54 protein-coding genes and 1 tRNA gene (2 of these 55 cut by a window edge) are annotated in these 56,588 nt (G+C 63.8%); 23 read left to right on the top strand and 32 right to left on the bottom strand.

The genetic code is table 11. From position 1 onward, the window contains the following. The 3 genes from F0185_RS01240 to F0185_RS34585 all read left to right on the top strand — a co-directional run. A protein-coding gene (locus tag F0185_RS01240) for an efflux RND transporter permease subunit (RefSeq protein ID WP_167220846.1) crosses the window boundary here: on the top strand, positions 1-1,933 show its 3' portion. The gene continues 1,187 nt to the left of window position 1, outside the view; 1,933 of the gene's 3,120 nt are visible here — the last part of the coding sequence; its start codon lies off the left edge, out of view; the stop codon is at positions 1,931-1,933. A gap of 230 nt (positions 1,934-2,163) precedes the next feature. Further along, entirely contained in the window at positions 2,164-2,862 is a 699-nt protein-coding gene (locus F0185_RS34590; RefSeq protein ID WP_229476657.1) for a PEPxxWA-CTERM sorting domain-containing protein, read from the top strand. A 365-nt stretch (positions 2,863-3,227) separates the two neighbouring features. Beyond that, positions 3,228-3,929, top strand: coding sequence for a PEP-CTERM sorting domain-containing protein (locus F0185_RS34585; RefSeq protein WP_229476656.1), 702 nt, complete (start codon positions 3,228-3,230; stop codon positions 3,927-3,929). A 91-nt stretch (positions 3,930-4,020) separates the two neighbouring features. Here the strand turns inward: F0185_RS34585 and F0185_RS01225 are convergent, their stop codons facing one another. From F0185_RS01225 to F0185_RS01210, 4 genes are all read right to left on the bottom strand, one after another. Continuing rightward, complete coding sequence (locus F0185_RS01225; protein WP_167220844.1) at positions 4,021-6,435, bottom strand: catalase; 2,415 nt, start codon at positions 6,433-6,435, stop codon at positions 4,021-4,023. A 165-nt stretch (positions 6,436-6,600) separates the two neighbouring features. Next, positions 6,601-7,041: an ElaB/YgaM/YqjD family protein gene (locus F0185_RS01220; RefSeq protein ID WP_229476655.1), complete on the bottom strand. Its 441-nt coding sequence runs from the start codon at positions 7,039-7,041 to the stop codon at positions 6,601-6,603. 460 nt (positions 7,042-7,501) lie between these two features. Further along, a complete protein-coding gene (locus tag F0185_RS01215) occupies positions 7,502-7,879 on the bottom strand; it encodes a hypothetical protein (RefSeq protein ID WP_166889909.1) in 378 nt (125 codons plus the stop codon). Next, positions 7,876-8,061 (bottom strand): hypothetical protein, encoded by a 186-nt coding sequence (locus F0185_RS01210; protein ID WP_166889906.1) that lies wholly within the window; start codon positions 8,059-8,061, stop codon positions 7,876-7,878. Before F0185_RS01210 ends, F0185_RS01215 begins: the two co-directional genes overlap by 4 nt. A 408-nt stretch (positions 8,062-8,469) precedes the next feature. On the opposite strand from F0185_RS01210, the gene F0185_RS01205 reads away from it, so the two are divergent. Together F0185_RS01205 and F0185_RS01200 are read left to right on the top strand one after the other, a co-directional pair. Then, positions 8,470-9,264, top strand: a complete 795-nt coding sequence (locus tag F0185_RS01205; RefSeq protein WP_267875855.1) for a LexA family transcriptional regulator — start codon at positions 8,470-8,472, stop codon at positions 9,262-9,264. Positions 9,265-9,560: 296 nt separating this feature from the next. Beyond that, on the top strand, positions 9,561-10,547 hold the full coding sequence (locus F0185_RS01200) for a coiled-coil domain-containing protein (RefSeq protein WP_167220842.1): 987 nt from the start codon (positions 9,561-9,563) through the stop codon (positions 10,545-10,547). A gap of 88 nt (positions 10,548-10,635) precedes the next feature. Here the strand turns inward: F0185_RS01200 and F0185_RS01195 are convergent. The 3 genes from F0185_RS01195 to pepN form a co-directional block, all read right to left on the bottom strand. Further along, a tRNA-Thr gene (locus F0185_RS01195) sits at positions 10,636-10,711 on the bottom strand. A gap of 84 nt (positions 10,712-10,795) precedes the next feature. Beyond that, positions 10,796-11,797, bottom strand: a complete 1,002-nt coding sequence (locus F0185_RS01190; protein WP_166889899.1) for a class 1 fructose-bisphosphatase — start codon at positions 11,795-11,797, stop codon at positions 10,796-10,798. 45 nt (positions 11,798-11,842) lie between these two features. Then, complete coding sequence (gene pepN / locus F0185_RS01185; protein ID WP_167220840.1) at positions 11,843-14,485, bottom strand: aminopeptidase N; 2,643 nt, start codon at positions 14,483-14,485, stop codon at positions 11,843-11,845. A 218-nt stretch (positions 14,486-14,703) separates the two neighbouring features. On the opposite strand from pepN, the gene F0185_RS01180 reads away from it, so the two are divergent. Continuing rightward, complete coding sequence (locus tag F0185_RS01180) at positions 14,704-15,360, top strand: DUF4136 domain-containing protein (RefSeq protein ID WP_167220838.1); 657 nt, start codon at positions 14,704-14,706, stop codon at positions 15,358-15,360. 43 nt (positions 15,361-15,403) lie between these two features. Here F0185_RS01180 and F0185_RS35135 read toward each other — a convergent pair whose 3' ends face one another. The 4 genes from F0185_RS35135 to F0185_RS01165 are packed head-to-tail and all read right to left on the bottom strand — an operon-like array spanning position 15,404 to position 17,902. Continuing rightward, entirely contained in the window at positions 15,404-15,535 is a 132-nt protein-coding gene (locus F0185_RS35135) for a hypothetical protein (RefSeq protein WP_267875989.1), read from the bottom strand. After that, positions 15,532-16,506 carry a quinone oxidoreductase family protein gene (locus F0185_RS01175; RefSeq protein WP_167221295.1) on the bottom strand — a complete coding sequence of 325 codons (975 nt, stop codon included), beginning with the start codon at positions 16,504-16,506 and terminating at the stop codon, positions 15,532-15,534. Before F0185_RS01175 ends, F0185_RS35135 begins: the two co-directional genes overlap by 4 nt. Then, a complete protein-coding gene (locus tag F0185_RS01170) occupies positions 16,506-16,937 on the bottom strand; it encodes a methylglyoxal synthase (RefSeq protein ID WP_167220836.1) in 432 nt (143 codons plus the stop codon). The genes F0185_RS01175 and F0185_RS01170 overlap by 1 nt, the downstream gene beginning before the upstream one ends. A 44-nt stretch (positions 16,938-16,981) precedes the next feature. After that, complete coding sequence (locus F0185_RS01165) at positions 16,982-17,902, bottom strand: DMT family transporter (protein WP_167220834.1); 921 nt, start codon at positions 17,900-17,902, stop codon at positions 16,982-16,984. A gap of 111 nt (positions 17,903-18,013) precedes the next feature. On the opposite strand from F0185_RS01165, the gene F0185_RS01160 reads away from it, so the two are divergent. The 8 genes from F0185_RS01160 (at position 18,014) to rng (ending at position 25,130) form a co-directional block, all read left to right on the top strand. Then, the gene (locus F0185_RS01160) at positions 18,014-18,739 is read left to right on the top strand and encodes a YebC/PmpR family DNA-binding transcriptional regulator (RefSeq protein ID WP_167220832.1); all 726 of its coding nucleotides are present in this window, start codon (positions 18,014-18,016) and stop codon (positions 18,737-18,739) included. Between the two features lie 6 nt (positions 18,740-18,745). After that, the gene (gene purD / locus F0185_RS01155) at positions 18,746-20,014 is read left to right on the top strand and encodes a phosphoribosylamine--glycine ligase (protein WP_167220830.1); all 1,269 of its coding nucleotides are present in this window, start codon (positions 18,746-18,748) and stop codon (positions 20,012-20,014) included. Positions 20,015-20,194: 180 nt separating this feature from the next. Then, a complete protein-coding gene (gene hemF / locus F0185_RS01150; protein ID WP_167220828.1) occupies positions 20,195-21,106 on the top strand; it encodes an oxygen-dependent coproporphyrinogen oxidase in 912 nt (303 codons plus the stop codon). Continuing rightward, positions 21,103-21,765, top strand: coding sequence for a nicotinate-nucleotide adenylyltransferase (locus tag F0185_RS01145; protein WP_167220826.1), 663 nt, complete (start codon positions 21,103-21,105; stop codon positions 21,763-21,765). The genes hemF and F0185_RS01145 overlap by 4 nt, the downstream gene beginning before the upstream one ends. After that, the gene (rsfS, locus tag F0185_RS01140; RefSeq protein ID WP_167220823.1) at positions 21,765-22,469 is read left to right on the top strand and encodes a ribosome silencing factor; all 705 of its coding nucleotides are present in this window, start codon (positions 21,765-21,767) and stop codon (positions 22,467-22,469) included. The genes F0185_RS01145 and rsfS overlap by 1 nt, the downstream gene beginning before the upstream one ends. Positions 22,470-22,475: 6 nt before the next feature. After that, a complete protein-coding gene (rlmH, locus tag F0185_RS01135) occupies positions 22,476-22,946 on the top strand; it encodes a 23S rRNA (pseudouridine(1915)-N(3))-methyltransferase RlmH (protein WP_166873557.1) in 471 nt (156 codons plus the stop codon). Between the two features lie 22 nt (positions 22,947-22,968). Continuing rightward, the gene (locus F0185_RS01130) at positions 22,969-23,589 is read left to right on the top strand and encodes a Maf family protein (protein WP_166889870.1); all 621 of its coding nucleotides are present in this window, start codon (positions 22,969-22,971) and stop codon (positions 23,587-23,589) included. 77 nt (positions 23,590-23,666) lie between these two features. Further along, positions 23,667-25,130 carry a ribonuclease G gene (gene rng, locus F0185_RS01125; RefSeq protein WP_166889867.1) on the top strand — a complete coding sequence of 488 codons (1,464 nt, stop codon included), beginning with the start codon at positions 23,667-23,669 and terminating at the stop codon, positions 25,128-25,130. Between the two features lie 41 nt (positions 25,131-25,171). Here rng and F0185_RS01120 read toward each other — a convergent pair whose 3' ends face one another. Both F0185_RS01120 and F0185_RS01115 read right to left on the bottom strand, forming a co-directional pair. Continuing rightward, positions 25,172-25,546 carry a hypothetical protein gene (locus tag F0185_RS01120; protein WP_167220821.1) on the bottom strand — a complete coding sequence of 125 codons (375 nt, stop codon included), beginning with the start codon at positions 25,544-25,546 and terminating at the stop codon, positions 25,172-25,174. A gap of 75 nt (positions 25,547-25,621) precedes the next feature. Then, positions 25,622-26,113 (bottom strand): Hcp family type VI secretion system effector, encoded by a 492-nt coding sequence (locus F0185_RS01115; protein WP_167220819.1) that lies wholly within the window; start codon positions 26,111-26,113, stop codon positions 25,622-25,624. A gap of 279 nt (positions 26,114-26,392) precedes the next feature. Here F0185_RS01115 and F0185_RS01110 point away from each other — a divergent pair, with 279 nt between their 5' ends. Further along, on the top strand, positions 26,393-26,803 hold the full coding sequence (locus F0185_RS01110; protein ID WP_167220817.1) for a hypothetical protein: 411 nt from the start codon (positions 26,393-26,395) through the stop codon (positions 26,801-26,803). 151 nt (positions 26,804-26,954) lie between these two features. On the opposite strand, the gene F0185_RS01105 is transcribed toward F0185_RS01110, so the two are convergent. Next, positions 26,955-27,446 (bottom strand): Hcp family type VI secretion system effector, encoded by a 492-nt coding sequence (locus F0185_RS01105; protein ID WP_166889857.1) that lies wholly within the window; start codon positions 27,444-27,446, stop codon positions 26,955-26,957. Between the two features lie 251 nt (positions 27,447-27,697). Here F0185_RS01105 and F0185_RS01100 point away from each other — a divergent pair, with 251 nt between their 5' ends. Next, complete coding sequence (locus F0185_RS01100; protein ID WP_167220815.1) at positions 27,698-28,120, top strand: hypothetical protein; 423 nt, start codon at positions 27,698-27,700, stop codon at positions 28,118-28,120. Beyond that, positions 28,113-28,547, top strand: a complete 435-nt coding sequence (locus F0185_RS01095) for a hypothetical protein (RefSeq protein WP_167220813.1) — start codon at positions 28,113-28,115, stop codon at positions 28,545-28,547. Before F0185_RS01100 ends, F0185_RS01095 begins: the two co-directional genes overlap by 8 nt. A gap of 103 nt (positions 28,548-28,650) precedes the next feature. Here F0185_RS01095 and F0185_RS01090 read toward each other — a convergent pair whose 3' ends face one another. Beyond that, a complete protein-coding gene (locus tag F0185_RS01090) occupies positions 28,651-29,142 on the bottom strand; it encodes an Hcp family type VI secretion system effector (protein ID WP_166889852.1) in 492 nt (163 codons plus the stop codon). A 279-nt stretch (positions 29,143-29,421) separates the two neighbouring features. Between F0185_RS01090 and F0185_RS01085 the strand changes: the two genes are divergently transcribed. Beyond that, positions 29,422-29,979 carry a PEP-CTERM sorting domain-containing protein gene (locus F0185_RS01085; protein WP_167220811.1) on the top strand — a complete coding sequence of 186 codons (558 nt, stop codon included), beginning with the start codon at positions 29,422-29,424 and terminating at the stop codon, positions 29,977-29,979. 25 nt (positions 29,980-30,004) lie between these two features. Here the strand turns inward: F0185_RS01085 and F0185_RS01080 are convergent, their stop codons facing one another. The 11 genes from F0185_RS01080 to msbA form a co-directional block, all read right to left on the bottom strand. After that, the gene (locus F0185_RS01080) at positions 30,005-30,550 is read right to left on the bottom strand and encodes a DUF2004 domain-containing protein (protein WP_167220809.1); all 546 of its coding nucleotides are present in this window, start codon (positions 30,548-30,550) and stop codon (positions 30,005-30,007) included. A gap of 143 nt (positions 30,551-30,693) precedes the next feature. Further along, a complete protein-coding gene (locus tag F0185_RS01075) occupies positions 30,694-31,020 on the bottom strand; it encodes a hypothetical protein (protein WP_167220807.1) in 327 nt (108 codons plus the stop codon). Between the two features lie 6 nt (positions 31,021-31,026). Beyond that, positions 31,027-31,707 carry an NAD(P)H-binding protein gene (locus tag F0185_RS01070; RefSeq protein WP_167220805.1) on the bottom strand — a complete coding sequence of 227 codons (681 nt, stop codon included), beginning with the start codon at positions 31,705-31,707 and terminating at the stop codon, positions 31,027-31,029. A 119-nt stretch (positions 31,708-31,826) separates the two neighbouring features. Continuing rightward, positions 31,827-32,636, bottom strand: coding sequence for an ABC transporter substrate-binding protein (locus tag F0185_RS01065; RefSeq protein ID WP_167220804.1), 810 nt, complete (start codon positions 32,634-32,636; stop codon positions 31,827-31,829). Next, on the bottom strand, positions 32,633-33,283 hold the full coding sequence (locus F0185_RS01060) for an ABC transporter ATP-binding protein (RefSeq protein WP_167220802.1): 651 nt from the start codon (positions 33,281-33,283) through the stop codon (positions 32,633-32,635). Before F0185_RS01060 ends, F0185_RS01065 begins: the two co-directional genes overlap by 4 nt. Beyond that, the gene (locus F0185_RS01055; protein ID WP_167220800.1) at positions 33,280-33,987 is read right to left on the bottom strand and encodes an ABC transporter permease; all 708 of its coding nucleotides are present in this window, start codon (positions 33,985-33,987) and stop codon (positions 33,280-33,282) included. Before F0185_RS01055 ends, F0185_RS01060 begins: the two co-directional genes overlap by 4 nt. Continuing rightward, on the bottom strand, positions 33,987-34,808 hold the full coding sequence (locus F0185_RS01050) for a formate dehydrogenase accessory sulfurtransferase FdhD (protein WP_167220798.1): 822 nt from the start codon (positions 34,806-34,808) through the stop codon (positions 33,987-33,989). The genes F0185_RS01055 and F0185_RS01050 overlap by 1 nt, the downstream gene beginning before the upstream one ends. After that, entirely contained in the window at positions 34,805-37,624 is a 2,820-nt protein-coding gene (gene fdhF / locus F0185_RS01045; protein WP_167220795.1) for a formate dehydrogenase subunit alpha, read from the bottom strand. Before fdhF ends, F0185_RS01050 begins: the two co-directional genes overlap by 4 nt. After that, positions 37,621-39,336: an NAD(P)H-dependent oxidoreductase subunit E gene (locus F0185_RS01040; protein ID WP_167220793.1), complete on the bottom strand. Its 1,716-nt coding sequence runs from the start codon at positions 39,334-39,336 to the stop codon at positions 37,621-37,623. Before F0185_RS01040 ends, fdhF begins: the two co-directional genes overlap by 4 nt. A gap of 272 nt (positions 39,337-39,608) precedes the next feature. Continuing rightward, a complete protein-coding gene (gene waaF, locus F0185_RS01035; protein ID WP_167220791.1) occupies positions 39,609-40,625 on the bottom strand; it encodes a lipopolysaccharide heptosyltransferase II in 1,017 nt (338 codons plus the stop codon). Beyond that, on the bottom strand, positions 40,622-42,364 hold the full coding sequence (msbA, locus tag F0185_RS01030) for a lipid A export permease/ATP-binding protein MsbA (protein ID WP_167220789.1): 1,743 nt from the start codon (positions 42,362-42,364) through the stop codon (positions 40,622-40,624). Before msbA ends, waaF begins: the two co-directional genes overlap by 4 nt. A 311-nt stretch (positions 42,365-42,675) precedes the next feature. Between msbA and F0185_RS01025 the strand changes: the two genes are divergently transcribed. From F0185_RS01025 to F0185_RS01010, 4 genes are all read left to right on the top strand, one after another. Beyond that, positions 42,676-43,938 carry an O-antigen ligase family protein gene (locus F0185_RS01025; RefSeq protein ID WP_167220787.1) on the top strand — a complete coding sequence of 421 codons (1,263 nt, stop codon included), beginning with the start codon at positions 42,676-42,678 and terminating at the stop codon, positions 43,936-43,938. Next, positions 43,939-44,751: a glycosyltransferase family 2 protein gene (locus F0185_RS01020; protein WP_167220785.1), complete on the top strand. Its 813-nt coding sequence runs from the start codon at positions 43,939-43,941 to the stop codon at positions 44,749-44,751. 127 nt (positions 44,752-44,878) lie between these two features. After that, positions 44,879-45,694 carry a glycosyltransferase family 2 protein gene (locus tag F0185_RS01015; protein WP_229476652.1) on the top strand — a complete coding sequence of 272 codons (816 nt, stop codon included), beginning with the start codon at positions 44,879-44,881 and terminating at the stop codon, positions 45,692-45,694. A gap of 11 nt (positions 45,695-45,705) precedes the next feature. Further along, the gene (locus tag F0185_RS01010; protein WP_167220783.1) at positions 45,706-46,809 is read left to right on the top strand and encodes a glycosyltransferase family 2 protein; all 1,104 of its coding nucleotides are present in this window, start codon (positions 45,706-45,708) and stop codon (positions 46,807-46,809) included. 19 nt (positions 46,810-46,828) lie between these two features. Here F0185_RS01010 and dnaE read toward each other — a convergent pair whose 3' ends face one another. Beyond that, the gene (gene dnaE / locus F0185_RS01005) at positions 46,829-50,380 is read right to left on the bottom strand and encodes a DNA polymerase III subunit alpha (protein ID WP_167220781.1); all 3,552 of its coding nucleotides are present in this window, start codon (positions 50,378-50,380) and stop codon (positions 46,829-46,831) included. 159 nt (positions 50,381-50,539) lie between these two features. Here dnaE and F0185_RS01000 point away from each other — a divergent pair, with 159 nt between their 5' ends. Next, positions 50,540-51,457, top strand: a complete 918-nt coding sequence (locus F0185_RS01000; protein ID WP_167220779.1) for a sulfurtransferase — start codon at positions 50,540-50,542, stop codon at positions 51,455-51,457. Positions 51,458-51,672: 215 nt separating this feature from the next. Here F0185_RS01000 and F0185_RS00995 read toward each other — a convergent pair whose 3' ends face one another. From F0185_RS00995 to F0185_RS00975, 5 genes are all read right to left on the bottom strand, one after another. Beyond that, entirely contained in the window at positions 51,673-53,094 is a 1,422-nt protein-coding gene (locus tag F0185_RS00995) for a mannose-1-phosphate guanylyltransferase/mannose-6-phosphate isomerase (RefSeq protein ID WP_167220777.1), read from the bottom strand. Positions 53,095-53,246: 152 nt separating this feature from the next. Further along, positions 53,247-53,453 carry a DUF6447 family protein gene (locus tag F0185_RS00990; protein ID WP_167220775.1) on the bottom strand — a complete coding sequence of 69 codons (207 nt, stop codon included), beginning with the start codon at positions 53,451-53,453 and terminating at the stop codon, positions 53,247-53,249. 55 nt (positions 53,454-53,508) lie between these two features. Continuing rightward, positions 53,509-54,855 (bottom strand): TolC family outer membrane protein, encoded by a 1,347-nt coding sequence (locus F0185_RS00985; RefSeq protein WP_229476651.1) that lies wholly within the window; start codon positions 54,853-54,855, stop codon positions 53,509-53,511. A 1-nt stretch (position 54,856) separates the two neighbouring features. Then, positions 54,857-56,212: an HlyD family type I secretion periplasmic adaptor subunit gene (locus tag F0185_RS00980; protein ID WP_167220773.1), complete on the bottom strand. Its 1,356-nt coding sequence runs from the start codon at positions 56,210-56,212 to the stop codon at positions 54,857-54,859. Between the two features lie 4 nt (positions 56,213-56,216). After that, positions 56,217-56,588: the final stretch of a type I secretion system permease/ATPase gene (locus F0185_RS00975; protein WP_167220771.1), read on the bottom strand. The gene runs 1,452 nt beyond the window's last position; 372 of the gene's 1,824 nt are visible here — the last part of the coding sequence; its start codon lies beyond the right edge, outside the window; it ends in the stop codon at positions 56,217-56,219.

Here is a 56,588-nt window from a genome sequence, read left to right as displayed (position 1 = left end):
GGCGCTGGTGGTCGGGGTGCTGGTGGACGATGCGATCGTCGAGATCGAGAACATTTCGCGCCATCTGCGCATGGGCAAGACCCCGATGCAGGCGGCCATGGAAGCGGCCGACGAAATCGGCATGGCCGTCATCGCCACCACCTTCGCGCTGGTGGCGGTGTTCCTGCCGACCGCCTTCATGGGCGGCGTGCCGGGCCTGTTCTTCAAGCAGTTCGGCTGGACCGCGGTGCTGGCGATCCTGGCCTCGCTGGTGGTGGCGCGCCTGCTTACCCCGATGATGGCGGCCTACATCCTCAAGGACCTGCCGCACGAGGAGGAAAAAGACGGCTGGATCATGCAGCGCTACATGGCGGCCATGAAATGGTGCCTGAACCACCGCCTGGTGACCGGGATCGCCTCGGCCCTGTTTTTTGTCGGTTCGATCGCGCTGGTGCCGCTGCTGCCGACCGGCTTCGTGCCGGCGGCCGACCGCGCCCAGACCATGATCAACGTCGAACTGCCGCCCGGTTCCACCCTGGTCGAAACGCGCGCGGTGGCCGAACGGGCGCGCCTGGCGGCGATGGAAGTGGCGGGCATCAAGGGCGTCTTCAGTTCGATCGGCGGCGGCTCGAGCGGCGACGCGTTCGCGCCTGGGGCCTCGGCCGAAGCGCGGCGCGCGGTGCTGACCCTGACCACGCTGCACCGCAACGACCGCAAGGAATCGATGGACCAGCTGGAACGCCAGATCCGCGCCAGGCTCGATCAGATTCCCGGCGCCAGGTTCAACGTGGGCCCGGCCGATACGGGCGTCAAAATGCAGCTGGTGCTGCGCAGCGAAGATCCGCTGGCGCTGACCGGCGCGGCGCAGGCGGTGGAACGCGAACTGCGTACGCTCAAGGGCATCGGCAACGTCAGTTCGAGCGCCTCGCTGGTGCGTCCGGAAATCATCGTGCGCCCCGACTTTGCCAGGGCGGCCGACATGGGCGTGACCGCCGCATCCATCGGCGAGACGGTGCGCGTGGCCACCGCCGGCGACTACGACACGGCGCTGACCAAGATGAACCTGAGCGAGCGCCAGGTGCCGATCCGGGTCAAGCTGCCGGACGCGGTGCGGGCCGACCTGTCGGCGCTGGGACGGCTGACGGTGCCGGGCAAGAATGGCCCGGTCATGCTCGACAACGTAGCATCGATCACGATGGAAAGCGGACCGGCGCAGATCGACCGCCTCAATCGCAGCCGCAATGTGACGCTCGAAGTGGAGCTGTCGGGCCGCTCGCTGGGCGAGGTCAATGACGAAGCGCGCGCCCTGCCCTCGATGAAAAACCTGCCGGCGTCGGTGAAGATCGCGGAACTGGGCGACGCCCAGGAGATGCAGGCGCTGTTCGCCAGCTTCGGCGTGGCGATGCTGATCGGGGTGCTGTGCATCTACGGCGTGCTGGTGCTGCTGTTCAAGGACTTCATGCAGCCGATTACCATCCTGGCGGCGCTGCCGCTGTCGATCGGCGGCGCTTTCGTGGCGCTGCTGCTGACCGGGAAGGCGCTCTCGATGCCGTCCATGATCGGCCTGATCATGCTGATGGGGATCGTGACCAAGAACTCGATCCTGCTGGTCGATTATGCGATCCTGGCGCGCCAGGCGGGCATGAGCCGCTTCGATGCGCTGGTCGACGCCTGCCACAAGCGCAGCCGCCCGATCATCATGACCACCATCGCCATGGGCGCCGGCATGATGCCGCTGGCGCTGGGATGGGGCGCCGACCCGAGCTTCCGTTCGCCGATGGCGATTGCCGTGATCGGCGGCCTGATCACTTCCACCCTGCTCAGTTTGCTGGTGGTGCCGGCCGTGTTCACCTACATCGATGACCTGGAACACTTGCTCAAGAGCGGCATGGGGTATCTGCGCCGGGACAAGGGCGCACCCGCCCACAAGCCGGCGGTCGAGTTGTCGAAATAGGACGGCAAGGCCATCATCCTCGACGCCAGCCTCGCGCTGGCGTTTTTCTTTATGCAAGGACCCGCGGAAGTTGCTGTTGTGTTTTTATCAGTTAAATTGCATCAATATAACTTTATTGCTTGAAAAACAGCAAAATTCGCGCTATGGTGTGCGCCGTTCCTGCATTTGCAGCAAGCCTTGCCTCATCCCCGCAATGCTTTCTTCCTTCCCTCCCCGTCATCGGAAACGACATGAAAAACATTGCTAAAAATATTACCGTGGGTGCGGCATTGTGCACCTCCCTGCTGTTCGCCTCGAGCGCGCAGGCGACCTGGAACGGCACGACCGCTAAAAGCGATGTCACGCTCAATGGCGCCGGCGCCGACGCGGTCGACTACGCCGTGCTGGTCAATCCCCAGGGCTTTTTCGTCACCAAGGGCGGCAGCGGCGGCTTTGCCAGCGACTTCGCGCTGTACGGCTCGAAGCAGGGCTGGACCTCGATCGCCGCTTTCGGCAGCAGCGCCGACAATGGCGTGGCCATCACGAGCCGCAAGCTGGGCACGAACCTGACCTTCACCTTCGACAAGTCCGACAGCCGCCACGGTGCGTGGACCGTCGCCAACAACGATACGAAGAACAACGTCAAGCTGGACCTGGTGTTCGCCATGTACGGCGGCATGGGCAGCTCGGCCTTCTTGTTCGACAATGAAACCATCGGCGCCGGGTCGACCAGCAACGGCAGCTGGACCTTCAACGGCCTGGCCCTGTTCGGCAACAAGGCCGGCTACGAGAACCTGACCATTTTCGCGCGCGATGTCAGCAAGACCGCCTTTGAGGTACCGAGCACCCCGGTGCCGGAACCGGAAACTTATGCCATGCTGCTCGCCGGCCTGGGCCTGGTCGGCTTCATGTCGCGTCGGCGCAAGGTCGCACAGCCGCTGTTCAGCTGATCAGCACGCGTTCGCGCACCTCGATTGACGCCAGCCTCGCGCTGGCGTTTTTGTTGGATTGAAGCAACGTTGCGCCTTGCATCCCGGGCGCGTCGATGATCGGCCGATACTAAGCCGGCGTGGCGCGCGCAGCCCGCCGTTGAGCCCGGTCCAATGATTTTCCCGACCCGATGATATTTCATAAGAGAAAGATAGTAAGGCGGAATAGTTGTATTTGAGCCAGTAAAATTGCGCAAATATAACTTTCTCACTTGAATCTCATCAATACATGGGGTACTATGTGAGCTGTACTTCCGCATTTGCATCAAGCGCTGCCTAACCCCCGCAATGCTTTCTCGATCACTTTCTTAAACATTGGAAACGACATGAAAAACATTGCCAAAACGATTAGCATCAGCGCGGCGCTCTTGACGACCATCCTGTTCGCCACCAGCGCGCACGCCGCCAATGGCAGTGCCGGCAAGACGAGCAAGAGCGATGTCAGCCTCAACGGCGTGAGCGCCGACGCGGTCGACTATGCCGGCAGCGTCAATCCCCAGCAAGGCAGCAACGGCAACAGCAGCGGTTTCGCCAGCGACTTTGCGCTGTACGGCTCGAAGCAGGGCTGGACCTCGATCGCCGCCTTCGGCAGCAAAGCCGACAACGGCGTGGCCATCTCGACCAGCAAACTGGGCACCAGCCTGACCTTCACCTTCGACAAGACCGACGGTCGCCATGGTTCGTGGACTGTGGCTAACAACGACCTGAAAAACAACGTCAAGCTCGACCTGGTGTTTGCGATGCACACCGGTGGCGGCAGTTCGGCCTGGTTGTTCGATGACGAAGTGCTCGGCGCCGGTTCCAAAACCAGCGGCAGCTGGACCCTGAACGCGCTCAATCCGGGCGGCAAGCTGTCCGATTACTCGAGCCTGACCATCTTCGCACGCGACCTCGGCAAAACCGCCTTCCAGGTGCCGACCACGCCGGTGCCGGAACCGGAAAGCTATGCCATGCTGCTGGCCGGCCTGGGCCTGATCGGCTTCATGTCGCGTCGCCGCAAGGGCGAGCACGACACCTTCCGCTGCTGATCCGCACGCCGTTCTTCAGACGAAAAAAACGCCAGCAATGCTGGCGTTTTTTTCGTTTGTGCGTTCCACGCCGTGCCTTGCCCCCCCGCGCTTACACTTTCGGTGGATCAGTTTCGCGCGCGAAAGAACGGTGACCGGCCAGCGCCTTCTTGAACGCTGTCAAGGCCGGGGCCAGGGCCCCGCTTTCGGTGCCGATCAGCGCCGGGTCGGCCGAACCGTCCGGCAGGGCCGGCGGCACGCCGGCGTGTTTCAGCAGCGCGGCCCCGGCCCCGACCACCAGGATCGGCTTGCAATGACGATACTGCTCACGCACGAAGTCGAGCGCATGGGCGTCGCGGCTGAGAATGGTGACGGCATCGCCATCGGGCACGACCACCGCGTCGTACAGCACCGAGGGACCGGCTTCGAGCGTGATTTCCACGTCGAGCGGGGCGCCGTCGCTGGTCTTGACCTTGCCCAGCTGACTGGCCACCACGCGCGGCACGGCGCCATCTTCCAGCAGCGAACTATAGATGGCGCGCACCATGGCGCCGTCGACGCCGTTGGCCACCAGCAGCGCGACCTTGCGCGTACGGATCCCGGTTTCGCCCGGACGGCTGAGCAAGGACAGGGCCGGCGACGGTTCGTACTCATGCATCGGACGGTCGGTCGCCAGCGGCAGCGCTGGCGGCACCTCCATGCCCAGGCCGCCGGCAACGGAACCGGCCAGGACCGGATTCACATTGGCCAGGGTGGCCAGCACGCGCTCGCGCACGGCCGGGGTTTGCACGCGCGTCAGCTCGAAGCGGAAGGCGGCGGCAATGTGGGCCTGTTCGACCGGGCTCTGGCTGTTAAAGAACAGGCGCGCCTGCGAATAGTGATCGGCGAACAGCTCCGGATTGCCGCGTACCTTGTCTTCCGAAATGGTCTGCGGAAAGCTGGTGAAGCCGTTTTTCATGCCCGCCTGGAACGGGCAACCGCCGGCCAGCGAGTTCGGCTCGTAATTGACGCGGCCACGGTGGATAGCCTGGCGGTGCATGCCTTCGCGCTGGTTATTGTGCACCGGCGCGAGCGGCGCGTTGACCGGGATCTCGTGGAAGTTCGGACCACCGAGGCGGCTGATCTGGGTATCGAGGTAGGAATGGATACGGCCTTGCAGCAGCGGATCGTTACTGAAATCGATGCCGGGAACGACGTGGGCGGTACAGAAGGCCACCTGTTCCGTTTCGGCGAAGAAGTTGTCCGGATTACGGTTGAGCACCATCTTGCCCACCGGCGTGAGTGGCACCAATTCTTCGGGCACGAGCTTGGTCGGGTCGAGCACGTCGAAGGCGAACGATTCGGCTTGCTCTTCGGTGAAGATCTGCAGCGCCAGCTCCCACTCGGGGAAATTGCCGCTGTCGATGGCTTCCCACAGGTCGCGCCGATGGTAGTCGGGATCGGCGCCGACCAGCTTGGCGGCCTCGTCCCACACCAGCGAGTGCGTGCCCTGCAGCGGGGTCCAGTGGAATTTGCAGAACACCGAGGCGCCGGCCGCATTGACCAGGCGGAAGGTGTGCACGCCGAAACCCTGCATGGTGCGGTAGCTGCGCGGAATGGCGCGGTCCGACATTTGCCACAGCAGCATGTGGGTCGATTCCGGCATCAGCGAGACAAAGTCCCAGAAGGTATCGTGGGCGCTCGATGCTTGCGGCATCGCATGGTGCGGCTCGGGCTTAACCGAATGCACCAGGTCGGGGAACTTCATGGCGTCCTGGATAAAGAAGACAGGCATGTTGTTGCCGACCAGATCCCAGTTGCCTTCGTCCGTATAGAACTTGACGGCGAAACCGCGCACATCGCGCACGGTGTCGGAGGAACCTCGTTCGCCGGCGACGGTCGAAAACCTGGTGAACACGGGAGTGCGCTTGCCGGGCTGGGCAAGCAGCGAGGCGCGCGTGACCGCGCTCAGGTCCTGGTAGCTCTCGAAATAGCCGTGCGCAGCCGAGCCGCGGGCATGCACCACGCGCTCAGGGATGCGCTCGTGGTCGAAATGGGTGATTTTCTCGCGCAGGATAAAGTCTTCCAGCGCGGTCGGGCCACGCAGGCCGATCTTGAGCGAATGCTGGTTATCGGCAATCGGCACGCCCTGGTTGGTGGTCAGGACTTGTCCGCCGCTGTCGACGCGCACGCGGTCGAGCGGCCCGACGGTCGGATTGACGCCCGCTGGCGGCACGCCGCTGCCGAGCTTGGCGGAGGCGATGGTTTCGGTCGGGGTGCTGCCGGTGGCAAGCGGGGTCGATGGCTCGGCCGTGGCGCCAGGCGGCGGCGTGCGCGACGCGTCGCCGTACTCGGCCGGCTTGTTCGGATTGAACGGCATCGCTGCCGCCAGCTGTTGGCCGGCGACGGTCTTGACCAGCAACTGTTCGGCGATCGGATCGCTGCTGCCCAGGCTGGTGGGCGGCTGCGCGTTGGAGGGTCCGGAGACGGTGCTCAGGATGGAGCCGGCGCCATCTTCCGAGGAGCCAGTTTTCTTACGTGTGACCATTGAATACCTCAACTAAAATGTGTGGGACGAGAGACCGGCGCGGGAATGCGACACCACCTGCCAGGGCAAGGTAGCGAAACGATCAAAACGGGAGTGTGGGGACGTACGGGGCTGGCCCGGACGGCGTGAGCCGGCCGGGACCATGCCAGCGCATGACAGCGCAGATCAGTTACGACGGCCCAGCAGTTTCGACAGCGTGTAACCGACGCCCAGCGCTACCAGGATCGAGGTCGCCGGGCTGGTGCGGACGTAGTCGCGGCCGGTTTCTGCGAAGTTTTTGTAGGCGTCGGTCAGCTGGCGGGTTTTTTCGTCGACGCGACCGGTCACGCCGCTCAGGGCGCCGCTGACTTTGTCGACACCGGCGTGGGCGCTGGAAGCCATGCGATCGACGATCGGCTGGGCGGCGTCGGCGGCCTTGTCGATGGTTTTGTGCATATCGGTCGCGCTTTTGCTCAGATCGCTACCCATGTTGTCATTGGGCTTGTTGTTGTCATTGGGCTTGTTATTGTCGCTACGGCCGGCGCCAAGATCCTTGCCCATGCTGCTGCCCGAACCTTCGTTACCCAGATTGCTTGCGTTGCCGCCGTTCGATTTTTGATTGTCCATGATCCATTCCTCTAAAAGTTTGTTACCAGCGCGGTGGTGACACCTGTTGTTGGTGCCGAATACAAAAAATATAACGATTGCCGTTTGCTCACTGTGCGGTGACTAACAGAGTTGCCATGCATGCCAGGAGGCATTGTTATGCGGGAGGGTGGGAATGGGGGTTGCGGGCGCTTTGCGCGCACTCAACAGTGCCTTATTGACGCGGGCCGATGCCGGCCTACGATGGGCAGGTGAATGAGCCGGATCAATGGCATTGCCGGGTACGCCAGCTGCGACGCCGGGCTACCGGGACAGGCTCTCAGTACCCGCCCATGAATATGGGTCATTTTTGTGTTCCACGGCCGGCGCGCTGCGGCCTTGCCCTCCGCTCGCAGGGCTCTGCGAGCGGAGGATGCATGGCAATCGCATCCGGCCATGTTCGCCAAATTCTGGCTTGTATGTCTGCGCGCGTACTTCGTACTTAGCAGTCGGCCCGATGGCCGCCATGATGCGACAAGCCAAAACCGGCCCCATGCGCCCTCCCCGTCGGGCCGAACAGCGCGGCAACCAGCGGATCGCGGTAAGGATGGCCCTTCCATTCCGACGCCAGGACGCGCTGGATCGGGTGCGGATCGGGTTCGGTAGGATCGGGCAGGCCGGCGGCCCGGTACACCATGTGCGCGCGCCGCGTGCGCGGATCGCGCCCGATGGCGCCTTCGCGGAACAGCTCCAGGCATTGCTGGCGCACCTTTTCGGCGTCGGCGCCCAGGCGTTGGGCCAGCGGGGCGACTTGCGTGGGACCGTGTGCGAGCGCGGCCAGGATGTTGCAACGCAGTTGATCAACCAGATAACGTCTCATGCTGCCCTCCAGTAAGTGTCGATGGCTTGGGCCAGGGCATCGCCGTCGAGGCGATGGCGCAGCGCGGTTAATTCCCCGATCACGCCACCGGCGGCGACGGCGGCGTTGCGGCTCTCTCGCCAGGCGCATGCGACGGCGAGCAACTGGCGCGCTTCGTGATTGAGTTCTGGTTGGACGGTCATCTGTTCTCCTTGGTGGAATGCCTGCCGCTGGCGCGGGCGTGGCGGGGCGGCCGCCATTGCAACTGCAATGACGCCGGACTTGGGGTCAAACTGGTCGAACTGCCGGATCAGGCCCGGCGCGCAGCACGGTGCGCGGGCACCGGTGGCGCACATCTAGTGTCCTGGACTGATCCTGCCAGCCACCGGCGCAACACGCAGGCTCGGCCGGATGGCCGGGTCAGGCGGCTTGCACCGGCCGCGCGCGCGGCTGGCGACCGCGAGCTCCGGGCGCAGCAAGGCGCTGGTAAAGCCGGGTAAAATCGGGACAGGTATCGCTGTGTTCATAAGTAGTATATTAGTCTTACTAATCACGTTTGTCAACAGTCAGACTGATTGCTTTTTATTAGTTTTCCTTATATTGTTCGGTGTATGCCAGCCCTCCCCCTAAACCAACACGAGCTCGCGGAAGCAGCGCAGCTCAAGCAACTCTTCATTGAGTGGCAACACGCGCGCCGCAGCCAAGGGCTGCCTGCGTCCCAGGAAGCCGCCGCCAACCAGATGGAGTTCGGCCAAAGCGCGTTGAACCAATATCTCAACGGCAAAATCCCCTTGAATATCGACGTCGCCATCAAGTTTTCGAAACTGCTGGGCGTGCCGATCTCCGCCTTCAGTGCCGCGCTGGCCTCGCACGCGGACGATTACGCCGCAGCCAAGGATGCGATGGCCATGGCGCAGTCGCGCGAGAACGATTTCCGCCTGGTCGGCAGGCGCATCACGATCGATGCCGACCAGGACGAGACCATCCCCATCAAGAAGGTCAGCCTGACGCTGCGCGCCGGCGTCATGGGCTTCGAGGCATCGCAGGAGGATCAAACCGACACCACCATCAATTTGCCGCGCCGCTTCATCGAGAAAAACGATCTGGTGCCGCAATGCCTGCTGGCCATCAGCGTCAAGGGCGACAGCATGTGGCCGCTGATGATCGAAGGCGATGTGGTCGTCATCAATATTGCCGACACCAAACCGATCAACAACGAGTTGTACGCTGTTAATTTCGATGGCGAAGCCGTGGTCAAGCAACTGGTGCGCGAGGGCCGCGAATGGTACCTGTCTTCCATGAATCCGGACCCGGCCTACCACCGGCGCGCCTGCCGCGGCGGCGAATGCATCATCGTCGGACGCGTGGTGCGGCAGGAAGCGCGCACCTTGATGAATCGCGTCTGAGGACGCCTGCGGGCATCCAAGGGACGGATTTCACTGTCCGCCTACCTCACCGCGCCCGCCACGTGCGGGCATGTTGACGCGCCTGTCGGCCGTGGTCGCACCTCGAATTATCAGTCGGACTACTCGCCACAAAAATTAGTCGGGCGAATAGGTAAAGTGGGTATCTGCATTGCGCTGCCTCAAACGCGCGGTCTTGACGCTGGTCGGCATGACGTTATGCTTGACAGATGAACGGACCATCACGCGAGGAGATCGAGTCACGCTTGGCAGCCCATAGAAGCTGGGCGGAGACACGCATGTCCTTGATCGACGCGAATGTCCAAACGCTGGTCCTGCGGATGGACGAACGCGACCGCATAGACGCCGAGCGTCGGGCTGAACGGGCCCGGCTGGAAGCAGAGTGGCGCGAACAACAGCGGGCCGAGCATGCGCGCCTGGACGCCGAGCGTGCCGAGCGCTATCGACTGGAAGTAGAACAACGAGAGGAAATCAGGAGAGAACGCGAACGCCGGGAAGCCGAGAGCGCGAAGGAACGCGAGCGCCTGGAAGCGGAACGCAAGCAAGCCGAAGCCGACAGCAAAAAGGAACGCGAGCGCCTGGAAGCCGAGAGCGTGAAGGAACGCGAGCGCCTGGAAGCTGAACGCCAGCATGCCGAGGCAGAAAGCAAAAAGGAACGCGAGCGCCTGGAAGCGGAACGCAAGCAAGCCGAAGCCGAAAGCAAAAAGGAACGCGAACGCCTGGAGGCGGAACGCAAGCAAGCCGAAGCCGAGAGCAAAAAGGAACGCGAACGCCTGGAAGCGGAATACAAGAAAGCCGACGCCGAATGGCGGCAAACGCAAGCGCAATGGCATCAAGCCGAGCTCGAAGAACGAAAAGAACGTCAACGCGTCGAAGCGGAGCTATGGGCCGAGCACCGTCGCCAGTCGGCCGAGCGCGAACAACGGGAAGTCGAGCGCCAGCGTGAGGCGCGGGAACAGTGGGTCGAGTACCGGCGCGTGGAGGCGGAGCGGCGCGCTGAATACGAAAAACGCCTCGATGAGCGCTTTGACAACATGGATCGCCACTACCTTGAGATCAAGGCCGACATGAAAGACCTCAAGAAAACGGTCATCATCACCGCGATCACGGCATCCCTGGCAACCGTATTCGGGGTCGCCGCCTTCAACGCGACACTACTGTCGGGCATGATCAGCAGCTTTGAATCCGGCAAAAATACCGCCCGCGCGCAGGGCGGAAAAACGCTGTTACCGATCCCGTTCCTGCGCCCATCGACGCAGGGCTGACACCACCATGAAGCCGCAACAGCGGCCACCCATAAGAAAAAACCCGCTACGCCGTGAGGCGTGCGGGTTCTGACTTACTGCATATACTTGGTGCCGATTGCCGGAATCGAACTGGCGACCTTTTCATTACGAATGAACTGCTCTACCAACTGAGCTAAATCGGCGAAGACGCGTATTCTAGCAAAGAACCCGGCAAAATTGCTAGTCCGAATGCGCGTTCTTTCGGTTTTTTGTCAAAAAAACCAGTTTTACTCGGCGTGATAGCTGCTCACGCGCTCAACTTCGCTCTTCGAACCGAGGAACACCGGCACCCGCTGGTGCAGCTTGTGCGGGGCGATATCGAGGATGCGGGTGCGTCCGTCGGTCGCCGCGCCGCCAGCCTGTTCGACGATCATCGCCATCGGATTGGCTTCGTACATCAGGCGCAGCTTGCCCGGCATCGAGGTATCGCGCGTATCGGCCGGATACATGAAGATGCCGCCGCGATTCAGGATGCGGTGCACGTCGGCCACCATCGAGGCGATCCAGCGCATATTGAAATCCTTGCCGCGCACGCCGGTCGACCCGGCCAGCAGCTCGTCGACATAGCGCTGCACCGGCGCATGCCAATGGCGCTGGTTCGACATGTTGATCGCGAATTCCTTGGTCGCCTCGGGAATCATCATGTGGCGCTGGGTTAGCACCCAGGAACCCATTTCGCGGTCCAGGGTGAAGCAGTTCACGCCATTGCCGGTGGTGAGCACCAGCATGGTCTGCGGGCCGTACACGGCGTAGCCGGCGGCGACCTGCATGCTACCGGCCTGCATGAAGTCCGCTTCGGTCGGCGTGCCCATGCCTTCAGGCGCCTTGAGCACCGAGAAGATGGTGCCGATCGAGACGTTGACGTCGATGTTGGACGAGCCGTCGAGCGGGTCGAACAGGAGCATGTATTCGCCCATCGGATAACGGTTCGGGATCGGATGGATCGATTCCATCTCTTCCGATGCCATCGCCGCCAGGTGGCCGCCCCATTCATTTGCCTCCAACAGGATCTCGTTCGAGATCACGTCCAGCTTTTTCTGCACTTCGCCCTGGATGTTCTCGGTGTCGGCGCTGCCGAGGATATCGCCGAGCGCTCCCTTGCCAACCGAATGGCTGATGGTCTTGCAGGCGCGCGCGACCACTTCGATCAGCAGGCGCAGTTCGGCCGGAATGGAGTTATGCAGCCGTTGTTCTTCGACCAGGTGTTGCGTGAGACTGACGCGTTTCATTCACTTCCCTTTGGTGTGTTTAATATTCTTTGGTCGTCGCGGCGATTAGTTGGCAAGCGCCTTGCTCACCACTTCGCGCACGTCGTTGGATAATTTTTTCACGCCGGCGACCTTCTGCAAGGCCTTCTTCATCTGCGCCTGCAAGGCCGGCGCGTACCTGCGCCAGCGGTCCATCGAGCGCGCCAGGCGGCTGGCCACTTGCGGGTTCAGGGCGTCGAGCGCGATGACCTGCTCGGCCCAGAAGGCGTAGCCACTGCCGTCCGGCGCGTGGAACTGCGACGGATTGCCGACGCAGAAAGTAAATACCAGGCTGCGCGCGCGGTTCGGATTTTTGATGTTGAAGGCCGCATGGCGCATCAACGCGCGCACCGCCGCCACGTCGGTGGCCGGGGCCGAGGCCTGCATCGCGAACCACTTGTCGATCACCAGCGCCTCATTGTCGAAATCGGCGTAGAACGCTTGCAGCGCCGCCTGCGCCGAGCCGGCGCCGGAGTGGATCAGGGCCGCCAGCGCGGCCACCCGGTCGGTCATGTTGCTGGCGTTGTCGAACTGCGCCTGCGCCAGCGCGATACTGTCTTCGCCGGAGGTAGACGCCAGGTAGGCCAGGGCCAGGTTCTTCAGGCCGCGTCGCCCCGCCGACAAGGCATCGGGACTGTACGCGCCCGGGGTCTGGTTGGCGTCGTACTGTGCGCGCAGCTCGACGCGCAGCGCCTCGCCGACGGTGCGCCGCATGAACTGGCGCGCCTGGTGGATGGCCTGCGGATTAACGACCTCCATCTGATCGGCGATCATGCTCTCGGACGGCAGCAGCAAGGCCTGCTCGCGGAAGGCGGCATCGAGCGATTCGTCGGCCAGGATCTTGCGCAGCGCTTCGATGAAGGTGCTGTCCAGTTCAAGCGTGTCGCCCGCGGCCACGGCGCTTGTGAGCTTGAGCAGGCGCGCCATGGCCAGGCGCTGGCCCGCTTCCCAGCGGTTGACCGGGTCGCTGTCATGGCTGAACAGGTGCAGCAATTCGGTATCGGTGTAATCGTATTCCAGCACCACGGGCGCCGAAAAATCGCGCAGGATCGATGGCGTCGGCGCTTCCTTCACACCGGTAAAGCGGAAGGTGCGGGTGGCGTCGGTCAGTTCCAGCACGGCGGTCACGGCGTCAAGGCCATCGACGTTCAGGTGCAGGTCGCGCCCGTCGGCGCCGAGCAGGCCCACCGCCACCGGAATATGAAACGGCAGCTTGTTTTCCTGGCCGGGCGTGGCCGGGCAGCGCTGGGTCAAGGTCAGCTCGTAGGTTTGAGCGTCGCCGTCGTAGCGTCCTTCGGCGCGCACCACGGGCGTGCCGGCCTGGCTGTACCAGCGCTCGAACTGCGACAGGTCGCGCCCGCCCGCATCGGCCATGGCGGCGCGGAAATCGTCGCAGGTCACCGCCTGGCCGTCATGCCGTTCGAAATACAGGTCCATGCCCTTGCGGAAGCGTTCGCGCCCGAGCAGGGTCTGGTACATGCGCACCACCTCCGCGCCTTTTTCGTAGACGGTCACGGTGTAGAAGTTATTGATCTCCACAAAAGAATCGGGCCGCACCGGATGCGCCATCGGCCCGGCGTCTTCCGGAAACTGGGCCTGGCGCAGGGTGCGCACCTGGTCGATGCGGGTCACCGCGCGCCCGCTCTCGGTGCCGATCATGTCGGCCGAGAATTCCTGGTCGCGGAACACCGTCAGCCCTTCTTTCAGCGACAGCTGGAACCAGTCGCGGCACGTGATGCGGTTGCCGGTCCAGTTGTGGAAGTACTCATGCCCGACCACCGCTTCGATACCGGCGTAGTCGATATCGGTGGCCACGCGCGGGTTGGCCAGCACGAACTTGGTGTTGAAGATGTTCAGGCCCTTGTTTTCCATCGCGCCCATGTTGAAGTCGCCCACGGCGACGATCATGAAGCGGTCCAGGTCGAGTTCGAGCCCGAAGCGCTCTTCATCCCAGCGGATCGAGTTCTTGAGCGACTGCATGGCGTAATCGGTCTTGTCGAGGTTGCCCTCCTCCACCCACACCTGGAGCAGCGCCGAGCGCCCGTCGGCCAGTTTGAACGTTTCTTCCTGGCACACCAGGCGCGCCGCCACCAGCGCGAACAGGTACGAGGGCTTCTTGAACGGGTCTTCCCATTTGGCAAAGTGGCGCCCATCGCCCAGTTCGCCTTCTTCGATCAAGTTGCCGTTCGACAGCAGCACCGGATAGGTGGCCTTATCGGCGCGCAACATCACCGTGTATTTCGCCATCACGTCGGGACGGTCGGGGAAATACGTGATGTTGCGGAAACCTTCCGCCTCGCATTGGGTGAAAAAGTTGCCGTTCGATACGTACAACCCGTTCAAGGTCGTATTCTTGACCGGTGTCGTCAGGGTTTCGATTTCCAGGGTCACCGCGTCGGGCGCGTTGGGGATGACCAGCATCTTGTCGTCGAGGCGGTAATCGCGCTTGGACAGGGTCTTGCCATTCATGCGCAGCGCCACCAGGATGATATTTTCTCCGTGCAACTCAATCTCGCGCACCTTGCTCTCCGGATTGCGCGTCATGGTCAGGCGGCTGGCGACGATGGTGCGCTGCGGGTCGAGATCAAAGCCAAGTTCGACCGTTTCCACCATAAAGCCGGGCGGGGTGTAATCTTTGCGATAGATGGTTTGCGGAGTGTCTGTGCGCATGGGATCTCGGAAGGGACGGTGAGTCGGGAGTCTATTTTACCAATACCACAAGCTTGCGCCGCGCCTCATTGCCTCGGATTGCCTCGCTTTTGCCTGTATCGCAGTGTGAACGGGGGTAACAACTTGTAAAAATTCTGCGAAAATAGACTGTGAGCCATAAAGTTAGCTTCGGTGAAATCCGTTTTGAGTGATGGGAGTAGCGTCATGGGAGTAAGACAATGAAACGATTATTGATGGCCGCCGGTGCGGCCTTGACCCTGCTGCTGGGAGGCTGCGCCACCACCATCCGCAGCGATGTGACCACCTTCCACCAGTGGCCGGCCGAGTTGCAGGACAAGACCTATGTGTTCGAAGCGCCGCCGGTGCAGGACGACACGCTCGAACTGCGCAGCTACCAGAACCTGGTGCGCGGCGAGCTGACGCGCCTCGGTTTCCGAGACGCCGGCGAAAGCGGCAAGCCGACCCTGAAAATCTCGATGCGCTTCACCACCACCGATATCCCGGTGCGCATCGTCGAAGTGGTCGATCCCTTCTTTTACGCCAGCCCGCGCTTCGCCTTCGGCGGCTACGGCTATCGCGGCCGCCACTGGGGCGCGCGGCGCTACTGGGGCGGCTGGCACAGCCCCTTCTACGATCCGTTCTGGACCGGCGCGCCGATGTACCGCGAACGCATCGATCACCAGTACCGGCGCGAACTGCAGGTCGGCATCAAGTCCATCCCCGACGGCAAGCGCCTGTTCGACGTCACCGTGCATAACATGAGCCGCGACATGTCCACCCCGGCGCTGATGCCGGCGCTGGTGCACAGCGCCTTTGCCGAATTCCCGGGCGTGAGCGGAGTGGCGCGGCGGGTCGAACTGAAACGCGAAGGCTGATTGGCCGGCATTACAAACAACGCGCTCCACGGAGCGCGTTTTTTCATGGATGGCCGAGCCACGCTTCCGAACCGAAGGTGATGCCGACGATCAGCAGCACCGCCAGCACCAGCCCGATCAACAAGCGCCCGAACTTGGGCGAACCGTCGTCGGGCTTGCCATCCGGCGCGCTCATGGCACCAGGATCGACGAACCGGTCGTCTTGCGCGCTTCAAGGTCAATATGCGCCTGCGCGGCGTCGGCCAGCTTGTAGGTCTGGTGGACAGCGATCTTCACCTCGCCGCTGGCAACCACCGCGAACAGGTCGGCGGCCATCGCTTCGAGGTCGGCCCGCTTGGCGGCGTAGCTGAACAGGGTCGGGCGGGTGATGAACAGCGAGCCGCGCGAGGACAGTTCGGCCAGCGAAAAATCGGGCACGGGGCCGGAGGCGCTGCCGAAGCTGACCATCATCCCCAGCGGGCGCAGGCAGTCGAGCGACTTGATAAAGGTGTCCTTGCCGATCGAGTCGTACACCACCGAGACTTTTTCGCCGTTGGTGATCTCCATCACGCGCGCCACGAAATCCTCGGTGTTGTAGTTGATGACATGGCTGCAGCCGGCGGCCTTGGCCAGCGCCGCTTTTTCGTCGGAACCGACGGTGCCGATCATGTTCACGCCCAGCGCGCGCGCCCACTGCGAGGCGATCAGGCCTACGCCGCCGGCGGCCGCGTGGAACAAAATGGTGTCGCCGCGCTTGAGCGGCACGGTGCGGCGGAACAGGTACTGCACGGTCAGCCCCTGCAGCATCATGGCGGCGCCGGTTTCGAACGAGATCGCGCTTGGTAAGCGCAGCAGCAGCGCGGATGGCATGTTGCGCACCTCGCAGTAAGCCCCGTTCGGACGGCCGGCGTAGGCCACGCGGTCGCCTACGGCCACCTCGGTCACGCCCTCGCCGATCGCCTCGACCACGCCCGCGCCTTCCATGCCCAGGCCCGCCGGCAGCGGCTGCGGATACAAACCGGTGCGGAAGTACACGTCGATAAAATTGATGCCGCAGGCGGCGTGGCGCACGCGCGCTTCGCCCGGTCCGGGCTCGCCCACTTCCACGTCGACGTATTCCATGACTTCGGGACCGCCGGTGCGGTTCATGCGGATTGCTTTTGCCATCATGCTGGACTCCTGTCTGTTTCTGGTTCTGGGATGGATTGGGCGGCCGCCAGCCTGAGGTGCGAGAGCAGCACATGGGCGGTCGACAAATTGGTGGCGCAAGCGACGTTGTGGACGTCGCAGGCGCGCACCAGCGCGTTGATGTCCGGTTCGTGCGGCTGCGGCGTCATCGGGTCGCGCAGGAACACCACCGCGTCGACCTGCCCTTCGACCAGGGCCGCGCCGATCTGCAGGTCGCCGCCGAACGGGCCGGACTCCTTGCGTTCCACCGCCAGCCCCAGTTCCATGATCAGGCGCGCGCCGGTGGTGCCGGTCGCCATCAGCTGGCAGCCGCGCAGGAAATCGACGTACTCGCCGGCGAGCACGATCATGTCGTCCTTCTTCTTGTCGTGCGCGATCAGGGCGATGCGCGGCATGGTCGGTGGGTTCATTCGGTCGCTTTCATGGGTCGGGGTTGATGGTGAATGACTGATGACTACTTTTTCTTCGACAGCATATAAATCCCCGCCAGTACCATCGCGGTGCCGCCCAGCTGCACGGCGGTGATCGGCTCGCCCAGCACCAGCGCGCCGAGGAACAGGGTCGAGACGGGGCCGATCATGCCGGCCTGCGAGGCGGTGGAGGCGCCGATGCGCTGCACCGCGATCATGGTCATGAAGACCGGCAGCACGGTGCAAAAAATCCCGTTGGCCAGCGAGTACCAGTACACCGCCGCCGGCTGCACCAGCATCGAGGCGGGCCGCAGCACGAAGAACTGGCCGATGCACACCGCGCTCGAGACGCACATCGCATACGCCACCAGGCGCAGGGAGCCGATGCGGCGCACCATCTCGCCCGACATCAACAGGTAGACCGCGTACGACAGCGCCGAACCGAGTACCAGCAACGCCCCGATGCTTGTGCTGCCGGCGCCGCCCTGCAGGTCGTGCACGAACACCAGCACGATGCCGCAGTACGACACGAGCAGCGCCAGCCACTCGATGCGGCTGATGTGGCGCTTGAGGAACACCGAGGTAATGAGCAGGACAAACGTCGGCGTGAGGAACAGGATCAGGCGTTCCAGCCCGACCGAGATGAATTGCAGGCCGAGGAAGTCGAGAAAACTGGAGAGGTAGTAGCCGACCACGCCCAGCAACACCAGGCGCCAGCGGTCGGCCACCGGCAGCGGCGCTTCGCTGCGCATCTTCCAGATGGCGACGGCGGCGAACACCGGCAGCGAGAACAGCATGCGGAACGCGAGCACGGTGACGGCGTCGACGTGGTAGCGGTACATCAGCTTGGCCAGCACCGCCTTGGTCGAAAACAGCACCGCGCCCGCGATGGCCAGCGTCAGGCCGGCCATCACGGCCGGGCGCGGGGTCGGGTGGGCGGCGGTGGCCGTTGCGCTTTTGTTCATGCAGCGATTGTAGAACGAATCGCGCAAACTGGCTGGAGGCCGGCGGATTTTGACAAGGCCGCTATGGTAAAATGTCGGCCATTGATGCATACCGTCTAAGGAAATTTCGACATGGCTGGACACAGCAAATGGGCCAATATCAAACACAAGAAGGCCGCCACCGACGCCAAGCGCGGCAAGATCTGGACCCGATTGATCAAGGAAATCACCGTTGGCGCGCGCATGGGCGGCCCCGACATCGCCACCAACCCGCGCCTGCGCCTGGCGGTGGAGAAGGCGGCTGACGCCAATATGCCGAAAGAGAACGTCACGCGCGCCATCCAGCGCGGCTCGGGCGGACTCGAAGGCGTGAACTACGAAGAGGTGCGCTACGAAGGCTACGGCATCGGCGGCGCGGCCATCATCGTCGACTGCATGACCGACAACCGCGTACGCACGGTGGCCGAAGTGCGGCACGCCTTCAATAAACACGGCGGCAACATGGGCGCCGAAGGTTCGGTCGCGTTCATGTTCAAGCACTGCGGCCAGTTCCTGTTCGCGCCCGGCGTGGATGAAGACAAGTTGATGGAAGCGGCCCTGGAGGCCGGCGCCGACGACGTGGTGGCCGACGAAGAAGGCGGCTTCGAAGTGCTGTGCGATCCGTTCGCTTTCGCGGCCGTGAAAGAAGCATTGGAAGCTGCCGGCTTCAAGGCCGAAGTGGCCGAGATCATCATGAAGCCATCGACCGAAACCGTGATCGGCGGCGAAGACGGCATCAAGATGCAAAAAATTCTCGACGCGCTCGAGAACCTCGACGATGTGCAGGAAGTCTATACCAACGTCCTGATCGAAGATTAAGCTCCTATGAAAATCCTGGTAGTCGGCTCTGGCGGCCGTGAACATGCACTGGCCTGGAAACTGGCCCAATCCGAACGTATCCAGATGGTCTACGTCGCCCCCGGCAATGGCGGTACGGCGCGCGACATCCGCCTCGTCAACGTCGAACTGTCGGACCCGGAGCAACTGGCCGAATTCGTCCAGCGCGAAGGCATCGCACTGACCGTGGTCGGCCCCGAAACGCCGCTGGCGGCCGGCATCGTCAACCTGTTCCGCGGTCGCGGCCTGAAGATTTTCGGCCCCACAAAGGAAGCGGCGCAGCTCGAAAGCTCGAAAGACTTCGCCAAGGCGTTCATGCAGCGTCACGGCATTCCGACGGCGACCTACCAGACGTTTTCGGATGTGGCGCAGGCGCATGCCTACATCGACGCCAACGGCGCGCCGATCGTCATCAAGGCCGACGGCCTGGCTGCCGGCAAGGGCGTGGTGGTGGCCATGACACTCGAAGAAGCGCACCAGGCGGTCGACCATATGCTCGCTGATAACCGCTTCGGCGACGCCGGCGCGCGCATCGTGATCGAAGAGTTTTTGGCGGGCGAGGAAGCGAGCTTCATCGTCATGTGCGACGGCAAAAACATTTTGCCGCTGGCGACCAGCCAGGATCACAAGCGCCTGAAGGATGCGGACGAAGGCCCGAACACGGGCGGCATGGGCGCGTATTCGCCGGCGCCGATCGTCACGCCGGCCATGCACGCGCGCGTGATGCGCGAGATTATCAACCCGACCATCAACGGCATGGCCAAGGACGGCATTACGTTCACCGGCTTTTTGTACGCAGGGCTGATGATCGACGACAAAGGCAATCCGAGGACGCTGGAATTTAACTGCCGCATGGGCGACCCGGAGACGCAGCCGATCATGGCGCGCCTCAAGAGCGACCTGGTATTGGTGATGGAGCATGCGGTCAATGGCACGCTCGACACGGTCGAACTGGAATGGGACCGCCGCACGGCGGTGGGCGTGGTGCTGGCCGCTGCCGGCTATCCGGACGATCCGCGCAAGGGCGATGTGATCGACGGCATTCCCGCCGAAACGCCGGAATGCGTGACCTTTCATGCGGGTACCCGGCAGCTTGACGGCAAGCTGGTGACCAACGGTGGACGCGTGCTGTGCGTGGTGGGCTTGGGCGACAGCGTCAAGATGGCGCAGAAGCAGGCTTACGAGACGGTCGACAAGATCCACTTCAACGGCGCGCAGTTCCGCCGTGATATCGGGTGGCGTGGGTTGAAGCACTAAGAATAGACCACGACCGCTTACATCGTCGTCCCCGCGAAGGCGGGGATCCATACCACCTCAGATCATAGGTGCCATGGGTCCCCGCCTGCGCGGGGAAGACGTTTTCAGGGGCTATATCATAAAACACCGGCACGGTGTACAATTCGTCCTCAATTTTTATTCCCCGATCCCGCTCCCCCGATGTCATCCCCCTCCCCTGCGGCCGTCAAGGCCTGGCTACTCGACCTGCAAGCGCGCATCGTGCAATCACTCGAAGAAGCCGACGGCAAGCCCTTCCTGCGCGAAGAATGGCAACGTCCCGAGGGCGGCGGCGGTATCTCGCGCCTGATCGAGGAAGGCAATGTCCTGGAGCGCGGCGGCGTGAACTTCTCGCACGTGATGGGCGCCAACCTGCCGCCGTCGGCCGCGGCCTCGCGTCCCGAACTGGCCGGCCGCGCCTGGGAAGCGATGGGCGTGTCGCTGGTGATCCACCCACGCAATCCGTACGCGCCCACGGTTCACATGAACGTGCGCTTCTTCACCGCCACCGCAGCGGGGGAAGAACCCGTTTGGTGGTTCGGCGGCGGCATGGACCTGACGCCCTACTACGGCGACGAGGGCGATACGCGCCACTTCCACCAGACCTGCCACGATGCGCTCGCGCCCTTCGGCAGCACCTTGCACGCGCGCTTCAAGCACTGGTGCGACGATTACTTTTACCTGAAACACCGCAAGGAGCCGCGCGGCGTGGGCGGGATTTTCTTCGACGACTTCAACGAAGCCGGGTTCGAGCTCTCGTACGCGATGACGCAAAGCGTGGGCGACTCCTTCGTCAATGCCTACCTGCCGATCCTGATGGCCCGCAAGGACACGCCGTATGGCGAGCGCGAACGCGACTTCCAGGCCTACCGGCGCGGGCGCTATGTCGAATTTAACCTGGTGTGGGATCGCGGCACCCTGTTCGGCCTGCAGTCGGGCGGACGCACCGAAGCGATCCTGATGTCGATGCCGCCGATCGTCAAGTGGCGCTACGACTGGCATCCGGAAGCCGGCAGCGCCGAAGCGAAGCTGTACAGCGACTTCCTGGTCCATCGCGACTGGCTTCTTACGTGACCTTGTGCGTCGCACTGCTGGGAGGCAGTTTCGACCCGGTCCATAACGGTCATGTGGCGTTGGCCACCTTGTTTGCCACCCTGCTCGAACCGGACCAGTTGCGCATCCTGCCGGCCGGCAGTCCGTGGCAAAAAAGCGGCTTGCAGGCGCGCGACGCCGACCGCATCGCCATGCTGCGGCTGGCCTTCGGCGGCGCCGCTGCCGATATTACGAAGGCGGTCACGCTGGACCTGCAGGAAATCGAACGCGGCACGCCGACCTACACCATCGACACCTTGCGCAGCGTACGCGCCGAACTCGGGCCGCAAGCATCGATCGTATTCCTGATGGGGTCCGACCAGTTGCAGCAGCTCGACAGCTGGCGCGAATGGCGGCAGCTGTTCGAACTGGCCCATATCGGCGTGGCTGCGCGCCCTGGATTTTCGATGGCCGATGCGGCGTTGCCGGCGGCCGTCGCCGAAGAACTCACCATGCGCCGGGGCAGCCTGGCGCAATTGCGTAACACCCCGTCCGGCAGGGCTTACCTGGCCGAGACGCTGGATGTGGACATCTCCGCCACCCAGATTCGTGCGGCATTACAACGGGGCGAGAAGGCAAACTCGCTTATCTCCCCGGTAGTGCTAGACTATATTCAACAACATAATTTATACGAAATCTAATGGATATTAAAAAACTGCAGACCCTCGTCGTCGACGCCCTCGAAGACGTGAAGGGCCAGGACATTACCGTGTTCGATACCGTTCACCTGACCAGCCTCTTTGACCGCATCGCCGTCGTTTCCGGCACCTCCAACCGTCAGACCAAGGCGCTGGCCGCCTCCGTGCGCGACAAGGTCAAGGCAGCCGGCGGCGACGTGATCGGCATCGAAGGCGAAGACACCGGCGAATGGGTCCTGGTCGATCTGGGCGACATGATCGTCCACATCATGCAGCCGGCGATCCGCCAGTACTACCGTCTCGAAGAAATCTGGGGCGACAAGCCGGTCAAGCTCGGCGCGGCCAAGCGCAAGGGCACCGTGGAAGCGGCCGAAGCGGCCGAAGTCAAGCCGAAGTCGAAGCACCTGGCCTCGACCCAGGAAGCGCCTGAAGTCAAGCCGGTCAACGAGCGCAAACCAGCCGCCAAAAAAGCCGCCGCCGCCAAGACCACAGCCGCCGCCAAAAAAGCGCCAGCCAAAAAAGCCGCGTCGAAAGCCGTCGGCAAAGTGGTCAAGGTCGCCGCGACCAAGACCGAAGAAGCCGCCGTCAAGGCCCTCAAGGCACTGCCGCCGAAACGCGCCGCCGCCGTCAAGGCCCCGAAAGCCCCGGCCGACGCCGTGCCGGTCAAGAAAGTCATCAAGCGCGTCGCCAAAAAAGACGCAGAGTAAGCATCGATGCAGCTCATGATCGCTGCGGTCGGCCACAAGATGCCCGCCTGGATCGAGACCGGCTTTTCCGAGTACACGAAGCGCATGCCGCCTGAATTGCGCATCGTGCTCAAGGAAATCAAGCCGGTCGAACGTTCCGGCAGCAAGACGGCGGCCACCGCCATGGCGCTCGAACGCGAGCGCATCGAAGCGGTCCTGCCCAAGAACGCACGCATCATCGCGTTGGATGAACGCGGCAAGGACCTGACCAGCGTGGGCCTGTCCCAACAGCTGATGCAATGGCAGCAGGACGGGCGCGACACCGTCTTCCTGATCGGCGGGGCCGACGGCCTCGATCCCGAACTCAAGGCGCGCGCCGAGGGGCTGATTCGTATTTCCAGTATGACGCTCCCGCACGGCATCGTGCGTGTTATGCTTGCCGAGCAGTTGTATAGGGCGTGGTCGATCACGCAGAATCACCCTTATCATCGCGTCTGACAAAAGGGAATGCGGGAATCCGATGAAACCGATCGACAGAAAAATCTACCTTGCCTCGAAAAGCCCGCGCCGGCGCGAATTGCTGCGCCAGATCGGCGTGGAATTCGAGCTGCTCACCTTGCGCAACGATACGCCGCGCGGACCGGACGTGACCGAAGTGGTGCACCCGGGCGAAGCGGCCATCGACTACGTGGCGCGGGTGGCCAACGAAAAAGCGGCCTTCGGCTGGAACATGGTGCAGAACCGCCGCCTGACCCTGCGTCCGGTGCTGGCGGCCGACACCACCGTCACCATCGACGGCGCCATCCTCGGCAAACCCGGCTCGCCCAACGAGGCCATGGAAATGCTCGAACGCCTGTCCGGCCGCACGCACCAGGTGCTGACCGCCATCGCGGTCCACCACACCGACATGAAGCGCCAGGTCACGCAAGTGTCGCAGGTGCGCTTCGCCAAGCTGTCGGCGGCCTCGATCAAGGCCTACTGCTCCACTCCCGAACCGTACGACAAGGCCGGCGGCTACGGCCTGCAAGGCCTGGCCGCGCTGTTCGTCGAACATATCGAAGGCAGCCATTCGGGCATCGTCGGACTGCCGCTGTTCGAGACCGCGCAACTGCTGCGCGAAGCGGGCATTCCGCTGGCCTGATGCGCGTTTGCGCGCGCGCCGGTCGCGCCTCCTCGGCCTCGTCCCTAACACTCACATCTGCACGGCGGCCCTGAACCATGAACGAAGACATCCTGATCAACATCACTCCGCAGGAGACGCGCGTGGCGCTCATCCTGCAAGGCGCCGTGCAGGAACTGCACATCGAGCGCACCCTCACGCGCGGGCTGGCCGGCAACGTCTACTCGGGCAAGGTGGTGCGCGTGCTGCCGGGGATGCAGTCGGCCTTTATCGACATCGGCCTCGAACGCGCGGCCTTTTTGCACGTGGCCGACATCTGGGAAGCGCGCACCCACGAAGGCCCGAGCGTGGCGCCGACCCCGATCGAGAAGATCCTGTTCGACGGCCAGGTGCTGACGGTGCAGGTGATCAAGGACCCGATCGGCACCAAGGGCGCGCGCCTGTCGACCCAGATTTCGATCGCCGGGCGCATGCTGGTATACCTGCCGCAGGACAGCCATATCGGCATCTCGCAAAAGATCGAAAAGGAGTCCGAGCGCGAACTGCTGCGCACGCGCCTTCACAGCCTGCTGCCGGCCGAGGAAAAAGGCGGCTACATCGTGCGCACCATGGCCGAGGAAGCGTCCGACAGCGACCTGGCGGCCGATGTGGACTACCTGCGCAAGACCTGGAGCGCGATTCTGCACGGCGCCAAGACGCGCCCCGCCACCAGCCTGCTGTACCAGGACCTGAGCCTGGCCCAGCGCGTGCTGCGCGACTTCGTGCACGACGAAACGGCCACCATCCAGGTCGACTCGCGCGAGAACCACGCCATGCTGGTCGAATTTGCCAAAGCCTACACGCCGACGGTGCTCACGCGCTTGCAGCACTACACGGGCGAGCGCCCGCTGTTCGACCTGTACGGCGTGGAAGAAGAGATCCTGCGCGCGCTGGGACGGCGCGTGGACCTCAAATCGGGCGGCTACCTGATCGTCGACCAGACCGAGGCCATGACGACCATCGATGTGAATACCGGCGGCTTTGTGGGCGGGCGCAATTTTGCCGATACCATTTTCAAGACCAACCTGGAAGCGGCGCATGCGATCGCGCGCCAGCTGCGGCTGCGTAACCTGGGCGGGATCATCATCCTCGACTTCATCGACATGGACAACAACGAGCACCGGCACGCGGTGCTGCAGGAGTTGAAAAAGACCTTGTCGCGCGACCGCACCAAGGTATCGGTGTCGAATTTTTCGGCGCTGGGACTGGTGGAAATGACGAGGAAGCGCACGCGCGAGTCGCTCGCGCACATCCTGTGCGAGCCCTGCCCGGCCTGCGCCGGCAAGGGCCAGGTAAAAACCAGCCGCACGATCTGCTACGAGATCCTGCGCGAGTTGATGCGCGAAGCGAAGCAATTCAATCCGCGCGAGTTCCGCATCCTGGCCTCGCAAGAGGTGGTGGACCTGTTCCTGGAAGAGGAGTCGCAGCACCTGGCGATGCTGGGGGATTTTATCGGCAAGCAGATTTCGCTGCAGGTCGAGACCGCGTACCACCAGGAGCAGTACGACGTGATCCTGATGTAGTTGCGCGGCTGTCGTTCATCCGCTGCGGCGGATCGAACGCGCTAGCAGCTGGCGCCGCCGATGCTTTTACCGGTGCGCAAATCGAATCCGAAATAGCAAGCGTAACCACTGTCCGGATAATAGAAGCACGACACGCCATCCTTGTTCCGCTCGCGGTACCCCGGTTCGGTCGTGCACTTGTTCTTTTCATCCGGGTGCATCGCATCGAACAGGTCTTTTGCCACCTTGCCTTCGACCCGGATCGACACCTTGCTGTCATTGCGGGTCGGAGGCTGCCGCTCGCCCAGGGTGCCACTGTAAACCAGGTACTCGCCCTTGAGCGGCTTGTAAGGACCTTCCCAAGGCTCTTTCTCGGCGGCGCTGGCGTGTGAAACCAAGCCGGTCGCAAGCGACAGCAATATAAGGATATTCTTCATTCCGGCTCATGCATCAGGATAAGGTCGATCTGGGGTGTCGTGAAAGTAAAAGGGCGGCCAGCGGCCGCCCCTGCGTCAGACCACTTTATTGGCTGCCGCGTCCCAGCCGCCGGACGTGTTGCCGCCGGCGCCACCGCCGATTTTTTGCTGGACGTACTTCCACTTCACCTTCGAGAATTTCAGGGCCACGCTTTCAGTCATGATGCTGCCAGCGCCAACGCTCGGCGCCACGTGCCCGACCAGCACGTTTTCCAGTTCGATCTCGTAATACTTGATCCGTTCGCCGGCGCCATCGGCACGCCAGAATTCAAACTTCGCTTTTGGCAGCGTCTTGCCCGAAGCGCAGTTTTGCGCGAGCAAAGGCGAGGCCAGGTCGGCGATTTTGACAAAGCTAATTTCCGACAATTCGGCGCGCTCGGCGGTGTGGCCGCCGGCGGTCGAGGAAGTCGCGGAACGTGGCTGCGAAACAGCCCACGCGACAGATTCGCACTCGATCCAATCCTTGTGCGTGGAATCGGCGGACTCGCCTTTGATGCCGTCGATTTGGAGGTAAACGTCAATTGCCATAAGAGCTCCCGGAAAAAGGCGAAATCGCCGCCTTTATTATAGCAAGATAATTAATGTTGATTTAATTGGTAACCTGATGATTAACTGTTAAATATGCGCAGGCCGATCGCCACACATGCCGCTGCCGGGCATTCGCTTGGAGGATCGGGCTGGCGCATGCTATGCTAAAAAATTGCAATATGTATAATGATAACTGGTAAAACGATGACTATCCTGGCAAACAACGATACGCCAATGGGCACATTGACGGCGCCCTTCGCCCACCGGCGTGCGCTGGGCATGGCGGCCACTGTACTGCTGTGCGCTTGCCTGATTCCGGCCGCCCATGCGAAAAAATGCACCGAAAAGCAGGCGGACGCCTTCGAAGCCATGGTCGATCACCTCGACAGCTGGGAAAAGGTCGACCAGTTACGCAAACAATACGGTCACTGCGACGATGGCGGTCCTGCCGAACTCCTGTCGGAAGCGATCGCATTGCAGTTGGCGGACCGTTGGGAGTCACTGCCTGAACTGGCAAAATTGATCGAGCGCGATCGCGCGCTCAAGCCCTTCGTGCTGGGGCATGTGGACAGCACCCTCAATGACAGAGAAGTAAACAGAATCCAGGTACAGGCAACGTCGTCGTGTCCGGCGGGCTTGAAAAGGCTGTGTGCGGAACTGAAAAAAAGGGCGGCGGACGCATTCAAGTAAAGAACGCGAGGAGCGTCAGCCAGGCGGCCGCAGAGGCCCTCGGATAAAAAAACGCTTGCGGAGAATGACTCTCGCGCAAGCGTTTTTGCTGTGCACCGTGGGCGGTATCCGCCCCGGTGCGGCGAACGGCAGCGACTAGGCCGCCGCCCTCTTATACAACCTTGTTGAGCGCCGCGTCCCAACCGCCGGACGTATTGCCGCCGGCGCCACCGCTGATTTTCTGTTGGGTGTATTTCCACTTCACCTTCGAGAATTTCAGGGCGACGCTTTCGGTCATCACGCTGCCAGCGCCAACGCTTGGCGCCACGTGGCCGATCAGAACGTTTTCCAGTTCGATTTCGTAGTATTTGATACGTTCGCCGGCGCCATCCGCGCGCCAGAATTCGAGCTTCGCTTTTGCCAGGGTTTTACCGGAAGCGCAGTTTTGCGCGAGCAAAGGCGAGGCCAGGTCGGCGATCTTGACAAAGCTAATTTCCGACAATTCGGCGCGCTCGGCGGTGTGACCACCAGCGGTCGAGGAAGTTGCCGAACGTGGCTGCGAGACAGCCCAAGCGACGGATTCGCACTCGATCCAATCCTTGTGGCCAGAATCGGCCGACTCGCCTTTGATGCCGTCGATTTGGAGGTATACGTCAATTGCCATAGTAGTTTCCTAAGGTCAGGGCGGAATTGCCTTTCACTATTATAACAAAAGCAGCAACGTTGAAATTATGTATTACCATAAAAATAATTGTTAAATCAAGCGTATGAAAGCGCTCGTGCAGCCTTGGCCTCGCTGGACCGGTCCTCACGCGCGCTCCCGCCGGCCGCCAATGCCGGGATTTGAAGTTTGTTTCGATGATTTTATGCTATGCTGCCAAATTGCAATTAAGTCAACTCTGATGAGAGTAAAACATGTCTACTTTGGTATGTAATGGCGCCACGCACCCGATTCATCTTTACGATAACGACACGACGCTGAACGGCTCTTGGGTGGCATATAACAATGTAGACAGTCGCGCCACATTGCCCCATGTTCCCAATCGCAGCTATATGACGCACGTCCGGGATGCGAACGGCAAGTATGGTTTGCATGGGATCGTCCGCTTCTTCGTGCCAGGCCACAAAGGGATCGGCGCGCATTCCGGCCGGCTTCATTACCGAACCAACCCAGGCCCGCAACATCCGACTATGGGATGCATTCGCACCACAGACGAAGCAATGGCGGTGATCAAGGACCATATGCGCACATCTCCCATCACTGCGGTTCGCGTGGAACACAACTGTGGCACGCATACACACTGCGCACCACACCGCAACAGGCCTGCTCATGCATAAGGCCGCCTTGAAGATTGGCGCCGCACTTCTGTTGTGCGCTTTCCTTAGCCCGGCCGCCCATGCGAAAAAAAGATGCACGCGAGCTGACGCCGACGCCGCCCAAGCGATGATCGATCATCTCGGTAGCTGGGAAAAGATCGACGAGGGACGCAGGCGATACGGTCAATGCGACGACGGCAGCATTTCGGAGGGCATTTCAGAAGCGGTGGCGCGCCGGCTGGTCGACAATTGGGACACATTGCCCACGCTGGCGAACCTGATCAAGAAAGATCGCGCGTTGCAGCCTTTTGTAACGAGGCATTTGAATGGAACGTTGAATAGCGACGACCTGGAAAAAATCCAGGTGCTGGCAATGTCTTCGTGCCGGCCTGAATTGAAAAAGCTGTGCGCCGATTTGAAACGCGCGGCCACGGAAGGACTCCGATAAAAAAACGCTTGAGGAGGATGCACTCTCCCTCAAGCGTTTTTGCTTGCACCATGAGCAGCATGTGCGCATGGTGCGCGAACGGCGACCAGCGGCCGCCGTTCGTTTATACAACCTTGTTGAGCGCCGCGTCCCAACCACCGGACGTATTGCCGCCAGTGCCGCCACCGATTTTTTGTTGCGTGTATTTCCACTTCACTTTCGAGAATTTCAGTGCAACGCTTTCAGCCATGATGCTGCCGGCGCCGACGCTCGGAGCGATGTGCCCGATCAGTACGTTTTCCAGTTCGATCTCGTAGTACTTCACGCGCTCGCCCGTGCCATCGGCACGGAAGAATTCGAACTTCGCTTTTGCCAGGGTTTTACCCGAAGCGCAGTGTTGCGCCAGCACTGGCGAAGCCAGGTCGGCGATTTTTACAATGCTGATTTCCGACAACTCAGCGCGCTCGGCGGTGTGACCACCGGCGGTCGAGGAAGTGGCCGAACGTGGCTGCGAAATTGCCCAAGCCACCGATTCACACTCGATCCAGTCCTTGTGGGTGGAATCGGCGGACTCGCCTTTTACGCCTTCGATTTGGAGGTATACGTCAATTGCCATAATGATCTCTATATGTGCAAGGCGAAATTGCCTTTTACGATTATAGCAAAATTACCAACGTTAAAATGTTGACTTATTCAAATCTTAATCTTTAACATTTTGAACGCCGTTTTTGGGCCAATCGGGGCAAGAAACTTCCGCCGTCGATCTTATGTGTTGCGCATATGCTACTGAGCGCACGAGTTCGCCTGATACGATCCGCTGACACGTGGCCTTCACGTGGCAGGCCGGGTGCGCTGTCGGCCCCGGGCATTCGTTCCATCCTCAGCGGAGGTAACCATGTTCTTCAGATTGATCAGCGCTGCGACGCTTGCCACTTGCGCCGCAGCAGCCCAAGCCGGCCCCATCGAGTTCCACTTCAGCTACACGGGATTTTACGACAAGGTGAGCAACCAGTTCGATCCGGCGGCTTTGATCGCAGGCAGCTTTATCGCCGAAGACCTGAACGGCGACGGCTTGTTTGCCAAGGAAGAACTGCTTTCGTTCAAACACAATGGTTCGAACGATTACATCGGTTGCGGCGTCGGCGACCAGTATTACTGGAAATGCAGCATCGAGCGCTTCGGCTACCGCATTGGCGGGCCGCTGAAGTTTTCCAGCACCTGGGCGCAATCGGATGTCGCCTACCAGATCAGCAGCTCGACCATCACCGGTGAAGAGTACGTCTACAACTACCGCAGCGCCACCGACGTCCATAGCCGCGGCCTGATCTGGACCGGCCAGACCCGCTTCGCGATCAACGCCCTCAACGCGGTGCCGGAACCGTTTTCGCTGGCGCTGATGGCGATCGGCGCCGCCGGCCTGGGCGCGGCGCGCTGGCGCCGCCGCACACGCTGATGCGCGGCACGGCGCGCAGGCCGTGTCAGCTTTCGACGTCGACGCCCTGGATGCTGCCGTCTTCGGCAAACTTGACCGCGACCACGTAGTTGGTCAGGTCTTCGCCGAAGGTAAAATCGAACATCGCAAACGAGGCATCCGAGTCGTCCGGCATCGGATGCAGGCCCACATGGCTCAGGTGCAGGGTCGCGAGCATGCGCTCCTCGACCGGCAGCGCGGGGTCGGTGCCCTCGATCAGCGTGGCCAGTTGCTCCGGCGAGAACTCTTCCAGGTGATGATCGATATACGTGTCCCTGACCACGCCCCCGGCGTGGAAGTCGGCCACGCAGGCGGCATGCGCACGCGCGATCTTGCTGTCGAGCTGCTCCATGAAGCCGCTGACACGGTCGAGCACGGCCGGATCGAGGTCCTTGACCGCGGAGAACTCGGTAAACCCATCCTCTCCGGGAAATGCGTTGAAGAAAGCGAGTGACAGGTCGATTTCCCGTCCATCGACCAGATACGTGGCTTCGTTGTATTCCTCAGGCAATGCCAAGTTGATGGCGCCGAAGTGGGGGATGATTTTTTCCATGTTGATTCTCAATTGACCAGAACTTGCTATTTTATCAGCCGGTGACATCGCGCAGGAAAGCCCGGCAGCGCCTGGCGGCAACCTTTGTCCACCGTCAGGAACACAAGGAATGGTTGTTTTCCGTACATGATTGCCGGATAAGCTCAGGCCTGCCACACGCCGTAGCCGGCCTCGCGCAAGCCGATGCCCAGTTCGACTTCCATGTCGGCCGCGCCCGCATAAGGCATCGGGTTGTAGACCGCGTACAGTTCCGGCAGCAGGCGCAGCCCGTACTCGCGCACGAACTTGTTGGCCTGGATGCCCGCCTTGTGCTTGTCGAAGCGCAGGTCGACGCTCAATCCCGTCATGCCCACGTACACGCACGGTTTGCCGCTCACGTAATCCGGATTGGACTTCTTGAAACGCGGCTCGTACAGCACGTCCTTCGACAGCTCGATGACATACACACTGTGGTGGTAGCGCCGGCCCATCGGCGCCTACGGCGGCGTGGCGTTGCGGCCGAGCGGGCCGATGTCGGCGCTGCCCAGCACGCGCTTGCGCGCGCCGCCGCGCACCACGGCCAGCATGGCCTGCCCCACCTGGCGCGTGGTCAGCACGTGCCGGGGCATGGCGGCGCGCAGCAGCGGCAGCACGGGCTTCATCAGCGCATAGAAAATGCGGTAGGCGGTGGTCTTGGACTTGATGCCGTCGAGAGGCTCGATCATCCCCGGCCTGAAAATGTACACGCCGCGAAACGGCAGCGCCAGCAGCGCGTTTTCGGTCTTGCCGCGCACGCGCTCCCACATGGTGGCGCTCGTTTCGCTGCTGTCGGCGCCGGCGCCGGACACATACACGAACACCATGCGCGGATTTTTCGCGACCAGCGCATTGGCCGCCGCCAGGGTCAGGTCGCAGGTCAGGCGCGTGTAGTCGGCCTCGCTCATGCGCGACGACGTCACGCCCACGCAAAAGAAGCAGGCGTCGATATCGTCCAGCTGCGCGGACAGCGTGGCGTAGTTGAACAGATCGGCGTGCACCACATCGCGCAGCTTGGGGTGGCGCTGCCCGGTCGGGGTGCGGCCGATGGCGACGACCTGCTCCACATCGGCGGCCTGCAGGCACTCGCGCAGCACGCCCTGCCCGACCATGCCGGTGGCGCCAAATATCAGAACTCTCACGTGGTCTTTCTCCTTGCCGCGCAGGGGCGCATCAGGGCGATATGATAGGCCTTATTGCGTGCCCGCGCAGGCTGGCGAATCGGGTTCGGGGATGATGCCGCTTGAAGCCTCGCTTTGCATTATCGTGCCGGCAGGGCCGACGGAAAAAACAGTTGCTGCCCGTTCGGGCGGAAGGCGGCGATCCGGGCCTGCCCTTCGCCGGAGGTGATCCAGTCGATCAACTGATACGCCGCGCGCTCGTTGATGCCCGGATGGCGCGCCGGATTGACCGCGATGATCCCGTACGGATTGAACATCTTCGGGTCGCCCTGCACCAGGATCGCCAGCGCGGCTTTGTCCTTGAAGGTGGCGTAGGTGGCGCGGTCGGTCAGGGTGCAGGCTTGCAGCTCGGCCGCCATGCCCAGCACTTGCGCCATGCCCAGCCCGGCCGACAGGTAACGCGGCGGCGGCGGGCGTATGCCGGCCGCTTTCCAGTAGCTCTTTTCCATCTGGTCGGTGCCGGAATTGTCGCCGCGCGAAACGAAGCGCACCTCGCTCGACGCCAGCCTGCGCAGGGCGGCGACGATATCGGAGCCGCCTTTGATGTCGGCCTTGTCGGACGGCGGGCAGGCCAGCACGAAGTCGTTGTACATCACGTCGCGCCGCTTGATGCCATGGCCCTCGGCCACGAACGTGTCTTCGGCGGCGCGCGCGTGCACCAGGGCGACGTCGACATCGCCATTTTTCGCCAGTTCCAGCGCCTTGCCGCTGCCGACGGCAATCACCTGCACTTTTGTGCCCGTCCTTGCCTCGAACACCGGCAGCAGCCAGGCCAGCAGGCCGGAATTGTCGGTGCTGGTGGTGGTGGACAGGCGCAGCACCTGCTCGCCCGCCAGAGCCAGCGGGCAGGCGATGCCCAACCAGAGGGCGAATGCGATTTTCCCGGTCATTTGTATTCGAGCTTTCCATCACGTAGTTTAAGGCGTTGCACGCCGGGCATGCCGATCAGGTCACGGTCATGGCAGGCCGTGACCACCGCGCCGCCGCCGGCCGTCAGGGCGGCAATGAGCGATATCACCTGTTCGCGCGCGGTGCCATCGAGGTTGGCTGTCGGTTCGTCGAGCAGCAGCAGGGAAGGCCGCAGCACCGACGCGCGCGCCAGCGCCACGCGCTGCACCTCGCCGCCCGACAGGCGGGCCGGATCGCTCTCGTGCAGGTGCGCGACGCCGGCCCATGCCATGGCCTGCGCCACCGCCTGCGCCACCTGTGCCCGCGGCACGCCGCGCGCGCGCAGCCCGTAGCCGATGTTGGCCGCCACGCTGGTCGAAAACATCACCGGATGCTGGTGCACGTACACGATCGCCGCGCGCAGGGCGGGCGGATACGGCGACAACGCCGCCGGCCGCCCCTGCCAGGTCAGGCCGGATGCCTCGCCCGGTTCCAGTCCGGCCAGCACGCGCAGCAAGGTGCTCTTGCCGGCGCCGTTGATCCCGGTGAGCACGTAAGCGCGGCCCGCGTCGAGCGCAAAGGCGTCCAGGTCGAACAGCACGCGCGCGCCGTGCGCCTTGCGCAGTTTGTCGATGCGCAGCAAGCTCATTGGCGTGCCCCGGCGGCGCGCGTGTCGCCCTGCAGCAGCATCAGCGCGCCGTTCATGAGCAGCGCCAGCGCCACCAGCACGATGCCGAGCGCGATGCCTTGGGCGAACTCGCCCTTGCTCGTTTCGAGCGCGATGGCGGTGGTGATGGTGCGCGTCTCGCCGGCGATATTCCCGCCCACCATGAGCGCGCAGCCCACTTCCGACAACACCCGTCCGAACCCGCTGATCAGCGCCGCCATGACGCCGAAACGCGCTTCGCGCAGCACCGTGAACATGGTGCGCCAGCGCGACGCGCCCAGGGCGATCGCCGTTTCGGCGTAGCGCGCATCGAGCGCCTGCACCGCCGCCAGGGTGAAGGCGACCAGCACCGGGGTGGCGATGATGCACTGCCCGAGCACCACGCCCGGCTGCGAAAACAGCCAGTGCAGCGAACCCCACGGGCCGTGGCGCGACAGCAGCAGGTACAGCAGCAGGCCAATGAGCACCGTCGGCAGCGACAGGCTGGCCTGCACCAGCCAGATCGCGACGCGGCGCGCGGGAAAGCGGTAACTGGCGATCGCATACCCGAGCAGCACCGCCGGCGCGGTCGCCAGCAGCAGGCCAAGCACGCTGGTCTTGAGCGAGACCCACACGATGGCCCACAGCGCGGCGTCGCCCGACAGCAGCAGTGCAAACGCGGCGTGCGTGGCGTCAAGCAGCGACATCAGGGCGCGAGCGGCTCGAAGTCCAGGCGCTCATGGCCGGTCAGCAGCAAAAAGTGCTTGCCGCTGCAGCGCGCCAGCAGCGCCATGCCGATCTTGCCGGCCACCATGTGGCCCATCTGGGTGGTGCCGGAGCGCGACAGCAGGAACGGAATGCCCATCTGCGCGCCCTTGATCACCATCTCGGACGTCAGGCGGCCGGTCGTGTAGAACACCTTGTCGCCCCCGGCCACGCCGTCGAGCCACATGCGCCCGGCGATGGCGTCGACCGCGTTGTGGCGGCCCACGTCTTCCACAAAATACAGCAGCTCGCCCGTGTTCGAGAACAGCGCGCAGCCATGCACCGAGCCGGCCTGCTTGTAGATCGATTGCTGCGTGCGGATGGTGTCGACGATGCGGTACACGGTCGATTGCGCCAGGCGCGCATGCGGCGGCAGCACGATCCGGTCGATGTCGTCCATCAGGCCACCGAACACCGAACCCTGGCCGCAGCCGGTGGTGACCACCTTTTTGGAGGTGCGCGCCTCCACGTCGGCGATGCCGGAACGCGTGACCACGGCCACCGCGTCGACCGACCAGTCGACCTGCACCGAGACGATGTCGGCCACCGCTTGCACCAGGCGCTGGTTGCGCAGATAGCCCAAGGTGAGCGCTTCCGGGGCGCCGCCCAAGGTCATCAAGGTCACCAGCTCGCGCTTGTCCACGTACACTGTCAGCGCCCGCTCGGCGGGAATGGCGATGGTCGAGCGGCGTCCCCGTTCATCGAGCACCTCCACCTCGTGGGTGAGCGGTGCGCGCGCGTCGCTCAAGCGCGGCAAGCTCATGCTGCGGGCATCCCGGCGAGCAGCTGGCCGCCGCCAAAGCTGCCCTGCGGCTCGACCACCCCGCCCAAGGTCACCCGGATGGCGCAGTATTTGAACTCGGGGATCTTGCCGAACGGGTCGAGCGCGGCGTTGGTGAGGCGGTTGATGGCCGCTTCGTAGTAACAGAACGGCACGAAGATCGCGCCGCGCGGCGAACTGTCGTCGGCCCGCGCGTAAAGAACCACCTGGCCGCGGCGCGACGCGATCGTCACCACGTCGCCCGGTTTGCCGCCCAGCGCCGCCAGGTCGAGCGGATGGACCAGCGCCACCGGATCGGGCTCGATCGCGTCCAGCACCGCCGTGCGGCGCGTCATGCTGCCGGTGTGCCAGTGTTCGAGCTGGCGCCCGGTGATGAGCACCATCGGATACGCCGCGTCGGGGCGCTCGTCGGCCGGGATGATATCGGCCGGCACAAAGCGCGCGCGCCCGGACTCGCGCGGGAACTGCCCGGTAAAGACCACCGGCTGGCCCGGATCGCCCTCCTTCGTGCACGGGTAAGTGACGGCGTGCTCGCGTTCCAGCCTGTCCCAGGTGATCCCGCCGATGCTCGGCATGATGCGGCGCATTTCGTCGAACACTTCCGACACGTGCCCGTACCGCCAGTCCAGGCCCAGGCGCTGCGCCATCTGCTGGATAATCCACAGATCCTGCCTGGCCTGGCCGGGCGGGTCGATCGCCTGGCGTCCGATCTGCACCAGGCGGTCGGTATTGGTGAAGCTGCCCGTCTTTTCGGGAAACGCGCTGGCCGGCAAAATCACGTCGGCCAGGTAGGCGGTCTCGGTCAGGAAAATATCCTGCACCACCAGGTGCTCGAGCGCGGCGAGCGAGGCGCGCGCGTGGTTGGCGTCCGGGTCGGACATGGCCGGGTTCTCGCCCATGATGTACATGCCGCGGATCTCGCCGCGCGGAATGGCGTGCATGATCTCGACCACCGTCAGGCCGGGCCGGGAGTCGAGCGGCATGCCCCAGGCCTGCTCGAACTTGGCCAGCGCCTGCGGATTGTCCACCCGCTGGTAATCGGGGAACATCATCGGGATCAGGCCCGCGTCGGACGCGCCCTGCACATTGTTCTGGCCGCGCAGCGGATGCAGGCCGGTGCCGGGGCGCCCGATCTGGCCCGTCATCAGCGCCAGCGCGATCAGGCAGCGCGCGTTGTCGGTGCCGTGGATGTGCTGCGAAATGCCCATGCCCCACAGGATCATCGACGCTTTCGAGGTGGCGTACAGGCGCGCCACGTAACGGATGGTGTCGGCGTCAACGCCGCAGATGGGCGCCATCAGCTCCGGGCTGTAGCCGGCCACATTCTGTTCCAGCTCGGCGTAGCCGATGGTGCGGCTGGCGATGAAGTCCTGGTCGACCAGGCCTTCGGCCACGATCACATGCATCATCGCGTTGAGCAGGGCCACGTCGGTATCGGGCTTGAACTGCAGGTAGCGGTGCGCGCTGCGCGCCAGGTCCGAGCGGCGCGGGTCGCACACCACCAGCTTGGTGCCGTTCTTGATCGCGTTCTTGATCCAGGTGGCCGCCACCGGATGGTTCACGGTCGGGTTGGCGCCGATGACGATCACCACCTCGGCCAGGGTCACGTCCATCACCGGGTTCGATACAGCGCCCGAGCCGATTCCTTCCAGCAGCGCCGCGACCGACGAGGCGTGGCACAGGCGCGTGCAGTGATCGACGTTGTTGCTGCCAAAGCCGGTGCGCACCAGCTTCTGGAACAGGTAGGCTTCTTCGTTGCTGCCCTTGGCCGAGCCGAAGCCGGCCAGCGCGCGCTTGCCGTGCGTATCGCGGATGCGCGCCAGCGCGCCGCCGGCGGCATCGAGCGCCTCGTCCCAGGTCGCTTCGCGGAACACATCGAGCACGCGCGCCGGGTCCATGGAAAATTCGCCGCTCTTGGGCGCATCAAGGCGGCGGATCAGCGGCACCGTCAGGCGCTGCGGATGGTGCGCGTAATCGAAGCCGTAGCGGCCCTTGACGCACAGGCGTTCGCGGTTGGCCGGGCCGTCGCGCCCCTCGACGAACAGGATCTTGTTATCCTTGATGTTGTAGGTCAGCTGGCAGCCCACGCCGCAGTACGGGCAGACCGACTCGACCTGCTTGTCCGGCACCGCCAGGGCGGCGTCGCGCGCCGGGCTCAAGGCGCCGGTCGGGCAAGCCTGCACGCATTCGCCGCAGCCGACGCAGGTGGAGTCGCCCATCGCATCGTCCATGTCGAACACGATTTTTGCGTGGTCGCCGCGCCAGGCCAGGCCGATCACGTCGTTGACCTGCTCGTCGCGGCAGGCGCGCACGCAGCGCGTGCAGGCGATGCAGGCGTCGAGATTGACGGCAATGGCCGCATGCGAAGCGTCGCGCGCCGGCTGGCTGCGTGCGGCGAAGCGCGGCTGGCCAAGGGCCAGCTTGCGCGCCCAGAAATCGACTTCGTTGTGGCGCGTGTAGGCGCGTTCCGGCATATCCGACTGCAGCAGTTCGAGCACCATTTTTTGCGCGGCCACGGCGCGCGCGCTGTTTGTCGCAACCTTCATGCCGGCGGCCGGATGGCGGCAGCAGGACGGCGCCAGCACGCGCTCGCCGTCGATCTCCACCATGCATGCGCGGCAGTTGCCGGCCGTGTCCATGCCCGGTTTGTAGCACAGGCGCGGAATCTCGATGCCTTCGCGCGCGGCCACCTCGATCAGGGTTTCATGGGCAAAGGCGGCGACCTGCCGGCCGTTGATTTCGAACTCCACGGGCGCGCCCTGCAAGGCCGCTTGCTTGTTCCTGCTGATCGCATTCATGGCTGCACCAGTTCATGGGAAAAGTACTTGACGACGCAATCGACCGGATTGGGCGCGGCCTGGCCGAGGCCGCAGATGGAGGCGTCGCGCATCACCTGCGACAGCTCGGCCAGCAGCGGCGTATCCCATTGCGCTTGCCCGATCAGCGCCAGCGCCTTGGCGGTGCCGACCCGGCACGGCGTGCACTGGCCGCACGATTCGTCCTTGAAGAAGCGCATCGTGTTGCGCGCGGCGGCCACCGCCGAATCCTGGTCCGACAGTACCACCACGGCGGCCGAGCCAATGAAGCAGCCGTACGGCTGCAAGGTATCGAAGTCGAGCGGGATCGCGCCCAGCGCGGCCGGCAGGATGCCGCCCGAGGCGCCGCCCGGCAGGTAGCCGTAGAACTGGTGGCCGGGCGCCATGCCGCCGCAGTATTCGTCGATCAGCTCCTGCACGGTGATGCCGGCCGGCGCCAGCTTGACACCCGGTTCGCGCACCCGGCCCGAGACCGAAAACGAGCGCAAGCCCTTGCGCCCGTGGCGGCCCTGGGCGCTGTACCAGGCGGCGCCGTGCTCCATGATGGCACGCACCCAGTGCAGGGTTTCGAAGTTGTGCTGCAGGGTTGGCAAGCCAAACAGGCCGACCTGGGCCACGTACGGAGGGCGCAGGCGCGGCATGCCGCGCTTGCCCTCGATCGATTCGATCATCGCCGATTCTTCGCCGCAGATGTAGGCGCCGGCGCCACGGCGCAGGATGAACTCGGGCATGGAGGTAAACGGCGGGTCGGCGCGCAGGCGCGCCAGCTCGGTCTCGAGCATCGCGCGGCAGCCGTGGTATTCGTCGCGCAGGTAGATATAGATGGTGTCGACGCCAGCCACCCAGGCCGCCACCAGCGCGCCTTCGAGGAAGCGGTGCGGGTCGCGCTCGAGGTAATAGCGGTCCTTGAAAGTGCCCGGCTCGCCCTCGTCGATATTGATCGCCATCAGGCGCGGTCCCGGCTCGCCGCGCACGATGCGCCATTTGCGCCCGGTCGGAAAACCGGCGCCGCCCAGGCCGCGCAGGCTCGACTCCTCCATGGTGGCGATCAGCGCCTCGGCATCGCGCTGGCCGTCGTGGCACGCGTGCGCCAGGACATAACCGCCGGCGCTGCGGTAGCTGTCGTAATCGATGTAGCCGGTAGGCTCATGGGTGGTGTGGCCGTTGCTCACTGCGGCGGCCACCGAGTCGCAACTGGCGCGGGCGAGCGGGTGCTGGCCGACCACGGCCGCCGGCGCCTGTTCGCAGCGGCCGATGCAGGGCGCGGCGAGCACGCGCACGTCCATGCCGACGCCCGCGCCCAGGATGGCGGGCAGGCGCTCGAGCAGGTCGCGCGCGCCAGCCATCTCGCACGAGAGGCCATTACAGACGCGCACCGTCAAGGCCGGTGGCGCGCTCCCGCCTTCGCGCACGACGTCGAAGTGATGGTAGAAGGTGGCGACCTCGTAGACCTCGGCCTGGGCCAGCTTCATTTCCTGCGCCAGCGCCGCCAGGTGGGCGTGCGACAGGCAGCCGAAGGCATCCTGTATTTTGTGCAGGTGCTCGATGAGCAGGTCGCGCTGGCGCGATTGCGCGCCGAGCAAGGCTTGCACTTCCAGCAGGGCCTGCGGATCGACGCGCCGGCCCTTGGGCGCCTGGCGCTTGCGCTGGCGGCTGCTGGCCTGGGGCACGATCGGAATGACGGGATGGTTCATGGAAGATCCTGAAAGCAGCCACGCTGGCTGACGATGACGAATTCACATCATACCCTTGCCAGCATCACATTTCACCTCCCACTGCGGTGTCAGGTCTGACATTCGGACACGGCCTCGACCTTAAATGGTCAAACTTGGTGCCAGGTATTGATCAAACCCGGTGTCAGGTCTGACATTCGGACACGGGCTCAATAGTGGGCCGCATGGTTCCCCCATCTAAAGTCGAGCTCGTGTCCGAATGTCAGACCTGACACCGGGGGTAGGGGGTGGGGTTACATCTGGCGCAGCTCCTGCCAGACCATGCCTGGCTCGAGCTTTTCCATGCAGTCGTGGTGACCCAGCGGGCATTCGCGCTGGCGGCACGGTGCACAGGCCAGCCGCAGCGAGATCGAGCGGGCGACGTCGGAAAACGGCGGGGCGTGGTCGGGGTCGGTCGGGCCGTACAGGGCAATCACCGGCCGGTTCAGCGCCGAGGCAATGTGCAGCAGGCCGGAGTCGTTGGCCACCACCGCGGCCGCGCCGGCGATCAGCGCGATCGCTTCGCTGAGCGAGGTGGCGCCGGCCACGTTGTGGATGCCGTCGGTGCCGGTGAGGGCCGTAATCTCGGCGCAGGCTTCACGGTCCTTGGGCGAACCGAGCAAGGCGATGTGCGCCGACGGGTCTTGTTCGCGCACCGATTGCGCCAGCGCGGCGAAGTGGCGCGCCGGCCAGCGCTTGGCGGCGCCGAATTCGGCGCCCGGCGCAAACACCACCAGCCGCCCCGCCCCGCCCATGCCGTGGCGCGCACGCACCTCGATAACCTGCTCCGGATCGACACACATGGCCGGGCGCGGCACGTCGGCGCGCAGCGCGGCCCCGGGCGCACCGGCCAGCGCGGCGTAGAACGGCACCATTGCGCGCTTTGGCGCATCGTCGTGATGGACCACGTTGAGCAGGCCGTAGCGCATCTCGCCCTTGTAGCCGACCCGGCGCGCGATGCCAGCCAGCCAGGGGATGAGCGCGTACTTGATCGTGTTGGGCAGCACGTAGGCGTCGACGTAGCCGCGCACGCGCAGCACCTTGGCGTAGCGCCAGCGCTCGCGCAGTTGCAGCGCGCCGTGGCGGAACGGGGTTTCGAGCACGCTGTCGACTTCGATCATGGCGCGCCACGCCGGCGCCACCGAGGGCGGCGCCAGCACGTCGATCGGACGCGCCGGATGCTGCCGCTTCAACATCTGCAGCAGCGGCTGGGCCATGACCGCGTCGCCGATCCAGTTCGGCGAGATGACCAGGGTGCGTCCTTCGCTCATGCTTCTGCCTTGTTTTCCGACTTATTGGCGAACTGCAGGCGGTACAGGTTGGCGTACATGCCGTCGTGCGCCAGCAGTTCGTCATGGCGTCCCGCTTCCACGATCCGCCCCTGGTCGAGCACCACGATGCGGTCGGCCCGTTCGATGGTCGAGAGGCGGTGCGCGATGACGAGCGTGGTGCGCCCTGCCATCAGGGTGTCGAGCGCGCCCTGCACCGCGCGTTCGGATTCGTTGTCGAGGGCGGAGGTGGCTTCGTCCAGGATCAGGATCGGCGCGTCCTTGTAGATGGCGCGCGCGATCGCCACGCGCTGGCGCTGGCCGCCCGACAGGCGCATGCCGTTTTCGCCGATCGGCGTATTGACGCCTTCCGGCAGGGCCGCCACCACATCGTCCAGGTGGGCCGCCTTGATGGCCGCGGCCAGGCGCGCCGGGTCGACCCGTTCGGCGCCGTAGGCGATGTTGGCGCCCAGGGTGTCGTCGAACAGCACCACGTTCTGGCTGACCATGGCCAGCTGCGCGCGCAGGCTTTGCAGGGTGATGTCTTCATATGGCACGCCGTCGAGCAGGATGCGCCCTCCCTGCGGCGAGTAAAAGCGCGTCACCAGGTTCACGAAGGTCGACTTGCCGCCGCCGGACATGCCCACCAGCGCCACGGTCTGCCCCGGCAGCACGTCGAGCGTGACATCGTTCAGCGCCAGCGGGTTGTTGTCGGTGTAGCGGAACTGTACGTTCTGGAACTGCAGATGACCGCGCGCGCGCTCCAGCGCGACCTTGCCCGGATCGGCTTCGACCGGGGTGTCGATCATGGCGAACACGGTTTCGGCGGCGGCCATGCCGCGCTGCAGCGGACCGTTCACGCCCACCAGCGACTTGAGGGGCGCGAGCAGCATCAGCATCATGGTGATGAAGCTGATGAATTCTCCCTGGGTCATCCCGGAGCTCATGGCGATGACGATCACCACCGACACCGCCAGCGCGGTGGCGCTCTGGGTGATCGGCACGGTGGCGGCGCTGGCGACCGTGATGCGCTGCGAGAAGCCGAGCAGCGCGCCACTGCGCTGTTCGAACCGTTCGCGCTCGTAACGCTCGCCGGCGAACACGCGGATCACCTGGTGCCCGCGCGCCGCTTCTTCGACCACCTGGGTCATTTCGGCGGTCACGCGCTGGTTGTCGCGGCTCAGGCGGCGCATGCGCTTGGCGGTGGTGCGCACGATGGCGGCGGTGACCGGCATGACGACCAGCGCGATCAGGGTCAGTTTCCAGTTGGTCCACATCAGCATCAGCAACAGGCCGACGATGACGAGCGAATCGCGCACATAGGCCACGAACACGGAATTGATCATGTCGACCACCTGGCGCACGTCGCCGATGACGACGTTGATGATCTTGCCGGTCGATTCTTCGTGAAAGCGCGCCACCGGCAGGCGCAGCAAGCGGTCGAACACCATGCGCCGCAGGTCGTTGAGCACGCGGCTGATCACCCAGTTGTTCAGGTACGCGGTGGAGAAGGTGAAGATGCCGCGCCCGATGAAGATCGACAGCAGCACCAGCGGCACCAGCCACAGGGAAAATTCGACCCGGTGCGGACCGAAGCCTTTGTCGATCAGCAGTTGCAGCGCGTAGCCGAGCGCCGGCTCGGTGACGGCGGTGCCGGCCATGGCCAGCAGCGACATCAGCGCGCGCGCACGGTACGGTTTGACGATAGCCAGCAGGCGCCGGACTATGACACTATTTTCCATCGTTTTCTCTTTCAGAGCCTGGTCCGGTTGCGGCATGCCGCGCTTGTAAATACGCAGCCTGTACCAGAGGCTCGACATTTTCGCACACGCGGTCCGGGTGCGGCCACTACAAACATCGCGGGCACGCCAAATACAGCCGCGCCGCCGCTTCCCCGCGCGCGCATCCGGCCGCCCCGGGCCACCTGCGGACCGTACTGTAAAATGGCGAACAAATTTTAGGGGGGCAGGCGCCGCGCACGACGGCGCCCGCTATCGCCACGCTCAACGCGCGGCATGCACGACCCAGGTCGCTTAACAAGGCTATTGCTACAATGCAAGATTTTCCCGGTTTTCCGATTTCACGGCTTGAGCGCGCGGTTCAGTACCTGCTCTTGCTGGCGCTGTTTTGCGTACCGTTTTCCACCTGGCTGACGAATGTCTTTGCCGGTTGTTGCGTGCTCTGTTTCGGCGCCGCCCTGTACACCAGCGCTGCGCTGCGGGCCGCGCTGCGCGCGCCGCCGGCGCTGCTGGCCTTTGGTTTGCTGGCGCTGCTGGTGCTCGGCGCCAGCTGGTCGATCGGGCCGCCGGCCGATATCGTCTCGGCCCTGAAAAAATACTCGCGCCTGCTGGTGCTGCCGATCGCGGTGGCCACCAGCCTGCGCGACCCGGGCATGCCGGGGCGCGCGCTGGCCGCCTTTTTCGGCGGGGCGGCGGTGCTGGCCATCTCGAACTACCTGGTCTGGCACGACCTGATGCCCGCCTCCCCGGAAGGCTACTGGCGCATCGGCACCGCCAAGGATTCGTTCTCGTTCAAGAATCACATCACGATCGGCATCCTGCTCAGTTTTGCGACGGTGACCTGCCTGCTCGGCGCCACCTATGTGCAGGGCGCGCGGGCGCGCGTGGCCTGCGTGGCGGCCGGAATCCTGTTCAGCGTACCGATCATTTTCCTCAACCAGGGCCGCACCGGTTACGTTGCCCTGTTCGCGGGCATGGTGGTGCTGTTCCTGCTGCGGGTGCGCTTTACGCTGCTGCGCACCAGCTGCGGGATGGCGGCCATCGTGCTGCTGTTCGTGGGTTTTTACGCCAGCTCGAACAACTTCAAGCTGCGCACCGATGACCTGATCACCGAGGTGCGCACCGACCAGAAACGCTCGCCCAACGGCCTGCGCATGAGTTATCTGCGGGTCGGCTCCAGCATCATCGCCGCCCACCCGCTCGCTGGCCTCGGGACCGGCTCGTTCGCCGAGGTGTATGCGCCAACCGCGCTGCGCGACTGGCCCGAGGACGAACTGGGAAAAACGCGCCACCAGCCGCACAGCGAGTTCCTGCTGATCGCCGCGCAGCTTGGCGTGCCCGGCCTGCTGCTGTATTTCGCCATGCTGGGCAGCCTGCTGCGCCCGGCCCTGCGCACGCGCTCCTTCCATGCCGATGCGCTGGTGCTGCTGTGGGTGATCTATGTGGTCAGCTCCTCGTTCAACAGCCTGCTGTGGGATGTGACGGAAGCCTACTGGTTCCTGCTGCTGGCCGGCTCCCTGTATGTGAGCGCACGCCACCAGACGACGCCCGGCAAGTTCACCTTGCAGGGTAGCTAGATGCGCGCCGACGTCCTCATTTCCATCATCGTCGCCACCTACAACCGGCCCGACGCGCTCGAAGCCGTGGTCGACGCCTGCTTTGCGCAGAGCGACAGGCAGTTCGAAATCATCATCGCCGACGACGGTTCGGGCGAGCCGACCCGCGCCTGTGTCGCGCGCCTGCAAACGCGTGCGACGGTGCCGCTGCGCCATGTGTGGCAGCCGGACCAGGGCTTCCGGCTGGCGATGGCGCGCAACCAGGGCATCCTGGCCTCGCGCGGCGAGTACATCGTGCTGCTCGACGGCGACTGCATCCCGCAACGCGATTTCGTGGCGCGCCACCGCGCACTGGCGCAGCCGGGCTGCATGGTCACCGGCAGCCGCATCCTGCTCGACGACGCCTTCACGCAGCGCGTGCTGGCCGACAAGCGCGACCTGCACACGCTCGCTGTCGGCGAAAAGCTGGCCCTGCGCGCGCGCGGGCACCTCAACAAGGTGCTGCAATTGCTGTTCAAGCTGCCCGACCTGGGGCGGGTGCAAAAACGCTTCAGCTGGCGCCGCATCAAGGGCTGCAACATGGCCGCCTGGCGCAGCGACATCGACACCGTCAACGGCTTCGACCAAAGCTTCGAGGGCTGGGGGCACGAGGACGCCGACTTCGTGGTGCGCCTGTTTAACGCCGGCGTGGTCCGCAAGGATGGCGCGTTCGCCACCGAAGTGTTTCATTTGTGGCACCGCGAAAACGCGCGCGACGAAGCCTCGAGCAACCGCGCGCTGGTGCGCCAGCGCGCCGCCGAGCACACCGTGCGCGCACTGCGCGGACTGGCGTGACATGGCGCGCGTGGATAAGCGCTTTGATGCCGTAAGCGCTGGACCTTGTGCGGCGGGGACGTATAATAGGTATGTACGCGTTGGGCGCTGCCGCTGGCAGTGAATGTCGTTTCACCGGGAGTCCATCTTGTCACGTCCGCACACCATTTCTCTGATCGTCACCACCTACAACCGGCCCGATGCCCTGGAAGCGGTGCTGCGCGCCTGCCTGGCGCAGGATGACGAGGATTTCGAGATCATCGTCACCGACGATGGGTCGACCGAGGCGACCCGCCACTGCGTCGAACGCATCGCGGCGGGCACGCAGCGCCGCCTGGTGCATGTGTGGCAGCCCGACGACGGTTTCCGCGTGGCGCGCGCGCGCAACCAGGGCGTGCTGGCGGCGCGCGGCGATTACGTGATTTTCCTCGACGGCGACTGCGTGCCGCGCAAGGATTTCGTGGCCAGCCACCGGCGCCTGGCGCAGCCGGGCTGCATGATCACCGGCAGCCGCGTGCTGCTGTGTCCCGAATTTACCCGCGCCGCCCTGGCCGAACAGCGCGACCTGCACGAGGCGGGGCTGGGCGTGTGGTGGCGCGCCTGGCGCGCCGGGAATATCCAGAAGATCCTGCAGCTGGCGATCCGCCTGCCCGACCTTGGGCGGGTGCGGCGCGGCTTCACCATGCGCCGCATCAAGTCCTGCAACATGAGCGCCTGGCGCAGCGACATCGAGCGCGTGAACGGTTTCGACGAATCGTTCTCCGGCTGGGGTCATGAAGATGCCGATTTCGTGGTGCGCCTGTTTAACGCCGGCGTGCGGCGCAAGGACGGCGCCTTCGCCACCGAGGTGTTCCACCTGTGGCACAAGGAGCGCAATCGCGACCAGGCGGCGCATCACGACAAGCTGGTGTACCAGAGCCAGGTCGACAAGATCATTCGCGCGCCGGTCGGGCTGGCGCGCTAGCCCGGGCACCCATGGTCACGCACGCCGCGGCGCCGCAGCCGCTATTGAGCATCATCGTCCCCGCCTGGAATGTGCAGAACTTCATTGCGGCGTGCCTGGAATCGGTGCTGGACCAGATGGGCCCACGCCATGAACTGATCGTCATCGACGACGGCTCGCGCGACGCCACCCTGGCGCGCGCGCGTGCGCTAATCGAGGCGCGCAGCGACATGGCGTGCACCGTACTGGCGCAGGACAACCAGGGCATCGCCATGGCGCGCAACCGGGGCCTGGCTTGCGCGCGCGGCGAGTACATCGTGTTCGTCGACAGCGACGACCGCCTGCTGGCAGGCTCGCTGGCGGCGCTCGAGCAAGCCATCGACGCGCATCATCCGGACGTCATCGCCTGCGACTTCCGCGTGTGGCTGCCGGACCAGGAAGACAAATCGCACCGGGTCGGCCTGCGCTATCGGCCTGGGCTGCTGCGCGACCAGGCCACTATTCTCAATACCTTCTTTGCCGACCGCCAGATGTATGTGTGGGCCAAAGTCTTCAAGCGCGCCGTGTACGAGCAGCTGGAGGCGCCCGTGTTCCCGCCAGGGCGCGTATTCGAGGATATGTCCACCCTGCCCCGGCTATTGAGCCAGTGCGCCAGCCTGCTGTACCTGCCGCACGCGATCATCGATTACCGCCAGCACCCGGACAGCATCACCAAGCTCATTTCGGAGACTTGGTGCATGGACCTGGCGGGGGCGCTGCCGGTCGCGCGCGGGCACCTGGAGCGGCTTGGGGTGGCGCCGTCAGTGAAAACCCACTTCGATATCGCGGCCGGGTACTTTTATATCGGCGTGGTCAAGGATTCGTACGAACTGCCGCGCGCAAGCGGGCGCCGCGTGCGCGCGTTCATCAAGTCGGTGTTCGTGGAGAGCCTGTTCGGCGACTGCGCCAGCATGCTGGCGGCGGTGCAGGCCGGGCAGACGGTGTCGATCGACAGGGAGCATGATGCACGCATGATCCGCCAGGTGGAACGCGCGCTGGCGGGGAATTTTGTGTTCCGGGCCAGGCAGACGGCCAGTCGCAAGATCAAGGTGTGGAAGCGATTGCGCAGGACTCAAAAGGCGGCGCTGGGGTTGTAGGCCCCTCGTTCCACGCGGATCAGTACTCGACCGCGACCTCGCGCGCGCCCAGCACCTGCTCCAGCGCCAGGGTCAACGCATCCGACGGCGCCACCCTCCAGTCGTCGCCGAACTGCAAGGTGCAATCGACGCCCTGCGGCTTGACCCGCATCGCCACCGGCAAGCCGGTCATGGCGCGGTACGGTTGCAGCACTTCGGCGATTTTCGACGAGGCTACCTTGCCCGGCAGGTACAGCCCGAGCTGGCGCCCGTAGTGCACGCGCGCCGAGGTCAGGTCGAACACCTTCTCGGCCGTGATGCGCAAGCCGCCGTTGAAGCGGTCTTCCGACACCTTGCCCACCACCGCCAAAAACTCGTCTTCCTTGAAGATGTTCTTGTTCGACTCGACCACTTCGCTGTACACCGTCACTTCCACCGTGCCGCTCTTGTCGTCGAGCGAGACGATCAGGATCTTGCCGCGCTGGGTCATCTGGGTGCGCACGCCGGTGATCACGCCGCACATCATGCGCGGCTCGCGCGACGGTTCCAGGTCGGTCAGCTTGGTGCGCGCAAAGCGCCGCGCCTCGGTCGCAAACGAATCGAACATGTGCCCCGACAGGTAAAACCCGAGCGCGATTTTTTCTTCCGACAGCTTCTGGCGGTCGGTCCACGGCGTCGCTTTCACGTACTCCGGCGGGGCCACCAGGTCGCTGTCGTCGCCGCCGAACAGGCTGACCTGGTTGACCGAGGCCGAGGCCTGGTCGGCCACTTCGACCGCGAACGGCACCGAGGCCAGCAGAATCGCGCGGTCGACCTTGAAGCAGTCGAACGCGCCGCTGCGGATCAAGGATTCGATGGTGCGGCGGTTGATCTGCTTGCGGTCGACCCGCTTGCAGAAGTCGAACAGGTCGGTGAACGGCCCGCCGGCGGTGCGCGCGGCGATGATCGCTTCGATCGCCGACTGGCCCGAACCCTTGACCGCGCCCAGCCCGTAACGGATGTTGGTGACGCGCTTGCCGGTGACCGACGGTGGCGGGCCTTCCGGCATGAAGCGGTAGTCGGAATGGTTGATATCGGGCGGCAGGAGCGTGAGGCCGCAGATCTCCAGCGAGTCCACGACCAGGATCTTGATCTTGTCGGTGTCGTCCATCGCCAGCGACAGGTTGGCGGCCATGAAGGCGGCGGTGTGGTGCGCCTTCAGGTAGGCGGTGTGGTACGACAGCAGCGCGTAGGCGGCGGCGTGCGACTTGTTAAAGCCGTAGCCGGCGAACTTTTCCATCAAGTCGAAGATCTCGTCGGCCTTTTCGGCCGTCAGGCCATCCTTGGCGGCGCCGGCGCGGAAGATCTCGCGGTGCTCGGCCATCTCTTCGGCCTTCTTCTTGCCCATCGCGCGGCGCAGCATGTCGGCGCCGCCGAGCGAGTAGCCGCCGACGATCTGCGCCATCTGCATGACCTGCTCCTGATACACCATGATGCCGTAGGTTTCGGACAAAATGGATTCGGTGCGCGGGTCGGGATAGTCGAAACGCTCGCCGTGCTTGCGCTTGCAGAAGTCGGGAATGAGGTCCATCGGGCCGGGACGATACAGCGCCACGAGCGCGATGATGTCCTCGAAGCGGTCGGGACGCGCGTCTTTGAGCATGCCCTGCATGCCGCGCGACTCGAGCTGGAATACCGCGACCGTCTTGGCCTTGGTCAGTAGCTCGTAGGACGCCTTGTCGTTGAGCGGCAGCTTTTCGAGCGCGAAGTCGGCGTTGGCCGGGTCGAGCTGCTTGATGTAGCGTACCGCGCGGTCGAGAATGGTGAGCGTGGTCAGGCCCAAAAAGTCGAACTTGACCAGGCCCACGGCCTCCACGTCGTCCTTGTCGTACTGCGAAACCACGCCCGAGTCGCCGCCCTGGGTGTACAGCGGGCAGAAGTCGGTCAGTTTGCCGGGGGCGATCAGCACGCCGCCGGCGTGCATGCCGATATTACGGGCGATGCCTTCGACCTGCTGCGCCAGCGCCAGCAACTGCTTGACCTCGTCCTCGTTTTCCAGCCGCTCCTTGAGCATCGGTTCTTCTTCGATGGCGTCGGCGATCGTCACTGGCTTGCCCGGCTTGAAGGGAATCAGCTTGGAGATGCCGTCGCAGAAGTTGTAGCCGAAATCGAGCACGCGGCCGACGTCGCGGATCGCGCCCTTGGCCGCCATGGTACCGAAGGTGGCGATCTGCGAGACCGCTTCCTTGCCGTACAAGTCCTTGACGTGCTGGATGACGCGGTCGCGCCCTTCCTGGCAAAAGTCGATATCGAAGTCGGGCATCGAGACGCGTTCGGGATTCAAGAAGCGTTCGAACAGCAGGTTGTACTGCAGCGGGTCGAGATCGGTGATGAGCAGCGAATACGCCACCAGCGAGCCGGCGCCCGAACCGCGGCCCGGGCCGACCGGCACGCCGTTTTCCTTGGCCCACTTGATAAACTCGGCCACGATCAGGAAGTAGCCGGGGAACTTCATGTTACAGATCGTATCGGTCTCGAACTTGAGGCGCGCTTCGTAGCGCGGGCGCGCCGCTTCGCGCTTGACCGGGTCCGGGTACAGGTGGAGCAGGCGCTGTTCCAGCCCGGCCTGCGATTCGGAGACCAGGAACTGGTCGATCGTCATGCCGGGCGGCGTGGGGAAGTTCGGCAGTTGCGGCTTGCCGAGGGTGAGCACGACGTTGCAGCGCTTGGCGATCTGGACCGAGTTGGCCAGGGCCGCCGGCATGTCGGCGAACAGCTCGGCCATCTCGGCCTGCGACTTGAAGCGCATCTCTTCGTTGAAGCGCTTGACGCGCTTGGCGTTGGCCAGCATTTCGCCTTCGGCGATGCAGGTGCGCGCTTCATGGGCGATGAATTCCTCGGGCGAGAGGAACTGGATCGGGTGGGTGGCGACCACCGGCAGGCCCAGTTTGGCGGCCAGCGCGACCGCGTGGCGCACCTGGGCTTCCTGGTTGGGCTGGCCGGCGCGCTGCACTTCGATGTAGAAGTGGCCGGGGAAGACCGCCGCCCAGCGCTGGGCGCAGCGTTCGGCCAGCGCCAGGTTGCCGTTTTCGATGGCGGTGCCGACGTCGCCGAAGTGGGCGCCGGAGAGCACGATCAGGCCATTGGCCTGGTTCTCGTCGGGCGAGAGGGTCGAGACGCTGGTGGCCAGCGCCTCGAGCCACTCGGGGCGGATTTCGGCGCGGCCCTTGTGCTGGTTGGTCAGCCAGGCTTTGGAGAGCAGTTCGCACAGCTGCAGGTAGCCCATGCGGTTCTTGGCCAGCAGCAGCAGGCGCGATGGCTTGTCGCGGTTGTCGTCGTTGCTGATCCAGGCGTCCACGCCGATGACCGGCTTGATGCCCTTGCCGCGCGCCGATTTGTAGAACTTGACCATGCCGAACAGGTTGGCCAGGTCGGTGATGGCCAACGCCGGCTGCTTGTCCTTGGCGGCGGCGGCGACGATATCGTCGATGCGCACCAGGCCGTCGACGATCGAGTACTCGGAGTGCACGCGCAGGTGGACGAAGGCCGGTGCGGCCGGCTTGGCTGGCGCGGCGAGCGTGGTGCTCCCGGCTTCGATGACATCGGTACTCATGTGTGTTTCGCCTGCTGTACAAAGAGTGCTATTTTACCGCGCTGGCGGCTTGCGCGAGAAAAGCGCGTGGCGGCGCCACATACCCCTGATGCCAACGTGGACATTGTTCTATAATATCGGCTTCCCCGTTTTCCGATCGTTCACCGATCCTTCGCTCCCATGCAAGCTAATACTGCTTTACAAGCTGAAGCGCATGCCGCCATCGCCGCAGCTGCCGCTCACGTCAATATCGCCGCCTACAAATTTGTCACTTTCGACAACATTGAGGAAATGCGTCCCCTGTACCAGGATATCTGCAAGCGCCTGGCGCTCAAGGGCACGATTCTGTTGACGCCGGAAGGGATCAATATGTTCCTGTCCGGCCCGCGCTCGCACATCGACGAGTACCTGGCGTGGGTACGCGCCGATGCGCGCTTTGCCGATATCGAGGTCAAGGAAAGCTATTCGGAAGAGCAGTCGCACAAGCGCATGCTGGTGAAGATCAAGAAAGAAATCATCACCATGCGCATGCCGCTGATCCAGCCCGAAAAGGGGCGCGCGCCGGCGGTCGAGGCGAGCACGCTCAAGCGCTGGCTCGACAACGGCGTCGACGACGAAGGCCGCGAGGTGGTGATGATGGAAACGAGGAATGCCTTCGAGGTCGATGTGGGCACGTTTGAAAACACCCTGGACTACCGGATCGACAAGTTCAGCGAGTTTCCGGAGGTGGTGGCGCAGCACCGCGAGCAGTTGCAGGGCAAGACCGTGGTGACGTTTTGCACCGGCGGCATCCGCTGCGAAAAGGCGGCGATCCACATGAAAAATATCGGCTACGAGAGCGTGTACCAGCTCGACGGCGGGATTTTGAAGTATTTCGAGGAAGTCGGCGGCGCCCATTACAAGGGCGATTGTTTCGTGTTCGACTACCGCACCGCGCTCAATCCGCAGTTAGAGGCGACGGTGACGACGGTGCAGTGCTTCGCCTGCCGCGCGGTGGTGACGCCGCGCGACCAGTTGTCGCCGCTGTATGTGTACGAGAAATCGTGCCCGCAGTGTCATCCGGAGCGGGATCAGGAAAAAGACCAGGCAGCGCCGTAAAACCAGGGCGTCCAGGCGCTCTCTCCGGTACAGTTAAATGCAAAACCGTCTTTCCCGCGCAGGCGGGAATCCAATTCTGTTCCGCAGCCTCAGGCGGCTCAACAAAATTGGATTCCCGCCTGCGCGGGAAAGACGGTTTTGGGGTTTACGGCCGGAAGGTAACCCGACTTTACGCCAATGTCGCAGAATGACCACGGCATTGCGCAGCACTCAGATCAAACGCGCCCGTAGTTATCCTGGAAGCGCACGATATCGTCCTCGCCCAGGTAATCGCCGCTCTGCACTTCAATCATCACCAGGTCGAGCACGCCCGGGTTTTCCAGGCGGTGCTTGTGGCCGGCCGGAATATAGGTCGACTCATTGGTCGAGACGAACAATTCACGATCCCCATTGACCACCTTGGCCATGCCGCTGACCACGATCCAGTGCTCGCTGCGGTGATGGTGCATCTGCAGGCTCAGGCTGGCGCCCGGCTTGACTTCGATGCGCTTGATCTTGAAGCGGGTGCTGTCTTCCAGCACCGTGTAAGTGCCCCACGGACGGTGCACGGTGCGGTGCAGCTTGTGCACGTCGTGCCCTTCGGACTTGAGGCTCACGTACAAATGCTTGACGTCCTGCACCCGGCTGCGGTCGGCCACCAGCAAGGCGTCCGGCGTGTCGACGATGATCAGGTTACTCACGCCGACCGCGCCCACCAGGCGCTCATTGCTCTGGATGAAGCAATCGCTCACATCGTGCAAGCGCACGTCGCCATCGATGCGGTTGCCGTCGGCGTCCGGCGCGATCAATTCGCCCAGCGCATTCCAGGAACCAATGTCGCTCCAGCCGATATTGCACGGCACCACCGACACCTTGTCCGATTTTTCCATCACCGCATAATCGATCGAATCGTCGGCGACTTGCTCGAAAGCGGCGGCGTCCAGTTCGCACTGGGTAAAATTCTTGCCGCTGGCGCTGCGCGACTCGGCCAGGCAGGCGCGCGTGGCGGCCAGGATCTGCGGGCAGTGCAATTCCATCTCGGCGATCATGCTGCCGGCGGTAAAGCAGAACATGCCCGAATTCCACAGGTAGCGTCCGCTAGCCAGATACTCGCGGGCTTTTTCCAGGCTCGGCTTTTCGACGAAGCGCAGCACCGTGTTGCCTTCCGCCTCGATGTAGCCGAAGCCGGTCTCGGGCGCATGCGGCTCGATGCCGAAGGTCACCAGGCGGCCGGACCGGGCCAGCGGAATGGCCTGGGCCACGGCGGCGCCAAAAGCGGCCTGGTCGGCAATCAAATGGTCGGCGGCCAGCACCAGCAGCACCGCATCAAGTCCGTGCGTGGCGGCCACGTGCAGGGCGGCGGCGGCGATCGCGGGCGCGGTGTTGCGGCCGAACGGTTCCAGGATGTAGCTGTTGGACAGTTCCTGGTGGCCTTTGGCGACGGCGCGGTAATCGTCTTCCGTCTTGAAGAACAGTTCGCGGTTGGTCACGGTCAGCACTTGCGCTACCTCGGGCAGGGCGGCGCCGCGCAGCCAGGCTTTTTGCAGCAGGCTTTGGCCATCGGCCAGGCGGATGAACGGTTTCGGGTGAAGTTCGCGGGAAACGGGCCACAGGCGCGAGCCGGCACCGCCGCAAAGAATGGTAGGGATGAGTTTCAACTGCGGTTCCTTTAGGCATGCATGCCGGATCGCCCGGCGATTGATGTGACTACGCAAATAACGTTGCGCATTCTACATCATTGTATGCACCGGAGGAATCGCAGCAACCCGCCCGCGGCGCCAGCACGGCGCAGCGGAGGGTCCGGTGGGTCTTATTGCGCCGTTTTTGGCAACAGGTCTTTCAGCACGCTCTTGTAGGTGCCGCGCGCGGTTTCATACACGGCCAGCTGGGCGTTCAGGCGGGCGATTTCCGACTCGACGTAACGCAGGTTGGTCACTTGCTGTTGCGCTTCCGGGGACAGGTCCGACACTTTGTAGCTCAGGCCGCCGGTGGTGATTTCAAGTTCGTTGGTGCTCATGTTTCCTCTTATGATAAAAATGGCCGGCGCCACGTGGCCGCCGGCTGGGGGTTGATCAGCGGAAGTAGGATGCGGTGCGGCTCACGTCGCTCGCGTCCAGGGTTCCGGCGGCTGCGCGCAAACGCAGCGACGACATCATATAGTTATATCGCGCTTGTGCAAGGTCGCGCTTGGCCGTAAACAGCTGTTGCTGGGCATTGAGCAAGTCCAGGTTGATGCGCACGCCGCCCTTGATGCTCTGTTCGGTCGCCTTGATCAGCAGGTTGCTCGATTCCACCGCGCGGTTCAGGGCGTTGATCTTGGCAATGCTGCTCTGGACCGCCGAAAACTGCTTGCTCACTTCGATCAAGGTCTTGTCGGTCTTGCCTTGCAGGTCGGCGCGCGCGCGTTCCAGCCCGGCCACGGCCTGGCGCGAGGTGGCGTTGACCGAGCCGCCCGAGTACAGCGGCACGTTGAGCTGGATGCCGATCGCGCGCACGGTCGAATCCTGGTTGTAGGTATTGATCGTCTCGGACGCGTTCTTGCTGTAGCTGGCCACAAAGTCCAGGCGCGGCGCATGGCCGGCGCGGGCTTTCAGGATTTCCTGCTTGGCCACTTCGAGCGCGGTGGTCTGGGCCTGGAGCTCGGGATTTTCCTTGAGCGCCAGGGTTTTCCACTCCTGCACATTATTCGGCGCCAGCGGCAGCGCGCGGAAGTTATCGTTCAGGCCCACCAGATTGCCCGGGTCGCCGCCGATCAGGCCGGCCAGGGTGTTGCGCGAGGTCGCCTGGTTATCCTTCGCTTCGATCAGGTTCGCTTCCGACAGTTCCAGGCGCGCCTGCACTTCGAGCACGTCCGTGCGGGTGCCTTCGCCATGCTTGAGCAGGCGTTCGTTAACCGTGCTTTGCTCGGCATAGGCGTCGCGCTGGGCGGTGTTGAGCGCCACTTGTTCGTCCGCGAACAGGGCGTCGAAATAGGCGCTGATGACGCGGATCAGCACTTCCTGGCTGCGCACGCCAAACACCTGGTCGCTCAGCAGGGCCTGGGCCTTACCCTGCTTGTAGCGCGCGTACGCGTCCACGTTGAACAGGGTCTGGCGCAGCTGGATGGTGGACACCCGGCTGATGTATTCAGGATGCGTCAGCGAGAGCGCGCTTTGGATATCGGCCTTGTTCTTGCTCGCATTGTAGTTGGCCTGCACGTTCGGCAGCAGGCCGACCCGGCCAAGGATCGCGTTTTCCTTGCCGCTCTGGTTCTCATAGAACGCCGAACGGTAGGTCGGGTCGTTCTGCAGCGCCTGCTCGTAAGCCTGCTGCAGATTGATGGCCGACGCGCCGGCGCTGGCCAGCAAGAGTGCGGCGGCGGCGACGGCCTTCATGCGGCCCTGGGCGGTGATGCGAAACATGGTCAGTCCAAACGTCATCTTAATCCTCCGACAGGGATGTCTTGGCGCGGTCGAAGACCGGCTTGAACAGGTAATTCATCATGGTGCGTTCACCGGTCTTGACGAACAATTCCGCCGGCATGCCGGACTGGATATCGAGTTTGTGCGAAGCGATCAGCTTGGCGCCTTCCGGTGTCACGCGGGCTTTGATCTTGTAGTATGGCATGCCGGTACGCTCGTCGACGGTACGATCGGCCGAGACCTGGGTCACGATGCCGGGAATGTGCGGCGTCTTGTTGGTATTGAAGGCCGAGAAAATGAATTCGACCGGCAAGCCGACCTGCACCTTGTCGATCAGATTGACCGGCAACTGGCCTTCGACCACCATCGCATCCGAGGTCGGCACGATATCCATCATGCGCGCGCCGGGGCCGATCACGCCGCCCTTGGTAAAGATCTGCAAGCCGACCACCACGCCATTGACCGGCGCCTTGACTTCGGCGTTGGCCAGGTCGAAATCCTGGGCCAGCATGCGGCTGGCCAGGGCGCTGGTTTCCTTTTGCACGTCGGCCAGCTGGGTGCCGACTTCCTTCTGGTATTCCTGGGTGCGCACGATGCGGCGCAGGCTCAGTTCCATCAACTGGTTCTGGGCGCGGCTGATATTGCCGATATCTTCCGAAATGGTGCCTTGCACCGCCATGAAGGTGCGTTCCATTTCCAGCAGGCGCGAGCGCGGAATGTAGCCATCCTTGGCCAGTTCGCGCATGCCCTCGAGTTGCTCCTTGATGATGACGCCCTGGCTCTTTTTCGAGGCCATCGATTCCTGCAAGCCCTTGGTCTGCGCCTTGAGACCGGCGGCGTTTTCTTCCAGCGCGGCCAGTTCGTTCTTCAGGCTGGTCTGGCGCGAGGCCATCAGCTGGGTCTGGGCTTCCATCGATTCCTTGGCGCGCGGGTCGTCCTTGTTATCGAGCAGTTCCTTGGGGAAGGTAGGCTGGGTCTTGCCGCTGCGCTCGGCTTGCAGGCGCGCTTCCGCCGCCAGCGCGCTGAAATACTGGGTGCGCGTCATTTCGATCGCGGAACGGGCCACGGTCGGATTGATGCGCACCAGCACCTGGCCAGCCTTGACCACGTCGCCATCCTTGACCAGGATGTCTTCCACAATGCCGCCAGTCAAGTGCTGGACGGCCTTGCGGCTCGTTTCGGTGGCCACGGTGCCCGACATCGGCACGCCGCGGTCGAGCGGGGCGAACGAGGCCCACAGAATGAAGCCGAGCACGCCGACCAGCACGATGATCCAGCCCATGCGCGAATATTTTTTCGAGTCGACGCTGGCGACCTCGGGCACCACGTCGCGGGCAACGACGTCGGTGACATTTCTGGTTTGAATGTTGCTCATGTTCTTATTCCTTTTCCGTTGTTACTGGCGCGCTTGCCTGGGCAGGCTGGGCCTGGCCCGGCTGGCCCGGCTGGCCCGGTGGCTGACCCGGCTGGCCCGCTTGCTGCTGGCGCTGCTGCTGTTGCTGCGCTTCCAGCATTTTCTGGTTCGCTTCCTGAATCGCCTGCAATACCTGGGCGGTCGGGCCGAACATCTGCACCGCGCCGTCGCGCAACACCAACAGCTTGGTCGAGACATTGATCGCGGCCGGACGGTGGGTAATGAGCACAATGGTCTTGCCGCGCTGGCGCATGTCCTGCACCGCCTGCATCAGGGCGTGTTCGCCCTGGTCATCCAGGTTCGAGTTCGGTTCGTCGAGCACCAGCAGGGCCGGGTC

This window comes from Massilia rubra, from assembly GCF_011682065.1.
GTDB lineage: Bacteria > Pseudomonadota > Gammaproteobacteria > Burkholderiales > Burkholderiaceae_D > Telluria_A > Telluria_A rubra.
This window is presented reverse-complemented; position numbering and strand designations above follow the sequence as displayed.

Coding starts and splice junctions, on each gene's coding strand:
- F0185_RS34590 (WP_229476657.1), top strand. CDS start 2,164: ATGAAAAACATTGCTAAAAATATTACCGTGGGTGCGGCATTGTGCACC.
- F0185_RS34585 (WP_229476656.1), top strand. CDS start 3,228: ATGAAAAACATTGCCAAAACGATTAGCATCAGCGCGGCGCTCTTGACG.
- F0185_RS01225 (WP_167220844.1), bottom strand. CDS start 6,435: ATGGTCACACGTAAGAAAACTGGCTCCTCGGAAGATGGCGCCGGCTCC.
- F0185_RS01220 (WP_229476655.1), bottom strand. CDS start 7,041: ATGGACAATCAAAAATCGAACGGCGGCAACGCAAGCAATCTGGGTAAC.
- F0185_RS01215 (WP_166889909.1), bottom strand. CDS start 7,879: ATGAGACGTTATCTGGTTGATCAACTGCGTTGCAACATCCTGGCCGCG.
- F0185_RS01210 (WP_166889906.1), bottom strand. CDS start 8,061: ATGACCGTCCAACCAGAACTCAATCACGAAGCGCGCCAGTTGCTCGCC.
- F0185_RS01205 (WP_267875855.1), top strand. CDS start 8,470: ATGCCAGCCCTCCCCCTAAACCAACACGAGCTCGCGGAAGCAGCGCAG.
- F0185_RS01200 (WP_167220842.1), top strand. CDS start 9,561: ATGTCCTTGATCGACGCGAATGTCCAAACGCTGGTCCTGCGGATGGAC.
- F0185_RS01190 (WP_166889899.1), bottom strand. CDS start 11,797: ATGAAACGCGTCAGTCTCACGCAACACCTGGTCGAAGAACAACGGCTG.
- pepN (WP_167220840.1), bottom strand. CDS start 14,485: ATGCGCACAGACACTCCGCAAACCATCTATCGCAAAGATTACACCCCG.
- F0185_RS01180 (WP_167220838.1), top strand. CDS start 14,704: ATGAAACGATTATTGATGGCCGCCGGTGCGGCCTTGACCCTGCTGCTG.
- F0185_RS35135 (WP_267875989.1), bottom strand. CDS start 15,535: ATGAGCGCGCCGGATGGCAAGCCCGACGACGGTTCGCCCAAGTTCGGG.
- F0185_RS01175 (WP_167221295.1), bottom strand. CDS start 16,506: ATGGCAAAAGCAATCCGCATGAACCGCACCGGCGGTCCCGAAGTCATG.
- F0185_RS01170 (WP_167220836.1), bottom strand. CDS start 16,937: ATGAACCCACCGACCATGCCGCGCATCGCCCTGATCGCGCACGACAAG.
- F0185_RS01165 (WP_167220834.1), bottom strand. CDS start 17,902: ATGAACAAAAGCGCAACGGCCACCGCCGCCCACCCGACCCCGCGCCCG.
- F0185_RS01160 (WP_167220832.1), top strand. CDS start 18,014: ATGGCTGGACACAGCAAATGGGCCAATATCAAACACAAGAAGGCCGCC.
- purD (WP_167220830.1), top strand. CDS start 18,746: ATGAAAATCCTGGTAGTCGGCTCTGGCGGCCGTGAACATGCACTGGCC.
- hemF (WP_167220828.1), top strand. CDS start 20,195: ATGTCATCCCCCTCCCCTGCGGCCGTCAAGGCCTGGCTACTCGACCTG.
- rsfS (WP_167220823.1), top strand. CDS start 21,765: ATGGATATTAAAAAACTGCAGACCCTCGTCGTCGACGCCCTCGAAGAC.
- rlmH (WP_166873557.1), top strand. CDS start 22,476: ATGCAGCTCATGATCGCTGCGGTCGGCCACAAGATGCCCGCCTGGATC.
- F0185_RS01130 (WP_166889870.1), top strand. CDS start 22,969: ATGAAACCGATCGACAGAAAAATCTACCTTGCCTCGAAAAGCCCGCGC.
- rng (WP_166889867.1), top strand. CDS start 23,667: ATGAACGAAGACATCCTGATCAACATCACTCCGCAGGAGACGCGCGTG.
- F0185_RS01120 (WP_167220821.1), bottom strand. CDS start 25,546: ATGAAGAATATCCTTATATTGCTGTCGCTTGCGACCGGCTTGGTTTCA.
- F0185_RS01115 (WP_167220819.1), bottom strand. CDS start 26,113: ATGGCAATTGACGTTTACCTCCAAATCGACGGCATCAAAGGCGAGTCC.
- F0185_RS01110 (WP_167220817.1), top strand. CDS start 26,393: ATGGCGGCCACTGTACTGCTGTGCGCTTGCCTGATTCCGGCCGCCCAT.
- F0185_RS01105 (WP_166889857.1), bottom strand. CDS start 27,446: ATGGCAATTGACGTATACCTCCAAATCGACGGCATCAAAGGCGAGTCG.
- F0185_RS01100 (WP_167220815.1), top strand. CDS start 27,698: ATGTCTACTTTGGTATGTAATGGCGCCACGCACCCGATTCATCTTTAC.
- F0185_RS01095 (WP_167220813.1), top strand. CDS start 28,113: ATGCATAAGGCCGCCTTGAAGATTGGCGCCGCACTTCTGTTGTGCGCT.
- F0185_RS01090 (WP_166889852.1), bottom strand. CDS start 29,142: ATGGCAATTGACGTATACCTCCAAATCGAAGGCGTAAAAGGCGAGTCC.
- F0185_RS01085 (WP_167220811.1), top strand. CDS start 29,422: ATGTTCTTCAGATTGATCAGCGCTGCGACGCTTGCCACTTGCGCCGCA.
- F0185_RS01080 (WP_167220809.1), bottom strand. CDS start 30,550: ATGGAAAAAATCATCCCCCACTTCGGCGCCATCAACTTGGCATTGCCT.
- F0185_RS01075 (WP_167220807.1), bottom strand. CDS start 31,020: ATGGGCCGGCGCTACCACCACAGTGTGTATGTCATCGAGCTGTCGAAG.
- F0185_RS01065 (WP_167220804.1), bottom strand. CDS start 32,636: ATGACCGGGAAAATCGCATTCGCCCTCTGGTTGGGCATCGCCTGCCCG.
- F0185_RS01060 (WP_167220802.1), bottom strand. CDS start 33,283: ATGAGCTTGCTGCGCATCGACAAACTGCGCAAGGCGCACGGCGCGCGC.
- F0185_RS01055 (WP_167220800.1), bottom strand. CDS start 33,987: ATGTCGCTGCTTGACGCCACGCACGCCGCGTTTGCACTGCTGCTGTCG.
- F0185_RS01050 (WP_167220798.1), bottom strand. CDS start 34,808: ATGAGCTTGCCGCGCTTGAGCGACGCGCGCGCACCGCTCACCCACGAG.
- fdhF (WP_167220795.1), bottom strand. CDS start 37,624: ATGAATGCGATCAGCAGGAACAAGCAAGCGGCCTTGCAGGGCGCGCCC.
- F0185_RS01040 (WP_167220793.1), bottom strand. CDS start 39,336: ATGAACCATCCCGTCATTCCGATCGTGCCCCAGGCCAGCAGCCGCCAG.
- waaF (WP_167220791.1), bottom strand. CDS start 40,625: ATGAGCGAAGGACGCACCCTGGTCATCTCGCCGAACTGGATCGGCGAC.
- msbA (WP_167220789.1), bottom strand. CDS start 42,364: ATGGAAAATAGTGTCATAGTCCGGCGCCTGCTGGCTATCGTCAAACCG.
- F0185_RS01025 (WP_167220787.1), top strand. CDS start 42,676: ATGCAAGATTTTCCCGGTTTTCCGATTTCACGGCTTGAGCGCGCGGTT.
- F0185_RS01020 (WP_167220785.1), top strand. CDS start 43,939: ATGCGCGCCGACGTCCTCATTTCCATCATCGTCGCCACCTACAACCGG.
- F0185_RS01010 (WP_167220783.1), top strand. CDS start 45,706: ATGGTCACGCACGCCGCGGCGCCGCAGCCGCTATTGAGCATCATCGTC.
- dnaE (WP_167220781.1), bottom strand. CDS start 50,380: ATGAGTACCGATGTCATCGAAGCCGGGAGCACCACGCTCGCCGCGCCA.
- F0185_RS01000 (WP_167220779.1), top strand. CDS start 50,540: ATGCAAGCTAATACTGCTTTACAAGCTGAAGCGCATGCCGCCATCGCC.
- F0185_RS00990 (WP_167220775.1), bottom strand. CDS start 53,453: ATGAGCACCAACGAACTTGAAATCACCACCGGCGGCCTGAGCTACAAA.
- F0185_RS00985 (WP_229476651.1), bottom strand. CDS start 54,855: ATGACGTTTGGACTGACCATGTTTCGCATCACCGCCCAGGGCCGCATG.
- F0185_RS00980 (WP_167220773.1), bottom strand. CDS start 56,212: ATGAGCAACATTCAAACCAGAAATGTCACCGACGTCGTTGCCCGCGAC.